Annotated in this window: 54 protein-coding genes and 1 pseudogene (2 of these 55 running past the window's edge); 26 read left to right on the top strand and 29 right to left on the bottom strand. The window is 65.3% G+C overall.

Features of this window, described 5'->3' with window-relative positions; all coding sequences use genetic code 11:
- The 3 genes in view from F8237_RS24845 to F8237_RS24855 are tightly spaced (at most 33 nt apart) and all read left to right on the top strand, a layout consistent with a single transcriptional unit that may run on beyond the window.
- A protein-coding gene (locus F8237_RS24845; RefSeq protein ID WP_151648795.1) for a hypothetical protein crosses the window boundary here: on the top strand, window positions 1–228 show its final stretch. The gene continues 252 nt to the left of window position 1, outside the view; the window shows 228 of its 480 coding nt (coding positions 253–480); its start codon lies off the left edge, out of view; it ends in the stop codon at window positions 226–228.
- A 33-nt stretch (window positions 229–261) separates the two neighbouring features.
- The gene (locus F8237_RS24850) at window positions 262–483 is read left to right on the top strand and encodes a hypothetical protein (protein ID WP_151648797.1); all 222 of its coding nucleotides are present in this window, start codon (window positions 262–264) and stop codon (window positions 481–483) included.
- Between the two features lie 9 nt (window positions 484–492).
- Window positions 493–891 carry a hypothetical protein gene (locus tag F8237_RS24855; protein WP_374761591.1) on the top strand — a complete coding sequence of 133 codons (399 nt, stop codon included), beginning with the start codon at window positions 493–495 and terminating at the stop codon, window positions 889–891.
- Window positions 892–1,051: 160 nt separating this feature from the next.
- Here F8237_RS24855 and F8237_RS24860 read toward each other — a convergent pair whose 3' ends face one another.
- Window positions 1,052–2,038, bottom strand: a complete 987-nt coding sequence (locus F8237_RS24860; RefSeq protein ID WP_151648799.1) for a Bug family tripartite tricarboxylate transporter substrate binding protein — start codon at window positions 2,036–2,038, stop codon at window positions 1,052–1,054.
- A 236-nt stretch (window positions 2,039–2,274) separates the two neighbouring features.
- Between F8237_RS24860 and F8237_RS24865 the strand changes: the two genes are divergently transcribed.
- Window positions 2,275–3,399, top strand: a complete 1,125-nt coding sequence (locus F8237_RS24865) for a metallophosphoesterase (protein WP_151650657.1) — start codon at window positions 2,275–2,277, stop codon at window positions 3,397–3,399.
- 32 nt (window positions 3,400–3,431) lie between these two features.
- The gene (locus tag F8237_RS24870; RefSeq protein WP_151648801.1) at window positions 3,432–5,000 is read left to right on the top strand and encodes a GMC family oxidoreductase; all 1,569 of its coding nucleotides are present in this window, start codon (window positions 3,432–3,434) and stop codon (window positions 4,998–5,000) included.
- Between the two features lie 21 nt (window positions 5,001–5,021).
- Here F8237_RS24870 and F8237_RS24875 read toward each other — a convergent pair whose 3' ends face one another.
- The 13 genes from F8237_RS24875 to F8237_RS24935 form a co-directional block, all read right to left on the bottom strand.
- Window positions 5,022–6,182 (bottom strand): acyl-CoA dehydrogenase family protein, encoded by a 1,161-nt coding sequence (locus F8237_RS24875; protein ID WP_151648803.1) that lies wholly within the window; start codon window positions 6,180–6,182, stop codon window positions 5,022–5,024.
- 162 nt (window positions 6,183–6,344) lie between these two features.
- Window positions 6,345–7,319, bottom strand: a complete 975-nt coding sequence (locus F8237_RS24880) for a tripartite tricarboxylate transporter substrate-binding protein (RefSeq protein ID WP_151648805.1) — start codon at window positions 7,317–7,319, stop codon at window positions 6,345–6,347.
- A gap of 26 nt (window positions 7,320–7,345) precedes the next feature.
- Window positions 7,346–8,062, bottom strand: coding sequence for a GntR family transcriptional regulator (locus F8237_RS24885; RefSeq protein WP_151648807.1), 717 nt, complete (start codon window positions 8,060–8,062; stop codon window positions 7,346–7,348).
- A 23-nt stretch (window positions 8,063–8,085) separates the two neighbouring features.
- Window positions 8,086–8,826 (bottom strand): SDR family oxidoreductase, encoded by a 741-nt coding sequence (locus F8237_RS24890; protein ID WP_151648809.1) that lies wholly within the window; start codon window positions 8,824–8,826, stop codon window positions 8,086–8,088.
- Between the two features lie 24 nt (window positions 8,827–8,850).
- Window positions 8,851–9,621: an SDR family oxidoreductase gene (locus F8237_RS24895; protein WP_151650658.1), complete on the bottom strand. Its 771-nt coding sequence runs from the start codon at window positions 9,619–9,621 to the stop codon at window positions 8,851–8,853.
- 15 nt (window positions 9,622–9,636) lie between these two features.
- Window positions 9,637–10,017, bottom strand: coding sequence for a carboxymuconolactone decarboxylase family protein (locus tag F8237_RS24900; protein ID WP_015684533.1), 381 nt, complete (start codon window positions 10,015–10,017; stop codon window positions 9,637–9,639).
- A 28-nt stretch (window positions 10,018–10,045) separates the two neighbouring features.
- On the bottom strand, window positions 10,046–11,284 hold the full coding sequence (locus tag F8237_RS24905) for an ABC transporter substrate-binding protein (protein ID WP_151648811.1): 1,239 nt from the start codon (window positions 11,282–11,284) through the stop codon (window positions 10,046–10,048).
- A gap of 33 nt (window positions 11,285–11,317) precedes the next feature.
- Entirely contained in the window at window positions 11,318–12,568 is a 1,251-nt protein-coding gene (locus F8237_RS24910; RefSeq protein ID WP_151648813.1) for an ABC transporter substrate-binding protein, read from the bottom strand.
- A gap of 34 nt (window positions 12,569–12,602) precedes the next feature.
- Window positions 12,603–13,310 carry an ABC transporter ATP-binding protein gene (locus F8237_RS24915; protein WP_143841129.1) on the bottom strand — a complete coding sequence of 236 codons (708 nt, stop codon included), beginning with the start codon at window positions 13,308–13,310 and terminating at the stop codon, window positions 12,603–12,605.
- Complete coding sequence (locus F8237_RS24920) at window positions 13,297–15,072, bottom strand: branched-chain amino acid ABC transporter ATP-binding protein/permease (protein ID WP_201280147.1); 1,776 nt, start codon at window positions 15,070–15,072, stop codon at window positions 13,297–13,299. Before F8237_RS24920 ends, F8237_RS24915 begins: the two co-directional genes overlap by 14 nt.
- Before the next feature lie 2 nt (window positions 15,073–15,074).
- Window positions 15,075–16,010 (bottom strand): branched-chain amino acid ABC transporter permease, encoded by a 936-nt coding sequence (locus F8237_RS24925; RefSeq protein ID WP_015684538.1) that lies wholly within the window; start codon window positions 16,008–16,010, stop codon window positions 15,075–15,077.
- Window positions 16,011–16,122: 112 nt separating this feature from the next.
- Window positions 16,123–17,517, bottom strand: coding sequence for an MmgE/PrpD family protein (locus F8237_RS24930; protein WP_151648817.1), 1,395 nt, complete (start codon window positions 17,515–17,517; stop codon window positions 16,123–16,125).
- A 30-nt stretch (window positions 17,518–17,547) separates the two neighbouring features.
- Window positions 17,548–18,441 carry an NAD(P)-dependent oxidoreductase gene (locus tag F8237_RS24935; protein WP_151648819.1) on the bottom strand — a complete coding sequence of 298 codons (894 nt, stop codon included), beginning with the start codon at window positions 18,439–18,441 and terminating at the stop codon, window positions 17,548–17,550.
- A gap of 240 nt (window positions 18,442–18,681) precedes the next feature.
- Between F8237_RS24935 and F8237_RS24940 the strand changes: the two genes are divergently transcribed.
- From F8237_RS24940 to F8237_RS24990, 11 genes are all read left to right on the top strand, one after another.
- Complete coding sequence (locus tag F8237_RS24940; RefSeq protein WP_151648821.1) at window positions 18,682–20,058, top strand: MmgE/PrpD family protein; 1,377 nt, start codon at window positions 18,682–18,684, stop codon at window positions 20,056–20,058.
- Between the two features lie 28 nt (window positions 20,059–20,086).
- Window positions 20,087–20,476: a carboxymuconolactone decarboxylase family protein gene (locus tag F8237_RS24945; protein WP_008557256.1), complete on the top strand. Its 390-nt coding sequence runs from the start codon at window positions 20,087–20,089 to the stop codon at window positions 20,474–20,476.
- 9 nt (window positions 20,477–20,485) lie between these two features.
- Complete coding sequence (locus F8237_RS24950) at window positions 20,486–21,295, top strand: N-acyl homoserine lactonase family protein (RefSeq protein WP_151648823.1); 810 nt, start codon at window positions 20,486–20,488, stop codon at window positions 21,293–21,295.
- 92 nt (window positions 21,296–21,387) lie between these two features.
- Entirely contained in the window at window positions 21,388–22,113 is a 726-nt protein-coding gene (locus F8237_RS24955) for a GntR family transcriptional regulator (RefSeq protein WP_151648825.1), read from the top strand.
- A 48-nt stretch (window positions 22,114–22,161) separates the two neighbouring features.
- The gene (locus F8237_RS24960) at window positions 22,162–23,124 is read left to right on the top strand and encodes an ABC transporter substrate-binding protein (protein ID WP_151648827.1); all 963 of its coding nucleotides are present in this window, start codon (window positions 22,162–22,164) and stop codon (window positions 23,122–23,124) included.
- 5 nt (window positions 23,125–23,129) lie between these two features.
- Entirely contained in the window at window positions 23,130–23,885 is a 756-nt protein-coding gene (locus tag F8237_RS24965) for an ABC transporter permease (RefSeq protein ID WP_151648829.1), read from the top strand.
- Window positions 23,864–24,670 (top strand): ABC transporter ATP-binding protein, encoded by an 807-nt coding sequence (locus F8237_RS24970; RefSeq protein ID WP_244625959.1) that lies wholly within the window; start codon window positions 23,864–23,866, stop codon window positions 24,668–24,670. Before F8237_RS24965 ends, F8237_RS24970 begins: the two co-directional genes overlap by 22 nt.
- 7 nt (window positions 24,671–24,677) lie before the next feature.
- A complete protein-coding gene (locus F8237_RS24975; RefSeq protein ID WP_151648833.1) occupies window positions 24,678–25,487 on the top strand; it encodes an ABC transporter permease in 810 nt (269 codons plus the stop codon).
- A 9-nt stretch (window positions 25,488–25,496) separates the two neighbouring features.
- Window positions 25,497–26,156 (top strand): polysaccharide deacetylase family protein, encoded by a 660-nt coding sequence (locus F8237_RS24980; RefSeq protein ID WP_151648835.1) that lies wholly within the window; start codon window positions 25,497–25,499, stop codon window positions 26,154–26,156.
- 3 nt (window positions 26,157–26,159) lie between these two features.
- Entirely contained in the window at window positions 26,160–27,014 is an 855-nt protein-coding gene (locus tag F8237_RS24985) for a fumarylacetoacetate hydrolase family protein (RefSeq protein ID WP_151648837.1), read from the top strand.
- Window positions 27,015–27,050: 36 nt separating this feature from the next.
- Window positions 27,051–28,094, top strand: coding sequence for a uroporphyrinogen decarboxylase family protein (locus F8237_RS24990; protein WP_201280148.1), 1,044 nt, complete (start codon window positions 27,051–27,053; stop codon window positions 28,092–28,094).
- Here F8237_RS24990 and F8237_RS24995 read toward each other — a convergent pair.
- The gene (locus F8237_RS24995; protein WP_151648839.1) at window positions 28,091–28,444 is read right to left on the bottom strand and encodes a RidA family protein; all 354 of its coding nucleotides are present in this window, start codon (window positions 28,442–28,444) and stop codon (window positions 28,091–28,093) included. The genes F8237_RS24990 and F8237_RS24995 overlap by 4 nt on opposite strands.
- 215 nt (window positions 28,445–28,659) lie before the next feature.
- On the opposite strand from F8237_RS24995, the gene F8237_RS25000 reads away from it, so the two are divergent.
- Window positions 28,660–30,981: a molybdopterin guanine dinucleotide-containing S/N-oxide reductase gene (locus tag F8237_RS25000; protein WP_151648841.1), complete on the top strand. Its 2,322-nt coding sequence runs from the start codon at window positions 28,660–28,662 to the stop codon at window positions 30,979–30,981.
- A gap of 239 nt (window positions 30,982–31,220) precedes the next feature.
- Window positions 31,221–31,721: a Dps family protein gene (locus tag F8237_RS25005; protein ID WP_151648843.1), complete on the top strand. Its 501-nt coding sequence runs from the start codon at window positions 31,221–31,223 to the stop codon at window positions 31,719–31,721.
- A 132-nt stretch (window positions 31,722–31,853) separates the two neighbouring features.
- Here F8237_RS25005 and F8237_RS25010 read toward each other — a convergent pair whose 3' ends face one another.
- From F8237_RS25010 to F8237_RS25025, 4 genes are all read right to left on the bottom strand, one after another.
- A complete protein-coding gene (locus F8237_RS25010; RefSeq protein WP_151648845.1) occupies window positions 31,854–32,822 on the bottom strand; it encodes an AraC family transcriptional regulator in 969 nt (322 codons plus the stop codon).
- A 139-nt stretch (window positions 32,823–32,961) separates the two neighbouring features.
- The gene (locus F8237_RS25015) at window positions 32,962–34,005 is read right to left on the bottom strand and encodes an alpha/beta fold hydrolase (protein WP_151648847.1); all 1,044 of its coding nucleotides are present in this window, start codon (window positions 34,003–34,005) and stop codon (window positions 32,962–32,964) included.
- Between the two features lie 27 nt (window positions 34,006–34,032).
- Window positions 34,033–34,740: a hypothetical protein gene (locus F8237_RS25020; protein WP_151648849.1), complete on the bottom strand. Its 708-nt coding sequence runs from the start codon at window positions 34,738–34,740 to the stop codon at window positions 34,033–34,035.
- A gap of 117 nt (window positions 34,741–34,857) precedes the next feature.
- The gene (locus tag F8237_RS25025) at window positions 34,858–37,701 is read right to left on the bottom strand and encodes an ATP-binding protein (protein ID WP_151648851.1); all 2,844 of its coding nucleotides are present in this window, start codon (window positions 37,699–37,701) and stop codon (window positions 34,858–34,860) included.
- A gap of 328 nt (window positions 37,702–38,029) precedes the next feature.
- On the opposite strand from F8237_RS25025, the gene F8237_RS25030 reads away from it, so the two are divergent.
- From F8237_RS25030 to msrA, 6 genes are all read left to right on the top strand, one after another.
- Window positions 38,030–38,698 (top strand): sensor histidine kinase, encoded by a 669-nt coding sequence (locus F8237_RS25030; protein ID WP_151648853.1) that lies wholly within the window; start codon window positions 38,030–38,032, stop codon window positions 38,696–38,698.
- A gap of 48 nt (window positions 38,699–38,746) precedes the next feature.
- Window positions 38,747–39,379 (top strand): VOC family protein, encoded by a 633-nt coding sequence (locus F8237_RS25035; protein WP_244625960.1) that lies wholly within the window; start codon window positions 38,747–38,749, stop codon window positions 39,377–39,379.
- The gene (locus F8237_RS36980) at window positions 39,274–39,927 is read left to right on the top strand and encodes an epoxide hydrolase family protein (protein ID WP_244625961.1); all 654 of its coding nucleotides are present in this window, start codon (window positions 39,274–39,276) and stop codon (window positions 39,925–39,927) included. The genes F8237_RS25035 and F8237_RS36980 overlap by 106 nt, the downstream gene beginning before the upstream one ends.
- Window positions 39,924–40,271, top strand: a complete 348-nt coding sequence (locus F8237_RS36985; RefSeq protein WP_244625962.1) for a hypothetical protein — start codon at window positions 39,924–39,926, stop codon at window positions 40,269–40,271. Before F8237_RS36980 ends, F8237_RS36985 begins: the two co-directional genes overlap by 4 nt.
- A gap of 148 nt (window positions 40,272–40,419) precedes the next feature.
- Complete coding sequence (locus F8237_RS25045) at window positions 40,420–40,842, top strand: OsmC family protein (protein WP_151648855.1); 423 nt, start codon at window positions 40,420–40,422, stop codon at window positions 40,840–40,842.
- A 138-nt stretch (window positions 40,843–40,980) separates the two neighbouring features.
- A complete protein-coding gene (msrA, locus tag F8237_RS25050; protein ID WP_151648857.1) occupies window positions 40,981–41,496 on the top strand; it encodes a peptide-methionine (S)-S-oxide reductase MsrA in 516 nt (171 codons plus the stop codon).
- A gap of 17 nt (window positions 41,497–41,513) precedes the next feature.
- On the opposite strand, the gene F8237_RS25055 is transcribed toward msrA, so the two are convergent.
- On the bottom strand, window positions 41,514–44,351 hold the full coding sequence (locus F8237_RS25055; RefSeq protein WP_151648859.1) for an ATP-binding protein: 2,838 nt from the start codon (window positions 44,349–44,351) through the stop codon (window positions 41,514–41,516).
- Between the two features lie 212 nt (window positions 44,352–44,563).
- Between F8237_RS25055 and F8237_RS25060 the strand changes: the two genes are divergently transcribed.
- Window positions 44,564–45,553: a Bug family tripartite tricarboxylate transporter substrate binding protein gene (locus F8237_RS25060; RefSeq protein ID WP_151650660.1), complete on the top strand. Its 990-nt coding sequence runs from the start codon at window positions 44,564–44,566 to the stop codon at window positions 45,551–45,553.
- Between the two features lie 6 nt (window positions 45,554–45,559).
- On the opposite strand, the gene F8237_RS25065 is transcribed toward F8237_RS25060, so the two are convergent.
- The 3 genes from F8237_RS25065 to F8237_RS25085 form a co-directional block, all read right to left on the bottom strand.
- Window positions 45,560–46,699 (bottom strand): MFS transporter, encoded by a 1,140-nt coding sequence (locus tag F8237_RS25065; RefSeq protein ID WP_151648861.1) that lies wholly within the window; start codon window positions 46,697–46,699, stop codon window positions 45,560–45,562.
- Between the two features lie 154 nt (window positions 46,700–46,853).
- A complete protein-coding gene (locus F8237_RS25070) occupies window positions 46,854–47,264 on the bottom strand; it encodes a TolC family protein (protein WP_244625963.1) in 411 nt (136 codons plus the stop codon).
- Window positions 47,265–48,252: 988 nt separating this feature from the next.
- Window positions 48,253–48,636, bottom strand: coding sequence for a hypothetical protein (locus tag F8237_RS25085; RefSeq protein WP_151650661.1), 384 nt, complete (start codon window positions 48,634–48,636; stop codon window positions 48,253–48,255).
- 317 nt (window positions 48,637–48,953) lie between these two features.
- Here F8237_RS25085 and bamA point away from each other — a divergent pair, with 317 nt between their 5' ends.
- The gene (gene bamA / locus F8237_RS25090; RefSeq protein ID WP_374761600.1) at window positions 48,954–51,431 is read left to right on the top strand and encodes an outer membrane protein assembly factor BamA; all 2,478 of its coding nucleotides are present in this window, start codon (window positions 48,954–48,956) and stop codon (window positions 51,429–51,431) included.
- Here the strand turns inward: bamA and F8237_RS25095 are convergent.
- The 6 genes and pseudogenes from F8237_RS25095 to F8237_RS25120 form a co-directional block, all read right to left on the bottom strand.
- Window positions 51,428–52,660 carry a Zn-dependent hydrolase gene (locus tag F8237_RS25095; protein ID WP_151648865.1) on the bottom strand — a complete coding sequence of 411 codons (1,233 nt, stop codon included), beginning with the start codon at window positions 52,658–52,660 and terminating at the stop codon, window positions 51,428–51,430. The two genes, bamA and F8237_RS25095, sit on opposite strands and share 4 nt — an antisense overlap.
- The gene (locus F8237_RS25100) at window positions 52,653–53,438 is read right to left on the bottom strand and encodes an ABC transporter ATP-binding protein (RefSeq protein ID WP_162006203.1); all 786 of its coding nucleotides are present in this window, start codon (window positions 53,436–53,438) and stop codon (window positions 52,653–52,655) included. Before F8237_RS25100 ends, F8237_RS25095 begins: the two co-directional genes overlap by 8 nt.
- The gene (locus tag F8237_RS25105; RefSeq protein ID WP_151650662.1) at window positions 53,435–54,208 is read right to left on the bottom strand and encodes an ABC transporter permease; all 774 of its coding nucleotides are present in this window, start codon (window positions 54,206–54,208) and stop codon (window positions 53,435–53,437) included. Before F8237_RS25105 ends, F8237_RS25100 begins: the two co-directional genes overlap by 4 nt.
- A gap of 73 nt (window positions 54,209–54,281) precedes the next feature.
- Complete coding sequence (locus tag F8237_RS25110; RefSeq protein ID WP_151648869.1) at window positions 54,282–55,226, bottom strand: ABC transporter substrate-binding protein; 945 nt, start codon at window positions 55,224–55,226, stop codon at window positions 54,282–54,284.
- A 106-nt stretch (window positions 55,227–55,332) separates the two neighbouring features.
- Window positions 55,333–56,060: pseudogene (hutC, locus tag F8237_RS25115) on the bottom strand (histidine utilization repressor).
- Window positions 56,057–56,511, bottom strand: partial view of a formimidoylglutamate deiminase gene (locus F8237_RS25120; protein WP_151648871.1) — the end only. The gene runs 904 nt beyond the window's last position; the window shows 455 of its 1,359 coding nt (coding positions 905–1,359); its start codon lies off the right edge, out of view — the gene reads right to left on this strand; it ends in the stop codon at window positions 56,057–56,059. The pseudogene hutC and the gene F8237_RS25120 overlap by 4 nt, the downstream one beginning before the upstream one ends.

Genomic DNA, 56,511 nt, shown 5'->3' on the forward strand with positions numbered 1-56,511 from the left:
CTGGCGACGGGCGTCCTCGTTTTTGAATGGGGATTTGTCTCTGTGGTCGGACCGCTCCAACAGGAAGCAGAGCAAAGCGCGCGAGCATTTGCCGGCGAAATCGATCCCGCAACGCTCGCCGGAGAATTGGGGACACGTCGCGCTACGCTGTGGGTGTTTTTGGCCATTGCGATGGCCAACATTGTTCTCGGCGTGTGGCGGCCTCGGCTCACTCGGTTGCCGGACTAGATTTTTCGTCTGAACACAAGGGGGATCTCTGCGATGGCAACTCATATCGTGATGGATCATTCAGGTGACATGCGTCACCATTTCGACCCCGCAGACGCGCAGGCAAGCGCCGAGGCGCGGCACCGCTTCGAAACTCTGGTTGCCGCGGGCTTTACGGCCGCAGTGCGGACGCGCCCGGGCGATGTGCGCCTGTTGACGGCCTTCGATCCGCAGGCGGACGAGACGGTGTTCTTTCCCAGGCTGGTCGGCGGTTGAGATGCCGCGATGCGATGGCCTGTCAAAGGACGCGATCAGGCGCGACTGAAATTGGTTAGCCGTCTATTGCGTGCCATGCGTGCGGAGAATGCCCCCGAAGCGTGCGGCCGCCGCCTGCTGCGAGATTGGCTCTCCGCCGCCCAACGCGCGCAATTCGACGCGGATAGATGCTTTGATGTAACCGGCTCCGACAGCGGCAAACGCTACCGGATCTGCTACGGAACAGCAGCAAATATTCGGGAACTCGATCGGGACGGCAAGGAGGGGACCGGCTGGTGCTTTGCGCCCGTCGGAGCGCTCGTTCCAGGCGACGTTATGCTTGCGCAAAAGATCGCCCTTGAGACCTCGGAGGCAGCTGCTTTGGCTCTTGCCAACCGCGTCCCGCTGATCCCCCGCTTGACCCATTAGGGCCCTGTCGTCTTCAGCCCTGGCGAACGGAGAAATCCAAGCCGTTTGCAGCTTTGCTCCTGTCTTGCGCGTTAGCGCGGCCGCGTCTGCGAGTTGGATGTCACTGCCGAGACAGTGCACATCGAGAGCCAGGTGGGCGCTGCGAAGCCGCTTACGGCCTTCAAAAGACTTCGACCCCCGAATCCTTGATGACCTTGCCCCAGCGGCGGTAGTCGGCCTTGATGATGTCGGTGAAGCCCTCGGGCGTCGAGGTGGTCACAACCAGTCCCTGAGCCTCCAGGCGAGCACGAACATCGGGCTCGGCTCCGATGCGGACGATCTCGGCATTCAAGCGCTGGATGATTTCAGCCGGAGTCCCCGCGGGTGCGACCAGGCCGAACCAGGAATCGACGACGAAGTCCCACACGCCGGCTTCGGCAGCGGTGGGCACGTCCGGAAGCTGCGGCGACCGCTCGCGGCTGGTGACGAGCAGGCCCTTCACCTTGCCGTCGCGGATCTGCGGCGCGAGCACGGTGAGGGTGTCGAACGACAGATTGACGACGTTGCCGAGCAGCGCGTTCACCGCCGGGGCGCTGCCCTTGAACGGCACGTGCAGCAGCTTCGTTCCGGTCTGGTTTTGGAAGAGCTCGCCGCTCAGATGGCAGAGCGTCCCGGGACCGCAGGACGAATAGGTCAGCTTGCCGGGATCCTTGTTCGCCGCGGCGACGAGGTCCTTGGCGGTGGAGACCGGCGTGTTCGGGCTGGCTGCCAGCACGTAGGGGACGGTCGCCAGGTTCGATACCGGCGCAAAGCTCTTGAAGGGATCGTACCTGATCTCCTTGTTGATGTGCGGCAGGATGGTGAGCTGGCCTGCGGGAGCCAGGGACAACGTATAGCCATCGGGATCTGCGCCGGCGACCGCTTCGGCGGCAATTGCGGTGCCTGCGCCGGCCTTGTTCTCGATCACGACGGGCTGCTTGAGCGCTTCGCTCAGTCTGTCGGCGTAAACGCGAGCAACGGTATCCGCGGCGCCGCCGGGAGGAAACGGCACGACCAGCTTGATCGTCCGGCTTGGCCAGGCACCGGCACTCGCGCCGCTCGCGCTCATCAGCAGCGATGCGGTCAAAACGGACGCGGCGAAGAAGCGAAGAGATCGGACGAAGCGCACGACGGAAATCCTCAGTGATGTCTGGCAAGCCCGCCGCACGTCCCTTTCGCCGGAACGCTGCTGGCAATACTTGCTACGGAGAGCCCTCAATAGATGCTATGCGAACGAACTCGCGGCAATGGAACCCGGTTGCAAATGCGCCGCGGTCGATAGATGATTGTCTCTGTCTGGTCCCCGATCGCGAGAAGAAACGTCTAGAGGGGCCGCGGCATACCGATCTCTTGCGGAGAGGACCGATTCCCCAACTCATATTCGGCCTGATCTATCTGCTGATCCTGACCCGTTTCCTGTGGCCGCTGGACTTGCCGCTCTTGGTCAAGATCGTGGCCGCCGCGCTCGCATTGGTCGCATTGCAGTTTCACCGGTGGAGCAAGCTCTCGTCGGGCTCCGTGTTTTCTCCCGAGTTTCCAAGACCGGTGGTCGCCCTCTTCAACTGGGGGTTCGGCGCGATCGTCCTGCTGGCGTTGCTGCAACTGGCGCTCGATGCGGGACTTCTGCTCGCAATCCCCTTCAATGGCGGCGTCGTGAGCGCGCCCGACGACGTCCGCTACGGACTGGCTGCGTTAGCCGCCATCGCGGCCGCGATCGGCGTCCATCAGGCCATGCGGATTCCGCCGCTGAAAGACATCGAAATCGGGATCGCCGGACTTGCGCGGCAATTCGACGGCTACACCATCCTCCAACTGACCGATCTTCACATCAGCCGGTTGTTTCCCGCCTCGTGGGCACGCACCGTCGTCGAGCGATCGAACAAGCTCGGCGTTGACCTGATCGCGATCACGGGAGATCTGATCGACGGCACGCCCGATGCGCGACGCACCGACATCGAGCCGTTGCGGGATTTGCAGGCGACCGATGGCATCTACGTGATCTCGGGAAATCACGAATACATCTTCGGCTACGACGGGTGGATGGCGCACTTCGCCGCGTTGGGCCTGCTGTCGCTCGAAAACAGGCATGTTGTCATCGAGCGGAACGGCGGCAAGCTGGTCCTCGCAGGCATCACCGACCGGGCATCGCGCAGCAGAGGGCATTCCGTGCGCGACCTTGGCGCCGTCCTGCAAGGCATCCCCAGGGACGGCCCTGTCATCCTGCTCGACCACCAGCCGAGCGACGCGCGGCATTCCGCCGAACTCGGGGTGGCTCTGCAGCTGTCGGGGCATACGCACGGAGGCTTGATCTGGGGGATCGATCGGCTGGCCGCACGCGCCAACGCCGGCTTCGTCTCGGGTCGTTACGATGTCGGCGGCATGACGCTCTACGTGAACAATGGCACCGCGCTGTGGCCGGGTTTCGCGCTGCGGCTGGGGCGTCCATCCGAGTTGACGCGGATCACGCTGCGCCACATAGCTGGCAGCTGACCGTTGCGAGCCATCAGGGGAAGTGACCGGACGTGATTGAACAGGAATACGACACGATCATCATCGGCGGAGGTTCCGCCGGAGCGACGCTGGCGGCGCGCCTCAGCGAAGACCCCGCTCATCGTGTGCTGCTGCTGGAGGCCGGGCAGGATCTGCGAACCGCGACCACACCGGAGCACATTCGCATTCCAAACCCCATGCGCGCCATCGGCGATGACGACTTCCGCTGGCCAAAGCTGCTCGCGCGACGCACCGAGCGGCAGCAGCCGCTGCTGCTCTGGCGTGGCCGCGCCATGGGCGGCAGTTCGACGATCAATGGTCAGATCGCGATCCGCGCCGTTCCCGACGACATCGACCGCTGGGCGGCCGTGGGCTGCACCGGCTGGTCATGGGACGAGATGCTACCTTATTTCTGCAAGCTCGAAACGGACAAGAATTTCCCGGACGCACCCTATCACGGCGATCGCGGTCCGATCCCGGTGTATCGGGCTCCGATTCCGGATTGGGGCAATGTCGACCGGGCGCTGCGAGCGTCGGCACTCGGTCTCGGCTATGGCTGGTGCGAAGATCACAACGCGCCTGATGGCACCGGCGTCTCGCCTTATGCCATCAACAGCGAGGGTGGGCTGCGGATCTCCACCAATGACGGCTACCTGGAGCCGGCGCGCGGTCGGGCCAACCTCGACATCGTCGGTCATGCTCTGGTCGACACCATCACCTTCGAAGGCAACCGGCTGCACGCCAGCGGCGTTCTGGTCCGCGTGAACGGCCAATCCTATACGCCCCGCGCGGCGCGTGAGGTGATCCTCTGCGCCGGCGCCATCCATTCGCCGGCCATCCTGCAGCGCTCCGGCATCGGGCCTGCCGCCCTGCTGGAGACGCTCGGCATCACGATCCGCGCGGATTTGCCGGTGGGCGAGAACCTGCTCGATCACCCGATCGTCAACGCCTTGCTGCATTTGCGCGACGGCAGCCAGGTCAGCACGCTGATGCACCGGCACACCAATTGCTGCCTGCGTTACTCGTCCAGCCTCGCAGGCGCCGGCGAAAACGACATGATCATGATCGCCGGCAATCTTGCCCGCTCGCAGCAATCGATGGCTGAAGTCACGCTGGGACGCATCGCCATCTCAGTCTATCAGGCCTTCAGCCAGGGCCACGTCCGCATCGTGACGACCGACCCCACAATTGATCCGATCGTCGAAGAGCGCATGCTGTCCGATTCTCGCGATCTGGTGCGCCTGCGCGATGGCGTTCGCTGCCTGCGTGATATCTGCCTGCAGCCTGCGGTGACCGATATCGCCTACCGCGTCGATTACGGCGCCAGCGGACGCTCCATGGACGAGTCGCTTGGCGACGCCGAACTGGATGACTGGCTGTTCGCCGAGTGCAGCGACGCCCAACACGCCAGCGGCACCTGCCGCATGGGTGCGGCGGACGATGCGCGTTCTGTCGTAGATCACGAATGCCGGGTGATCGGATCCACGGGATTGCGGGTGATCGATGCCTCGATCATGCCGGAGGTCCCGCGCGCCAATACCCATCTGACGACGGTCGCCATCGCCGAGCGCATGGCGGATCGGCTGAAGAGCACGAAGTGAGGGCGCCGCAACGCCGTCTGCTCAATGCTGTCCGGCTTTCCAGTCGCGCTTGATCTTCTTGGCCAGCGACCATTTGTGGACTTCCGTCGGGCCATCATAGATGCGGAAGGCGCGGATCTCGCGGAAAGCCTGCTCGACGATGGTTTCGGTCGAAACGCCGGTCCCTCCCATCACCTGGACGCAGCGATCGGCGACGCGCATCAACGCTTCCGACACGGCAACCTTGGCCATGGAACTCTCGGTCGTCCCGAGCGAACCGGTGTCGAGCACGCCGGCGCACCAGTCGATCATCAGTTCCGACTGCTGCAGATCGATCAGGTTCTCCGCCAGCATGAAGCCGACGCCTTCGTGGTCGACCAGCGGTTTTCCGAACGCGTGACGGCGGCAGGCGTAGTCGGTGGCGATCTCGTTGGCCCGGATGGCGAGGCCCAGCCAGCGCATGCAGTGCGACAAGCGCGCGGGACTGAGGCGGATCTGCGCATATTTGAAACCTTCGCCGGACGCGCCGAGCATCTGGTCGGCGGAGACGCGAAGATTCTCGATTTCGATCTCGGCATGCCCGCCGGGCATCGAGCTGTCGATCGTATCCAGTACGCGCAGCGTGCGGATCGCGGCATCAGGCAGATCGACCAGGAACATGCAGGCGCCGTCGGCCGATTTCGCCATGACGATGCCGACCTTGGCGCCTTCGGCTCCGGTGATGAACTTCTTCCGCCCGTTGATCACCCAGTGATTGCCGTCCAGCCTGCACGTGGTCTGCATCATCGACGGGTCAGATCCCGCACCGCCTTCGTCCGCCGGCTCGGTCATGAAGAACGCCGAACGCGCCTTGCCCGACACCAGGGGCTCCAGGAAGCGCGCCTTCTGCTCGGAAGTTCCGACCTTGCCGAGCAGGTACATGTTGCCCTCGTCAGGCGCCATGGTGTTGCACGCCAGCGGTCCGAGCGGCGACAGGCCGGATTTGATCAAGGCCTTCGCGGTCTCGCGTTGCGTCAGATGAGATCCATCCGGGAGAATGTGCGGCGTCAGAACACCGGCCTTGCGCGCCTTGGCGCGCAATTCCTGCACGAGTTCGTCGCTCGGACCGTGCGGACCCGTCCGCTGATCCTTCTCGTAGGGGATCACTTCGGCGCGGATGAAGGCCTCGATCTTCGCGGCAATGGTCTCGGCTCGGTCAGTCATCGATGCAGATACTCCGGTCGGCCTCCGCCTGGGCGGAATGTGGGTGGCTGGCCTTGTCACCGGCGCTCGATCACAGCACTGCCGCATTCAAAGACGGTGACGGAAGTCGATCATATAGACGGGAGAACGAGACATGAGCAACCACCGTCCGGTCGTCCGCCCTCATTGCGGCTCGATTCCGGCGGCCTTGATGATCCGTCCCCATTTGCCGATCTCGGTCTTGAGAAAGGCTTCGAGGGCTTGCGGGGTTGCGCGTTCGGGCTCGACCGGCGCCATGCTGAGCTCGGCAAAGCGGCTGATCAGGGCGGGATCCTTCAGCGCCGTCTGGAGCGCGCCCACCAGATGGTCGATCACGGGCTTCGGCGTGCCGCGCGGTGCGTAGAGGCCATACCAGGTCGTCACGTCGAATTCGGGAACACCGGCCTCCGCCGAGGTCGGCACGTCAGGCAGCGTCGCGACACGCGCCTTGCTGGTGATCGCGTAACCCTTGATCGTGTTCGACTGGATGTAGGGCGTCGGGCCCGTTGCGGGATCGCAATAGACGTCGATATGTCCGGCGATGACGTCATTCAGCGCCGGTCCGCCACCCTTGTAGTAGATCTGCGAGAGCTTCGTATCGGTGGTGCTCATGAACATCAGGCCGCAGAGCTGCGAGGCCGAGCCGAGACCGACATTACCGAAGGTCATCTTGTCCCCTTCGCTCCGGATGCGGGCGATCATCTCGCTGAGGTCCTTGGCCGGAAAATTCGGCCGCGCGACCAGGATCATCGGGACATCAGTGACGAGCCCGATCGGGGCAAAGTCGCCGACGGGGTCGAACGGCAGCTTGGCGTAGAGCGCAGGTGCGGTGGCCTGGCCGACATGCATCAGCAGCAGCGTGTAGCCGTCGGGTACGGCCTTGGCGACGCGGTTGGTGCCGAGCGTGCCGCCGGCGCCGACGACGTTCTCGATGACCATGGACTGCTTCAGCGTCGCGCTCATGGCGTTGCCGAGAATGCGCGCAATGACGTCGCCGGGGCCGCCGGCGGAGAAGGGCACGATCATCGTGACCGGGCGGGAGGGGTAGTCGTCCGCGATTGCGGTGCCGCAGGGATAGAGCAGGGAAAACAGGACCAGCGATCGTACAACAAACCTCATCGAACACTCCCTGGCGGCAGTTGTTGTTAGTCGTCGGTAGGCGCCGCCTCCTTGGCCGCCGACGATTTTTCGATCATGTCGAGCGCAGCCACCGCGGCCGCGTTGATGTGATCGACACAGCAACGTTCGGCGAGGTCTGCATCGCCGCTCTGGATCGCACGCCAGATCGCAGTGACCTCACGCAAGCTCTTGTTGATCCGCTTCGGCTGCGACATCGACGTGATCCGCAACAGCTGAATCCGGTCGTGCAGGGGCCTCAGCATCCGCTGGATGAAGGCATTGCGGCAGCCGCCGATCAGCGCGCCGTAGAAATCGGTCTTGGCCTCGAGGCACCCGATCAGATCCTGCTTGGCCGCGGCAGCCTTCAGCCGGGTCAGGGCTTCCCCGATCCGGCGCGCCACCTCGGGGTCGTGGAGCCTGGCGCATTCGCGGCCGGCGAACCCTTCGAGGACCGCGCGTGCCGCGTAGAGCTGGCGAGCCTCCTCGAGGCTGATCGTGGAGACCACGGGGCCGCGATGCGGCACCATGTTGATCAGCCCGTCGGCTTCGAGGGCGCGGAGCGCTTCGCGGATCGAGGGGCGGCTGACGCCCATCATCTCGCAAAGCTCGCGCTCGACCAGGCGCTGGCCCGGTTTCAGCGTTCCGGACATGATCGCCTCGCGCAGCTTTTGCGCGACCATCGCGCGGACGGTCGGGACGTCCTCGATGCGGAGCGTCGACTGCAATTCGCTACGTCTTTCCATGTCCGGATCCTGGTTGGGAAAAGTCAGTACCGGTTTACAGGCAGAATCATCATTTCGGCAATTTGAACGTGGGCAGGCTGGTCGAGGGCGAAGACGATCGACCGGGCAATATCGGCAGGTTCGAGCGCCAGCTTGAACTGGTCGAAATAGTCCCGTTCCTTCTGCTTGTCGCCGCGGTAGCGGGTCAGGATGATGTTGGTCCTGGTCAGGCCGGGCTGGAGCTCGGTGACCCGGATCGCGGTTTCCGCCAGTTCGCCCCGCAGGGTCTCGGTGAACATGTGCACGCCCGCCTTGCTGGTGCTGTAGGCGGCCATATCGGGCACGATCCGGACCGCGTTGATCGAGCTGATGTTGACGACATGGCCGGAGTTGCGCCGGACCATGTCGGGGAGGATCGCGCGGGTGACGCGCATCAGGCCGATTAGATTGGTCTGGATGATGTTGGACCAGTCGTCGGCGGAGCCGGCGTCGAACCGCGTTCGCCCGCCGATATCGTGCCCGGCGTTGTTGATGAGGATGTCGACCGGCTTGAACTGGGCCGGAATGGCCTCCGGCAGCCGATCCACGGCCTTTGCGTCGCTGATGTCGAGCTGGATCGGAAACACGGCGTTGCCTGCCGTCGCCGCCAGTTCCTGAAGTGCCTTGGCGTCGCGGTCGACCAGCACGACGCGGCGGCCGCTCTCCAGCAGCGCCTTGGTGATAGCGCGTCCCATGCCGCCGGCGGCACCTGTCAGCACGGCGGTCTGGCCCGATTGTTCAGTCATCGCAACACTCCCATTCAAGTGGTCTCATGCGACCGACCAGCCGCCGTCGATCGGCAGGCTGGCCCCGGTGATGTCGTTTGCGGCCGCGCTGCAGAGAAAGACGACCATGGCGGCGACGGCATTCATCTCGATGAAGCGCTGTGTCGGCTGACGCTCGCCGAGATAGTCGCGGGTCACATCCTCGACAGCACGGCTGCTGGTCGTTGCCATGGTGGCGATCTTGTCGAGGATGGCGGGCGTCGGCAGCGTACCGGGGCAGAGCGTGTTGCAGGTGATGCCGCTGCGGGCGGTCTCTATCGCCACCGCGCGGGTCATGCCCAGGATCGCCGTCTTGGTGGTGACGTAGTCGATGCGGTCCTCGACCGCGCGGCTCGAATAGATCGAGCCCATGTTGATGATCCGGCCCCAGCTGCGCTGCTTCATTGCCGGCAGCGCCAGGCGAATGAGGTGGAACGGCGCGGAGAGGTTCACGGCCAGCGCCTGCTCCCAGCGCTCGGGCGGAAACTGTTCGATCGCGGCGAAATGCCTGACGACCGCGTTGTTGACGAGGATGTCGATGGCGCCGCAGCGATCGAGCAGGTCGGCCATCATGGCCTCGATCGCATCGCGCTGGGACAGGTCCACGCCCGCCGTGATCACCTCGACGCCGAAGCGGGCGCGGAGATCATCCGCGGCCTGCTTCGGCGCAACGAGATCGTGAAGGACGATGCTGGCGCCCGCGCCGGCCAGCCCTTCCGCGACGGCAAAGCCAAGGCCCGCGGTCGCGCCGGTCACGAGTGCCCATTTGCCCTTCATCGCAGTCACGCGTCTCTACTTCTTGTCGAGCTCGGCGAACACGTCCTTCGCGTTCCGGAACGCATCGACGCCGGCAGGTACGCCGCAATAGATCGCGACCTGCATGAAGACCTCGCGGATTTCCTCCTTGGTCGCGCCGTTGGCGAGCGCGCCGCGGACATGGGTCTTCAGCTCATGCGGGCGATTGAGCGCGCAGAGCATCGCCAGATTGAGGAAGCTGCGGGTCTTGCGCGTCAGGCCTTCGCGCCCCCAGACGTAACCCCAGCAATACTCCGTGGTGAGGTCCTGCATCGGACGATTGAACTCGTCCGCGGATGCGATCGCCTTGTCGACGAACTCGTTGCCGAGCACGCTCTTGCGGATTTCGAGGCCGCGGTCGTAAGTCGCCTTGTCCATGTTGTTCTCCGTTTCTCTTTCGGCGGTATCAGTTCTTCGGCCAGAACGGCTTTGCCAGCGCGAGCTCGGGCGGGAACACCGTCACCGGCACGCCGGCCTGCCACTGCACGATGGTCATGCCGGCGCCGACCCGGCGGCCCTTTTCGTCGAACTTGATCTCGCCCAGCGGATAGTATTTCGACGGGCCGCCATCCATGGTGCGTAGCGCCTCGCCGACGGCGACGCGGTCGGCCTTGCCGGCCTTCTCCAGCGCGTCCTTGATCACCCACATGTCGCCATAGGTGGAGATCGCGTTCTGCGTCATCCACGGCTCCTTGTAGCGGGTCTTCAATTCGGCGATCAGCGCCTCGTGGCCCTTGGCGCCCCAGCTGGCGACGCAGGTCAGCACGCCCTGGAGCAGTTCGGGGCTGACGGTCTGCAGCATGTCCGGCTCGGCGATCGCGATGCCGAAGGAGATGGTCGGCACCTTGCCCTGGCCGAGGCCGAACTCGTTCATCTTCTCGAGCAGCAGCTTTGCGTCCGAGATCACCGTCGGCAGGAAGAACAGCAGGTCGGGCTTGGCCGACCGGATCTTCTGCACCAGCGACGTCGCATCCGCGAGCGGCGGCGTGAACGTCTCGTCGACGACCAGCTGCAGCTGGTTCTCTGCAAGCAGGCCTTCGCGCATCGCCTTGGCGGAGGCGATCGAGGCGCCCGTGTTGTCGGTCAGGATCGCGACCGTCTTCGGCCGCTTGCCGGAGGCCGTCTCCGCCAGCTTGATGAGCTGGGGCAATGCCTGCTTGGCCTGTGAGCCCGCGGTCGCCGCGGTCTGGAATACGTATTTGAATCCGCGCTCGGTGATCAGGTCGGAGTAGGAGAGGGTGAGCATGGGAAGGTTGGCGCGCTCGGTCACTTCGGTCACCGCGAGCGTGAACGAGGACAGGTAAGCGCCGCTGGCGGCGACCAGATCAGTCTCCTGTGCGACCATGCGCTGCGCCGCGTTCTTGGCCTTCTCCGTGGTGTCGCCGGAATCCAGCACCACCAGCTTCAGCTTGGCGCCACCGAGTACCTTGATGCCGCCTTGCGCGTTGATGTGGTCGACCGCCATCTCGGCGCCTTCGCGCATCACCGTTCCCGGACGGGCATAGAGTCCGGAGATCGGAACCAGCAAGCCGACCTTCACCTCGGCAGGCTGCTGCGCCCATGCGGCGCGGGATGCGATCAGCGTGCCGGAGGCGCCGGCCAGCAACGTTCGCCTTGAGATCGTAAACTTGTTCTTTGCAGTCATGACAATTCTCCTCCCTGAAAAATCGCGCGGCGCTTACGGCTTCTTCGGCCAGAACGGTTCTGCCTGCGCGAGCTCGGGCGGATAAACGGTGACAGGCACGCCCGATTGCCATTGCACGATGACGACGCCGGCGCCGACGCGGCGGCCCTTTTCGTCGAACTTGAGCTGGCCGCCCGGATAATATTTGGAATCGCCGGCATCCAGCGTCCGCAAGGCCTGCGCGACCGCATTGCGATCGGCCTTGCCGGCCTTCTCCAGCGCTTCCTTCATCACCCACATGTCGCCATAGGTCGAGATGACGTTCTGCGTCGCCCAGGGCTCCTTGTACTTGGCCTTGAGTTCGGCGATCAGGGCTTCGTGGCCTTTCGCGCCCCAGCTGGCGACGATAGTCATGATGCCCTGCACGATCTCGGGGCTCACGCTCTGCAGCATGTCGGGCTCGGCGATGGTGATGCTGAAGGAGACGGTCGGGATCTTGCCTTGGCCGAGGCCGAATTCGCTGATCTTCTCCAGCCCGAGCTTGGCGTCCGAGACCGCGTTCGGCATGAACAGCAGCAGGTCGGGCTTGGCGGAGCGCACCTTCTGGATCAGCGGCGTCGCATCGGACAGTGGCGGCGTCCAGACTTCCTCGACGACGAGCTGGAGGCCTTCCTGCGCGAACAGCCTCTCCTTCAGCGCCTTGGCGGTGGCGACCGAGGTTGCGGTGTTGTCCATCAGCATCGCCACGGTCTTCGGCCGCTTGCCGGAGGCCTTCGCGGCGAGCTTCATCAGCGCCGGCAAGCCGAGCTCGGACTGGCGGCTCGCGGTCGCGGCGGTCTGGAAGATGTATTTGAAACCGCGATCGGTCAGTAGGTCCGAATAAGAGAGCGTCAGCATCGGCAGTTCGGCGCGCTCGGTCACCTCGGTGACGGCGAGGGTGAAGGAGGAGAGATAGGAGCCGGTAGCGGCGACGAGATCAGGCTCCTGCGCGACCATGCGCTGCGCCGCGTTCTTGGCCTTCTCGGTGGTGTCGCCGCAGTCGATCACCACCAGCTTCAGCTTGGCTCCGCCGAGCGCCTTGATGCCGCCTTGCGCGTTGATGTGCTCGATGCCCATCTCGGCGCCCATCTTCATGACCTGGCCGGGGCGCGTGTAGATGCCCGACAGCGGCACGATCAGTCCAACCTTCACCTCGGCCGGTGTCTGCGCGCGTGCAACGCCAGCAAGGCCGACGGCGGCAGCCCCCGACAGCACGGTCCGGCGCGTCAGTCCTTTCGATATTCTGCTCTTCGATGTCTTGTTCATCTTGTTGTCTCCCTGGTCTTTGTTTTTTATTTGGTCACATGCCGAGATAGGCTTTGCGCACCCGGTCGTCGGCGCGCAGCGTGTCGTTGTTGCCTTCGAGCACGACATGTCCGGCTTCGAGGACATAGCCGTGATCGGCCGATTCCAGCGCTTCCGCCACGCGCTGCTCGACCAGCAGCATGGTCAGGCCGGACTGGCGCCGGATATCGATCAGCCGCTCGAAGATGAAATCCGCGGTGGACGGCGCGAGCCCCATCGACGGCTCGTCCAGCATCAGCAGCTTTGGCGAGGAGGCGAGGCCGCGGCCGATCGCGAGCATCTGCTGCTGGCCGCCGGACATCGTGCCGGCGAACTGGTTGCGGCGCTCCTTCAGCACCGGCAGCCATTCGAAGATGCGCTCGATATTGGCCTGCCAGTCGCGGCGGCCGCTCTCGGTCATCGCGCCCATTTCCAGATTCTCCATCACGGTCAGCGACGGGAAGACCTGGCGTCCTTCCGGGACATGGGCGATGCCGAGATGGGCACGCTGCGGCGGCGGCACCGCGAGAAGGTCGACGCCGTCGAACGTGATTCTCCCGCCGCTCGGCTTGACGATGCCGGAGATCGTCTTGAACAGCGTGGTCTTGCCGGCGCCGTTGGGGCCGACGATCGCGACGAACTGGCCTGCGCCGACGTTGATCGACACGTCGTTCAGGACGGGCTTTGCGGAGTAGCCTGCGCGCAATCCCTCAATGCGGAGCATGGGCCACCCACTTCTTGCCGAGATAGGCTTCGATCACGCGGCTGTCATGCGTCACCACTTCCGGAAGCCCCTCGGTGATGACGGCGCCGTGGTCGAGCACGAGGAAACTGTCGACCAGGCGAACCATCGCCTGCATCGTGTGCTCGATGATGGCGATGGTCATGCCGTCGTGTGCCAGCTGCTGGATCACGGCGACGACCTCGTCCGCCTCGCCGTGGCCGAGGCCCGCCAGCGTTTCGTCGAGCAGCAGGATGCGCGGCTGGCCGGCGATCGCGCGGGCCAGCTCCATCAGCCGCAGCTCCTTGGTCGAGAGCTCGCCGGCGACACGGTCGGCGACGGCGGAGAGCCCGACCCGGGCGACCGCATCGGCGGCAAGCTTGCGGGCCTCCGCGTCGGTGCGGGCGCGGACATAGGCGCCGACCACGACGTTGTCGAGGATCGACATGCGCAGGAACGGCCGCATGACCTGGAAGGTGCGGCCGATGCCGGCCTCGCAGATCACGTGCGGCCGCTGGCCGGACATGTTGCGGCCGTCGATCAGCACCTCGCCCTGGCTCGGCTTCAGAAAGCCGTTGAGGAGATTGAACAGCGTGGTCTTGCCCGCGCCGTTGGGTCCGATGATGCCGAGGATCTCGTTCTTGTGCAGCTTGAAGCTGACATCCTGCACCGCCTTGAGGCCGCCGAAGGAGCGCGAGAGGTTGCGCACCTCGAGCACGACTTCACCGGTCGCGGCGCGCTGCCGTGACGCGGGCTTCAGCGTCGTCACGCTCGCCGGTAACTCCGCCGATGTGGTCGCAGGGCTCGTCGCCTGCGGCGCGGCCCGCTTGCGCAGGAGATCGCGCAGTTTCCAGAACAGGCCTTCCGGAGCGACCAGGATGACGCAGACGATGGCAAAGCCGAAGATCACGCCCTGGATGCCGGGAATGCGCGCTCCGGCCTCCGCGTGCAGGATTTCGGCGAGCGGGATCAGGATCACCGAGCCGATGACCGGCCCCCAGACCGTGCCGACGCCGCCGAACATCGCGACCGTGAGCGCCTGCGCCGACACCAGCATGCCGAACACCGATGCCGGGGTCACGACCAGCAGCACCTGCGCGTAGAACCCGCCGATGGCGGCGGCGATCGCGCCGCTCAGAATGATCGCGCGCAGCTTCCATGCCAGGGTGTTGATCCCTGCCGCTTCGGCCGCGGCCTCGTTCTGCTTGATTGCGAGCAGCGCCATGCCGAAGCGCGAGCGTTCGATGATCTGCGTCAGCACGATCGTGGCCAGCATGATGGCGAGCCCCAGCAGCGTGTAGATGTGCGGATCGCTGAACTGCATGTAGGCGATCGGGGCGTCGCGCTTGATCGGAAGCGTCACCTCCTGGAAACCGAGCCACTCGAACACGTAGAGAATGGCGAGCGGGTAGGCGAGCATCGCCAGCGCGAAGTAATGTCCCTGCAGGCGGAAAGTCGGAAAGCCGATCAGGAGTCCTGCGATGCCGCCGAGCATGGCGGCAACCGGAATCAGCAGCCACGGCGAGATGTCGAAATAGATCTGCCCGAGCGCTGTCGCGTAGGCGCCGATTCCGAAGAAGGCGGCGTGGCCGAACGAGACCAGTCCGGTGTAGCCGCTGAGCAGATTCCACGACAGCCCGAACACCGCCCACACCGGCACCAGCGTCAGGATGAGCTGGTAGTAGGAGTTGGTGACGCCCAGCGAGATCCCGGCATAGGCCAGCGTGAAGAGCAGGGGAGGAAGAAAGGAGCGCATCCGGAGCATGGTCACGTCCTCTCGACCATGCGCCCGAAGAAACCTTGCGGGCGGAAGAAGATGATGAGCAGGAAGACGGCGAAGATCGCGGCGTTCTGCAGCTGCGTCGGCAGGATCAGCGTCGACATCTGCTGGACGAGGCCGATCGTCATGCCGCCCCAGAAGGCGCCGATGATGCTGCCCATGCCGCCGAGCACGACGCCGGCATACATCACGATGACGTATTCGAGCCCCACGAAGGGATGGAACGGATAGTTGGTGGCAAGCAGGCCGCCGGCAATCGCGGTGATGCCGCAGCCGAGCGCGAAGGCGGTGCGGTGGGCGCGGTCGACGTCGATGCCCATATAGGTCGCGGCGGTCGGATTGTCCGCGGCGGCACGCAGGGACTTGCCGATCCGCGTGCGCGTGATCAGGAGCGAAAGCAGAACCATGATCGCGAGCGACACGATCGCGTCGATGCTGCGCGCCTTGTTGAGGAAGATGCTGATGTCGAGGAAGGGAACGAGCTCCCACGCCGAGCTCGACAGCGGCGTCCGGATCGAGGCCAGCACGGATCCGAACACGATGAGGCCGCCATTTTGCAGGATCAGCGCGATGCCGAGCGTCAGGATGAGCTGGGCATAGTGACCGTCGCCTTCCAGCGCGGCGGTGCGCGTGCCCGAGACGCGCGAGATCAGCGCCAGATGGACGAAATAGCCGAACACGGCGAGCACGGGGCCGGCGAGCAGGATAGCCACGAACGGGCCCACCGTGTTGCCGAACAGGGTCTGGATGCCGGCGGCGGTGAAGAGATAGAAGGCGGCATACATGCCGAGCATCATGAAATCGCCGTGCGCGAAATTGATGACGCGCATGACGCCGAAGATCAGGCCAAGCCCGACGCACATCAGGCCGTAGACGGCGCCGATCAGCAGGCCCGCGGCGAGCGCTTGCAGAAATCCTTCCATCAGCCTCGCCTCCACGCGGTGGCCGCGCAGGACTGCCGGCGATCGCTGGCTGCTGACGATGCTAGACCGGTCTCGAAGTCGACCATGTTTCCCCCGTACTCTCCGGCACTTCTTATGATGCCGATCGTAAAACCCGTTCCGGTGTGTCCAGACGGCATTGTGCTGCGATCACGCCGGCATCGCCGAGCTGTTCGCAATCGTCGATGAGTTGCTCGAGCCGATGCGCGCGGTCCTCGCCGAGGACCTTGGCCGCGGCGGCGCGAAAGCGCGCGCGAATATCTGACGGCGTTGCGGCGATGACATCGGGCAAGGCGTGCCGGATCGTTCGGCCGCCGCGCAGATGCACGGTCACTTCCGCGCCCTGCCTGCCAGGAAAGGCAGCGGTGAAGCCGGGATCCGCCTTGAGATCGGTGACCGAAACCAGGCGGAGGATGTCGGCATCATCCAGCCCGGCATAATTCTCTTCCGCGATCTCGCCCCGCGCCAGCGTCGCCGCGACGCTGAAGGGAATGCTCATCTTGGCCTGGAGCGCGTTGCGGTAGGGCCCCATCGAGTCGCAACCGGGATAGCGAACGGCGGCATCAGGCGCGCGAACGACGACGCGGTCGATTTCCTCGGCGCCGGCAAGCTCGTGCGAGACGCGAAGTGCCGCCTGCGCGGCGGTCTGGGCGAAATTGCAGGCCGGAACCGGCTTGTTGTAGACGGCCATGATCTCGCTCTCTCCGTCGGGGAAGAGCGTGATGCGGTCGGGCGCGGCCTGGCGGCGGTAAGCGGCGAACAGGCCGGCTTCGCCCTCGATGATCGTTTCCGAGCCGAACGCGCCGGCTGCGGAAAGGCCGATGGCCTTGATCGCGTTGCTGGCCGCAAAGCCCGGATGGAAATACATGTCGGAGCCGCCGGCATGCGGCCACTCGTTGAGACCGCTGGAGGTATTGGCTGCGATGGCGATGGCACTGGTTGCCTGGTCCTCGGAAAGGCCGAGGGCAAAGCTTCCCGCCAGCGCCGCGCCCAGCGGCGCCACCAGGCCGGTCGGACGATAGAGCCGCGCGAGATCTGAGGTCAGGAGCGCGCGGCCGATCCGCGCGCCGGTCTCATAGCCGATGATGGCGGCAGCCAGCAGCTTCGTCCCGTGCAGCGGCGTCTGCTCCGACAGCGCAAGCAGCGTCGGCCAGACCACGACGCCATGGTGCGCGATGCTGGCGGCATGCATGTCTTCCCGGACCAGGCCGTGTCCCATCACGGCATTGGCGAAGGCGGCGTCGGCCGCTGAGGAGTGTTGCGAAGTCCCGATGATCGAGATGCCGCCGCCGGCCTGCGCGATCGCGACGGCCTGACGGCTCCACGGGTGATTGCCGGCCTCGAAGGCGCAGGACAGGAAGTCGAGCAGGCAGAGCTTTGCCTTCGCGACGACCTCCGGCCCGAAATTTCCGAGATCAAGCGCAAGCACGCTCCGCGCCATCTGGCGCGCAAACGATACCTTGCCTGATCCGGTCGGGTCGATCGTCATCTCAATCGCTCTTCCTGAATGCTCGTGCGCTTAGCCGCGCATCTCGACGCCGGCCCACTCCTCGAGCACCTTGGCGATCGAGGTGAAGTCGGACGCCGCACCGTATTTGGCATTGGTGATCGCGAGCATCTGCCGCACCACCGCGCCGCAGACCATCGGCACGCCCATGGCTTCGGCCTCGTCCACGCAGAGCCGGACATCCTTGTAGGACAGGCCGGTGGTGAAGCCGAAATCGAAGGTGCCGGGCAGCACCGCGCGGGGAAACTTGTCTTCGGACGCGCTGTTGCGGCCGCTGCTGGCGTTGATGATGTCGATCAGCACCTTGGCGTTGACGCCGCCCTTGACGCCCATCGCGACCGCCTCCGAGGTGATCACCAGCGCTGCGGCCGCCATCAGATTGTTGGCGAGCTTGGCGGTCTGCGCCACGCCGGGCTTGTCGCCGGTGTAGAACAGCTTGCCGAAGTTCTTCAGGATCGGTTGCACGGTCTCGTAGGTCGCCTGCGGGCACGACACCATCACGGCCAGCGTGCCGTTGATGGCGCCCTTGATGCCGCCGCTCACGGGCGCATCGACCAGCGTCATGCCCTTGGCCTTCAGGCCTTCCGCGACGAACTTCGCCGCGCCCGGACCCGAGGTCGACAGATCGATCACGATCTTGGCGCGGGTGCCGCTGCTGATGCCGTCCTGGCCGAGCGTGACGGCCTTGACGATGTCGGGCGTCGGCAGGCTGGCGAGCACGATATCGGTGCGCGAGGCGACGTCGGCGGGCGACTTGCCGAGCTGAGCGCCGCGCTTGACCAGCGCCTGGGCCGCTTCAGCCTGCGTGTCATAGACGACGAGCGAATAGCCCGCGTCGATCAATCGCCCCGCCATCGGGCCGCCCATGCGGCCCGTGCCGATTACGCCGAGAATCTCTCCCGCCATCGTCTACTCCCTGTCGCGCGATCCCCTGACGGACGCGCCTTCTTGATCTCGAGGTCGATATCGTCTGGTCGAACGTCTTCGCCGGCCGGCCTCGTCGGCCGCCGTCGTCGTGGCCACGGGGTCCCGCGCCAACGGGCCGGATTGTTATGATTGTCAGACAAGCTGTCAAGCATAACATTTGGGGTCGACAGTTTGCCGCGGATCGGCATAAGGTCCGGGAAAACGAGGAAGACGCCCCGCGTGCCGCAAGATTCAATTCCGAGTGTGAGCAGGACGCTCGCCGAGTTCGTCGCGTCCTCGTCATGGGCGGACGTCGAGGCGCAGAGCCTCGAGGCGCGGCGATCGATCCTCAATTTCTTTGCGACCGCGCTCGGCTCCGCACGCGATCCCGTCGTCATGGCTGCGATGCGCACGCTGTCGCCGTTCAGCGGGGCGGCGACATCGACGGTGATCGGCCATTCGCAGCCGATGGATGCGCTCTGCGCCTCGTTTCTCAATGCCATCTCGGCGAATCTGCTCGATTTCGACGACACCCATCCAGAGACCATCATTCATCCGGCCGCGCCGGTCGCCGCGCCGATCTTGGCGCTGGCGGAGATGCGCAAACTGTCCGGGCGCGAGGTGCTGACGGCCTTCATCCTTGGCGTGGACGTGGAATGTCGCATCGGCAATGCAGTCTCGCCGCGCCATTACGCGCGCGGCTGGCACATCACCTCGACCTGCGGGATTTTCGGCGCGGCGGCGGCGTGCGCGAAATTGCTGGGGCTGCCGGCGGACGGGATTGCGAACGCGATCGGTCTTGCCGCGAGCCAGTCGGCCGGCAATGTCGAGAACCTGCCGAGCGCCGCCAAGAATGTCAGCGTCGGCAATGCGGCGCGCAACGGTTTGTTCGCAGCACTGCTGGCGCAGCAGGATTATGAGGCCGCGCCGCGTGCGATCGAAGGTCCGCTCGGCTGGGCCCGTACCATGGGCGACGAGCCCGATCTCGCCCGCCTGCTCGACGGCCTCGGCAGGACCTGGGAGATCGCGAAGAACACCTACAAGCCCTATCCCGCCGGAATCGTGTTTCATTCGGTCATCGACGCCTGCCTGCTGCTGCGCGAGCGCATCGGCCGGCGCGTTGACCAGATCGAATCGGTGACGGTGCAGGGCTCGGCGCTGCTGCTGGCGCGCGGCGATCGTCCGGTCAACAACGAGCGCGACGCGCGGGTCAGCATCCACCACTGCGTGGCCTGCGGGCTGTTGCTGGGCGCGGCCGGCGTGCCTGAATTCTCGCATGAGACCGTGGGCCGGCCGGATATCGCACAACTGCGGCAGAAGGTGAGGGCGGAGCTTGATGCTCAGATGCCCGATGGCGCTGCGTGCGTCATTTTACGCTTGTCGTCCGGTGAAACTCTCACCGAGACCGTCGTCTCGCCGCGCGGCAGCCAGGCTGCCCCGCTCGGAGATTGCGATCTCGAAGAGAAGCTGCGCGAGGGCGTGCGGACCGGTCGAAGCGACTGGGATGCGGACCGCGTCATCGATGCAGTCTGGCGGCTCGATGCGGCCGATGACGTCGGCAATCTCCTGAAATCGTTGCGTCCGCCGCCGCCGGCGAGCCTTACTTCTTCCAACTAGACTCTCTCGAGACTTGAAAGGGACGATCATGAGCAAGACCGAACTGTTCGAAAAGGGCCTCAAGGTTCGCAAAGAGGTGCTCGGCGAGGACTACGTCAACAAGTCCATTGCCGGCGCCGACGAGTTCACGCGCACGATGGCGGAGTGGTCGACGGAGTTCTGCTGGGGCGCGTTGTGGACGCGGCCCGGCGTCGACCGGCGCACGCGTTCGATCGTCAACCTGGCGATGCTCGGCGCGCTGAACCGCCCGCACGAGCTGAAGCTGCACGTGAAGGGCGCCTTGAAGAACGGGCTGACCAAGGAGGAGATCAAGGAGATCCTGCTCCAGGTCGCGGTCTATTGCGGCGTACCCGCCGGCATCGATGCGTTCCGCAATGCGCGCGAGGCGTTCAACGAGGTCGACGCGGCAGGCTCCTAAGCGCGACCCATGGCTGACCCGGACTACGAGCTCTTCGCCATCCGCTACGCCACGCGCGATGCGCAGCGGAGCGAGCATTTCATCGGCGGCGATCCGCATGACGGGCCGATGCCGATGGACTATTTCATGTGGCTGGCGCGGGGCGGCGGCCGAACCTTCGTCATCGACACCGGGTTCAACGCCGAAATCGCACGGCAGCGCAGGCGAACCTTCCTGCGCTGCCCGGTGGAGACGCTGGCCGCGTTCGATGTCGACATCGCCGACGTCAAGGACGTCATCCTCACGCATCTGCATTATGACCACGCCGGCAATTTCGACCGGTTTCCGAACGCGCGGTTTCATCTCCAGGAGCGCGAGCTCGCCTATGCCACCGGGCGCTATATGCAATATCCGCGATTGTCGCATTCCTTCGAGGTCGAGGACGTCTGCGGCATCGTGCGGCTGAACTATGCGCGCAGGGTGCTGTTCTACGATGGCGATGCCGAGATCGCTCCTGGATTGACGGTGCACGCGGCCGGCGGGCATTCCGCCGGCCTTCAGTTCGTGCGCGTCAACACGCGGCGCGGTCCGGTCGTGCTCGCCTCCGACGTCAGTCATTTCTACGAGAACATGACGAGCGAGCGTCCGTTCACGACGGCGTTCCATGTCGGTGACATGCTGGTCGGGTTCGACAAGCTGCGCGCTGCGGCGCCGGACCAAGATCACATCGTTCCCGGCCACGATCCGCTAGTGATGAAAATTTATCCGGCACCAAGCCCGGAGCTGGAAGGCGTCGCCGTTCGCCTCGACGTGCCGCCGTCCGGCGCTGCTCATTCGTAGGACGCTGAGACGGACGCAGCGTAACTTAGACTAGAAAAATCGATTTTCGATTTTCTATTGACCGCTGCGCCCTCCCTTGCAATCATCCGACCATGGGTCCGCTTCAGTTCCAATTGTCCGGAAGCCCCGGGAATGGTCCGCGCAGCCTGACGTCGGCGCTGCACGAACGCCTGCGCGCCGATATTCTGGCGACGCGGCTGCTGCCGGGTCAGAAGCTGCATATCGCCGGCCTCGCCAAGCAGTTTTCCGTGAGCCTCGCCGCCGTGCGCGAGGCGCTGTCGCGGCTGGTCGCCGACGGCCTCGTACAGGCATCCGACCAGCGTGGCTTCCGGGTGAGCCCCGTGTCGCTCGCCGATCTCGCCGACGTCACGCAGACCCGGATCGACATCGAGGGCCTTGCGCTGCGCCGCTCGATCGAGCGGGGCGACGATGCCTGGCTTGCGTCGGTGAAATCCGCATGGGCGGACCTGAAGGCCGTTCCCTATCGCTATCCCGACGATCCCACCGTGCATTACGAGGAGTGGGTGGTCCGCCACCGCATCTTCCATCGTGCACTGGTCAATGCCTGCGGCTCGCCTTGGCTGCTCGGCTTCCGCGATGTGCTGCACGAGCAGAGCGAGCGATATCGCCGCCTCTCGATCCGCAGGGAAGTCGGTAAGCCGCGCAACGTCGAAGCTGAACACAAGGCGATCGTCGCCGCCGTGATCAAGCGTGATGCGGATGCGGCAGTTCGCGCCTTGTCAAAACACTTCGGCATCACCAAAGAGTTCGTCGAGCTCGCCGCCTCGCGCATTGCGGAGGTGAGCCGCGCGACCTGACGATCCGGAAGAATCCGGCACGCAAAAAAGACAGACCGGGAGGAAACAATGAAGATCAATCGCCGTCACGCGTTCATGACGCTCGTTGCCGCCGCTATTCTTGCGGGCCCTGCGAGCGCCGTCGACACCATCCGCGTCGGGCTGCCCACGAAAACCTATTGGCCGACCACGATCGCCGAGACGGCGGTGCGGCAGAAATTGTTCGAGAAGGAAGGCATCCAGGCCGAACTGACCATCTACCGCAGCGGCGCCGAGACGTTCGAAGGCATGGCCGCGGGCGCGGCCGACATCATCCTCGATCCGCCCTCGCTGGTCTCGGCCGGACGCAAGAAGGGTGTGATGTCGCGGATCGTCGCCAATGCCGCGATGGGCAATTTCGGCTGGCAGTTGATGGTGCCGACCAAGTCGACGCTCGAGGTCAAGGACCTCAACGGCAAGAAGGTCGCGATCACCGCGGCCGGCTCCGGCTCGGACCTGCTCGCGCTGTGGACCATCCAGGACAAGAAGATCGACTTCACCCGCGTCCCGGTTGGCGGCGGCGGCCTGGTGCCGAACCTGCTGGCCGGTAATGTCGAGGCGGCCGTGGTCTATTCGCCGCTGAGCTTCCAGATCGCGAAATCCGGCGAGGCCAAGACCATCCTCGACTACGCGACCGCCGTTCCGCCGAACCTCACCGCGGGCTGGATCGTGCTCGACAAATTCGCCGACGCCAAGCCGCAGATGGTGCAGAAGGCGGTGAATGCCCTCTACGGCGCGGTCGCGTTCATGCGCGCCAACCGCGACGTCACCGTCAAGCTGATCGCCGAGCTCTACGAAATGCCGCCGGAGATCGCGAGTCTCGAATACGACAACACCATCATGAAGCTCGAGACCAGCGGCGACATGGGCGCGCCCAATGTGAATGCGGCCGTGCAGCTGTCGCTCGACCTCGCCAAGCTCGGCGGGCTCAAGGACATCGTGCCGGTCGAGGACGTGATCTCGGCCAAGTTCAAGCCCGTCCCGACCAAGTAGCAGCGATGCAAAGCACGCTCGCCATCAACCTTGCGCGGATCGCGATCATCGTCGCGATCCTGGCGCTGTGGGAAGTGTTGTCGCGCACCGGCATCGTCAATCCGCGCCTGCTGCCGTCGGCGTCCGATACGTTTGCGACGCTCGGCGACCTCCTGCAGCGCGCGGCCGTGCAGAAGGACCTGATGGTGACCGCGACCGAAGTGCTGGCCGCGTTCGCGCTGGCCGTGCCCTTCGGTGCGGTGATCGGCTTCCTCGTCGCGGAGAACCGCTATTTCGCTGACGTCGCCAAGCCGCTGCTGTTCTTCGCCTTCAGCATCCCGAAGTCGATCTTCCTGCCGATGTTCATCCTGGTGTTCGGCGTCGGCTTCGCCCAGAAGGTCGGCTTCGGCTTCTTCTCGACCATCTTCATCGTGATCATGTCGACCACGACGGCGGTAGAGTCGGTCAAGGTCGAGCATCTGACGGTGGCGCGCTCCTATGGCGCAACGCCATGGCAGACCGCGTTCCGGGTCTATCTGCCGAGCATGCTGCCGGTGCTGCTGGAGGCGTTGCGGATCTCCATGATCTTCAATCTCACCGGCGTCATCCTCGCCGAGATGTATGCCTCGCGCGACGGCATCGGCCACCAGATCGCGACCTGGGGCGAGAATTTCCAGATGAAGCAGCTTCTCGCCGGCGTCGTGATGGTTGCCGCGATCGCCATGACCTTCAATGAACTTGTCAGATGGGTGGAAACGCGATGCAGCCATTGGCGAACGTGACCCCGCTAAAGCCGCCCGCGCGTGCCGGCGCGATCGAGGTGAAGAATGTCGGCCAGGTCTTCAAGACCAGGTCGCAGGACGTCGTTGCGCTGGAGGACGTCTCGCTGGAGGTCAAGCCCGGCCGCTTCGTCGTGCTGGTCGGCCCGAGCGGCTGCGGCAAGTCGACCCTCTTGATGATGATGGCGGGGCTGCGCCAGCAGACCTCGGGCACGATCACCATCAGCGGCGCGCCGATTCTGCAGCCCGATCCTGACAGGGTCGGCGTCGTCTTCCAGGAAGCCAGCCTGTTTCCCTGGCTGACGGCCGAGGACAATGTCGAATTCCCGCTGGCGCTGCGTGGCGTGCCCAAGGCGGAGCGCCGAGCCAAGGCGCAGGATGCGCTCAAGCTGGTCGGCCTCGACGGCTTCGGCAGGCGCCATCCGCATGAGCTGTCAGGCGGCATGAAGCAGCGCGTCTCCATCGCGCGCGGACTGGTGCAGGACCCGCCGGTGCTGCTGATGGACGAACCGTTCGCCGCGCTCGACGAGCAGACGCGCATGACCATGGGCGACGAGCTGCTTCGGATCTGGGCTGCGACCGGCAAGACCGTCGTCTTCGTCACGCACAGCCTCACCGAAGCGGTCTATCTCGCCGACGAGGTCATCGTGATGTCGGCGCGGCCCGGCCGCATCGTCGACCATCTCCAGGTCCAGCTGCCGCGGCCCCGTACCTACGAGATGCTGAGCGGCGATGCCTTCGGGAGCTTGCGCGACCGCATCTGGCGCCACATCCGCAAATCGGCGTGAGGCGGAGATGAGCGCCAAAATCAGCGCGAAGACCCTGCGACATCTGATCGTGATCGGCCTGATCGCGCTGTGGGAGCTGTTGCCGCGCACCGGTCTCATTCCCGAACTGTTCCTGCCGTCGCTGTCGTCGACGCTGGTTGCCGGATGGAGCGACGCGGCCGAATACGGTCACGCGCTCGCCGTGACGCTGTACGAGGTCGTGGTCTCCATGGCGTTCGCCTGCGGCGGCGGCATCCTGCTCGGCGCCATCGTCGGCAGCCTGCCGCGCCCGCGGGTGCTGATCATGCCGATGGTATCGAGCCTCTATGCTGTGCCGCTGGTGATCCTCTATCCCGTCTTCACGGTGTGGCTCGGCATCGGCTCGGAGTCCAAGATCGCGTTTGCCTCGATCTACGGATTTCTGCCGACCATGCTCGCCACCGCCGCCGGCATCCAGACCATCGACCCGCAGCTCCTGCTCGCGGCGCGCAGCATGGGCGCGACGCTGAGCCAGCGGCTGGTCCGCGTCATCATTCCCGCCGCGATCCCGACCGTGCTGTCGGGGCTGCGCGTCGGCGGCGCGCTGGTCATCGTCGGCGTCGTCGTCTCGGAAATGCTGATCTCCTCGGCCGGCATCGGCTATCTGATCTCGCGCTACCGCACCATCCTCGACAGCCCGCACGTGTTCGCGGGCGTGCTGCTCGTGCTGTTCCTTGCCATCGCCTTCAACGCGGCGATTCGGGGGATCGAGCGCAAGGCCGCGATCTGGCAGACCGGCACCCGCGCAGGCCAGGCCAATGATGAGATCGCGGTGAACGCGATGCAGCCGGCGACCTGAGGTATTGGCGTGTACGATCTGACCCTGACATTCGACAACGGCCCCGATCCCGACGTGACGCCGCTTGTGCTCGACATCCTCGCCGAGCGCGGCATCAAGGCGACATTCTTCGTCATCGGCGAGAAGCTCGCCGACCCCGCGCGGCGCGGCCTTGCGGTGCGTGCACACGGGGAGGGCCACTGGATCGGCAATCACACCTTTACGCACAGCATTCCGCTCGGCGAGCAGCCGGATCGCAGGACAGCCGAGAAGGAGATCGGCCGTACCCAGGACGCGATCGGCGACCTCGCGCATCCGCAGCGCTGGTTCCGGCCGTTCGGTGGCGGCGGCAATCTGGATACAAGGCTGCTGAAGCCCTCCGTCGTCGACTATCTCACCCGCAACAAGCACAGTTGCGTGCTCTGGAATGCGATCCCGCGTGACTGGGACGATCCCCATGGCTGGACCGGGCGCGCGCTCGACCAGTGCAGCCGGCAACCCTGGACGCTGATGGTGCTGCACGATCTGCCAACCGGTGCGATGGATCATCTCGAATATTTCCTCGACCGCGCTGCGGCGGCCGGCGCCCGCTTCCGCCAGGACTTCCCGCCGCAATGCGTTCCAATCCGCAACGGCGAGATCGCGCTTCCGATCAACGACTATGTTTCCTCCATCGAAGAGAGTGTTTGACCAATGAAAGTCGCAAGCTTCACCATCGCCGGCACCGCGAGCTATGGCATCGTCACCGACAAGGGCATCATCGATGCAGGCAAGCGCCTGAAGGCCTATCCGACGCTGAAGGCACTGCTTGCGAAGGGATCGCTCGACGAATTGAAGAAGCTCACCGGTGAAAAGCCGGACTACGCGCTGCAGGACGTCGCGCTATTGCCGACGGTGCCCGATCCCGACAAGATCTTCTGCATCGGCGTCAACTATGCCACGCATCTGGCCGAGAGCGGCCACCCGACGCCGGCGCATCCGATGATCTTCACGCGTTTCGCCAACAGCCAGGTCGGCCATGGCCAGCCGATGATACGGCCGCTGGAATCCGAGCGTTTCGACTATGAGGGCGAAATGGCCGTCGTCATCGGCAAGGCCGGTCGCCGCATCTCGCGCGAGGCCGCGCTCGGCCATGTCGCGGGCTATGCCTGCTACAACGACGGCAGCATCCGCGACTGGCAGCGCCACACCTCGCAATTCGCGCCGGGCAAGAACTTTGTCGGCACCGGCGGCTTCGGTCCGTGGATGGTGACGACCGACGAATTGACCGATGTGACCAGGCAGACCCTGATCACGCGGCTCAACGGCGTGGAGGTGCAGAAGGCCCCGATCTCCGATCTCGTCTTCGACGTCCAGGCCCTGATTGCCTATTGCTCGACCTTCACCGAGCTCGTTCCGGGCGACGTCATCGTCACCGGCACGACCGGCGGCGTGGGCGCCTATCGCACACCGCCGCTGTGGATGAAGGGCGGCGACGTCGTGGAGATCGAGATTTCCGGCATCGGCATCTTGCGCAATCCCGTCAAGGACGAGGGACGCGCGGCCTGAACAACGCGCTCAACAATAACAAGAAGGAGAACTCCCATGCCGATGCCCAAGCACATCCTCCCGACCACGGTGGTCGGGAGTTATCCGCAGCCGGAATGGCTGGTGAATCGCGCTATGCTGTCGAAGGTGGTGCCGCGCACCCGCCTGCACGACATGTGGCGATTGCCGGCGGAGCATCTGGAGGAGGCGCAGGACGATGCCACCATCGTCGCGATCCGCGACATGGAACGCGCCGGCATCGACATCGTGACGGATGGCGAGATCCGCCGCGAGAGCTACTCCAACCGTTTCGCGACCGCGCTCGACGGCATCGACGGGGACAATCCCGCGATGATCGTCGCCCGCACCGGCAACACCCAGACCCCCGTGCCGCGCGTCGTCGGTCCCGTGAAACGCAAGGGCCCCGTGGAGCTGCACGACATGCAGTTCCTGCGCGAGAATACCGACCGCGCCGCCAAGATCACCTTGCCGGGCCCGTTCACGATGAGCCAGCAGGCCAAGAACGAGTTCTACAAGGACGACGAGGAGCTCGCGATGGCGCTCGCCGAGGCCGTCAATGCCGAGGCGCTCGACCTGCAAAAGGCAGGCGCCGACGTGATTCAGCTCGACGAGCCCTGGGTGCGCAACAATCCTGATCTTGCCAAGCGCTATGCCGTCAAGGCGATCAACCGCGCCCTGCAAGGCATCACCGTGCCGACCGTCGTGCATCTCTGCTTCGGCTATGCGGCGGTCGTGCCGGGGTCGAACAAGCCGGCCGGCTATTCTTTCCTCGCCGAGCTCGACGACACCATTGCCGACCAGATCTCGATCGAGGCGGCGCAGCCGAAGCTCGATCTCGGCGTGCTGAAAGACCTCTCCTCGAAGAAGATCATGCTCGGCGTGCTCGACCTCGGCGATCCCTCCGTCGAGAGTGTCGATACCGTGGCCGACCGCATCCGCAACGGGCTCAAATACGTCTCACCGGATCGTCTGGTCGCGGCGCCCGATTGCGGCATGAAATACATGCCGCGCGCAACCGCGTTCGGGAAGCTCAAGGCGATGTGCGATGCGGCGGCCAAGGTCCGGCAGGAAATCAGTTAGCGCGCCCGGGCGGCGGTGGCGGTGATCTCGAGTTTGACGCCGGGCCCGAGATCGGCCACGCCGATTGCGGCGCGCGCCGGCAGATGGGCCTCTGCGAAGTGCGCCTTCCAGGCCGCATTGAACGCCGCCTTCTCCTTCAGGTCCGTCATGTAGATGGTCACCTGCAGGACATTGGCCAGATCGGATCCGAGCGGCTCCAGCAGGCGCGACAGCTGTCCGAGGACGTCATTGGCCTGGCCCGACATGTCGAGGCTGGTGTCCTCGGGGACGATGCCGCCGAAGTAGAGCACACCGTCATGCTCGACCACCTCGTGGAGCAGTCCTTCGTAGGGCAAGACGCGTTTGATCATGCTGAGTCCGATGTTCCTGTGGGCATGGGGGCCGGCGCCGGTTGCTGTAACACCGGCGAGGCCAATAGGGAACCGGCGGGCCGCGTTGATCGCACGACGCACGGGAGCCCAGCGCTTGCGTGAGCCTCGCCACGATGACATGGGGATGTGGATCGGTATATTGCCACCCGAGCACCATGAAGACGGCCAGCCTCGGGCCGGAACAGGATCAGACGATGGACGATACGATTGGCTTCCCCGACCCCGGCCTCGACTTGTCGGACGGCTTCAAGCCGCACACCTCGCATTGGGGCGTGTTTTCCGCGCGTCAGGGCCAAGCCGGGCTCGAGGTCAGGGCCTATGCGGGCGATCCCGATCCGAACGGCATCATCGACAATTTCCCCGGCGCGCTGCGCCACCAGGCGCGCATTGCGCAGCCCGCGATTCGCCGTGGCTGGCTCGAGCGCGGTCCCGGTCCCGACGATCGCCGCGGCCGCGACGAATTCGTCTCGGTCAGCTGGGAGAAGGCGCTCGACCTGCTCGGCGACGAGCTCGGCCGCATCCGCGACACGCGCGGGCCCGGCGCCGTGTTCGGCGGCTCCTATGGCTGGTCGAGCGCGGGCCGCTTCCATCATGCGCAGAGCCAGGTGCATCGCTTCCTCAACATCGCGATGGGCGGCTATGTGCGTTCGGTGAACTCCTACTCGTCGGGCGCCTCCTCGGTGCTGCTGCCGCAGATCCTGGCGGGCTACGAGGACATCACCAAGCGCAACGTCACCTGGGCGCAGATCGCTGCCGACACCGAGGTCGTGCTGGCGTTCGGCGGCATGGCGCTGAAGAACTCCATGGTGGCCGGCGGCTCGATCAGCAAGCATGTCGAGCGCGGCGCCATGGCAGCGGCGCGTCGGCGCGGCTGCGAATTCATCCTGGTCAGTCCTTTGCGTGAAGACCTGCCCGTCGAGGCCGGGGCCGAATGGATGACCTGCGTGCCCAGCACCGACACCGCGCTGATGCTCGGCATCGTTCACACGCTGGTCGCGGAGAACCTGCACGACCAGGCCTTCCTCGATCGCTATACCGAGGGCTGGCCCGTCTTCCTGCGCTATCTCACCGGCGAGAGCGACGGACAGCCAAAGAGCGCCGAATGGGCCGCCGCGATCTGCGGCGTCGAGGCGAACACGATCCGCACGCTGGCGCGCCGTCTGGCCGGAAAGCGCGCGCTCATCACCGTTTCCCATTCGCTCCAGCGCGCCGAACATGGCGAGCAGCCGGTGTGGATGGGCATGGTGCTGGCGGCAGCGCTCGGCCAGATCGGCCTGCCGGGCGGCGGCTATGGCTATTCGCTCGGGGCGATCGGCTATTATGGCCGCCGTGTCAACGACGTGCCCGGGCCGACGCTGGGGCAGGGCCGCAACGGCGTGCGCGACTTCATTCCGGTGGCGCGCATCGCCGACATGCTGCTCAATCCCGGCAGCACCTATCGCTACGACGGCCAGACGCGCACCTATCCGGACATCCGTCTCGTCTACTGGGCCGGCGGCAATCCCTTCCATCATCACCAGGACATCAACCGCCTGCGCAAGGCATTTGCGAAAGTGGACACGTTCGTGGTGCACGAGCTCGCCTGGACTGCGACGGCGCGGCATGCCGACATCGTGCTGCCGTCGACCATGACGCTGGAGCGAGAGGACATCGGCTATTCCAGCAACGATCCTCTCATGGTCGCGATGCATCAGATCGCGGAGCCGTTCGGTCTTGCGCGCGACGACTACGACATCTTTGCCGATCTCGCCGAGCGTCTCGGTGCGCGCGAGCCGTTCACAGAGGGTCGCACGTCGAGGGAGTGGCTCGAATATCTTTACAAGCCGACCCGCGCCTGGCTCGAAGCGCGCGGCCTGGAGGCCCCTCACTTCGACGAATTCTGGAAGCGCGGCAGCCTGGTCGTGCCGCAACAGCCTGACGACGGCGGTCGGCTGCGCAGTTTTCGCGAGGATCCTGTCAATCACCCGCTGCCGACGCCGAGCGGCCGTATCGAGATCTTCTCGGCCAAGATCGAGGCCCATGGCGATGCGGATTGTCCGGGTCATCCTGTCTGGCTCGACAAGACCGATATGCCCAAGCCGGGCGCGCCGTGCTTCCTCGTCGCCAACCAGCCGGTGACGCGCCTGCACAGCCAGCTCGATTTCGGCGGCCATTCGCTCGCCGCCAAACATCGCGGCCGCGAGGTCGCGCGGATGAATCCGGTTGATGCGGACGCGCGCGGCATCAAGGACGGCGACATCATCCGCCTGTTCAATGAGCGCGGCGCGTGCCTTGCCGCGGTTCACGTCACGGGCGGCATCGCACCCGGCGTGGTGCAGCTTCCGACCGGTGCGTGGTACGATCCCGTAGACCCCGAGGACGACGCGCCGCTCTGCGTCCACGGCAATCCGAACGTGCTGACCCGCGACATCGGCACCTCGTCCTTCGCGCAGGGCTGCACCGGGCAACTGACGACGGTGGAGGTGGAGAAATTCACCGGCAATTTGCCACCGATCCGGGCTTTCGATCCGGTGTAGCTCTTTCCTCCGTCATTGCGAGCGCAGGGCTCTTGCGGTGCGCTGCAGAGCCGGGGCCCATATCGCCGCTCGTTCTCCTGTCGCCTTCTGGGTCCGGCTCTGCGCAGCGTCACTGCGTGCCGCAGCGCGTCCGGGACACGAGAGCACTCGTGCGAATTCGAAATCGGTCCCCGCAAAGCGAAAGAACCCCACCGCGCCGCGCTGCTAAGGCTTCGTGACCTCATCAAAGGACACCTGACATGACCAAGGCAGACCTCCAGAGCCCGACCGATCTCGGCGCCAATGCGAACCGGGACATTCCCGCCGCGCTACGCGCGCTGCTCGCCGACGTCTTCGCGCTCTATCTGAAGACCAAGAACTTCCACTGGCACGTCTCGGGCAGCCATTTCCGCGACTATCATCTGATGCTGGACGAGCAGGCCGGCCAGATCTTTGCGATGACCGACGACATCGCGGAGCGCGCGCGCAAGATCGGCGGCACCACGCTGCGTTCGATCGGCCAGATCGCGCGCGAGCAGCGCATCCTCGACAACGATGCGGACTACGTCGAGCCACAGGACATGCTGGCGGAGCTGCGCAGCGACAACCAGCAACTGACGCGGGAGATGCGGCGCGTGCACGAGCTTTGCGACGAATATGGCGATGTCGCCACCGCAAGCCTGATCGAGAATTGGATCGACGAGTCCGAGCGCAGGATCTGGTTCCTGTACGAGTCCGGCCGCACCGGCCCGCACGCGTAACGCCTCGCGTCGCGATGAAGGAAAAAGGGGCCGTCCTGTGTGGGTGCAGGGCGGCCCCAGGAGGCTCGCAGGCCCGGGAGGAGGAGGGCTCGAGCCGGCGCAAGTGGGGGCACTCGCGCCAAAGCAGAAGAGCTAGGCGGCCGCGCCGATCATCCAGTCATTGTCCGATGCAGGACGCCGCCGCGGCGCGACGTCGGTGGCCGGCCGTTCGCTCTTGCTGGCGAGGCGCCAGCGCGCCGGAGACTGCCCACTGATGCGCTTGAACACGGTGGAGAAATGCGCCTGCGTGCTGAAGCCGACGGCTAGCGCGATTTCAGCCAAAGGCCGCCCGGTCGTCGCGAGCATCCGCTTGGCCTGCTCGATGCGGTGATTGAGCAGATATTCGCGCGGGCGATAGCCGGTCGCGGCGCGGAATTGTGCCGCAAAGTGCATCCTGGAGAGGCCCGCGACATTGGCAAGCTCGGACAGGCTGATGCAGCGGTCGAAATGATCGGCGATGTATTGCTCGACGCGCCGCAGCCGCCATTTCGGCAAGGCGTTGACCTTGGCGCGGGGCAGCTCGAGGCGCGCGAGATGCATCGCGAGGGTCTGTCCGATGCAGCGCGCGAATTCATGGTCGGTGGCGTCGCCATGCTCCATCAGCGCTTTCGCCAGCTCGGCGGCGAGCGGATCGCGCAGCAAGACGAGGTCATGCAATGCTTCCGCGGCGGGCACCGGGAAGTGATCCGTGGAAATGTGGACGTGCAGGAAAGCGCAGGGGCCCTGGAACTGGACGCAGAGAGGCTTCGACGGCGCGCTGACATACAACGTGCCAGCAGGCATCGTGCCGTCATAGACGATCTGACGGTCCCGGGTCAGTTTCGCGCGCGTCGCCTTCAGGGCAATGCCGACGAAATAGCTGGTCTCGGGCGTCGTCGCCTCATGCGACGAAGTGTCCCGGGACTCCTCCCATTGCGAGATCATGATGTCCGCCTCCGGGCCGTGGTTGATCTCGCGCCATCGCCTTTCGCGCGGAATCGCGTGCGTCTTGTGCGAGACCTCGCGATCCCGCCGAGCCGGAAGCTCAATCCGGGCATGCGCCGTTTGCAGGTCCGTCAACATCGCTCGTCCTCTCAAGCCGATTGCTTTCCATGGTCAGAGGATAGGCGTGAGCTGGACAACAAGCTCGTTAGTGATGATGAGGAGGTGTTAGATTTTGTGCGCGCTCTCATTCGGTGTGACAGCCCGCCGCAGGGCGCGCTCAGGCTTCCGCCATCACGTCGAGCACCGCGTCGGCAAAGGCCTTCGGCGCCTCCTGCGGCAGATTGTGCCCGATGCCGCCCTTGATGGTCCGGTGCGAATAGCGGCCTGAGAATTTCTTCGCGTAGGCGGACGGCTCCGGATGCGGCGCCCCGTTGGCGTCACCCTCCATGGTGATGGTCGGCGCCGTGATGACAGGCGCTTGCGCCAGCCGCGCCTCGTCGTCGGCGTATCTTGCTTCGCCCTCGGCAAGGCCGAGCCGCCAGCGATAATTATGGATCACGATCGCGACATGGTCCGGATTGTCGAACGCCCTGGCGCTGCGATCAAAGGTGGCATCGTCGAAGTGCCATTGCGGCGAGGCGAGCTGCCAGATCAACTTCGAGAAATCGTGGCGGTATTTGTCATAGCCTTCGCGGCCTCGCTCGGTCGCGAAATAGAACTGGTACCACCATTGCAGCTCGGCCTTCGGCGGCAGCGGTATCTTGCCGGCCTGCTGGCTGCCGATCAGATAGCCGCTCACCGAGACCATCGCCTTGACCCGCTGCGGCCAGAGCGCCGCGATGATGTTGGCGGTCCGCGCGCCCCAGTCGAAGCCGGCGATCGTGGCCTTGTCGATTCTGAGTGCGTCCATCAGCGCGACGATGTCCGCCGCGATCGCTGCCGGCTGCCCGTTCCGCATCGTCGCGTCGGACAGGAAGAGCGTGCTGCCGTAGCCGCGCAAATAAGGCACGATCACGCGATGGCCGGCCGCAGCGAGCAGCGGCGCGACGTCGACGAAAGCGTGGATGTCGTAGGGCCAGCCGTGCAGCAGGATCACGGCCGGACCGTCAGCGGGGCCTGCCTCGGCATAGCCGACATTGAGCAGGCCGGCGTCGATCTGCTTCAGCGACGCGAACGCGGTGTTGGCGCCCGGCCTGCCTGCACCGGCAGGCTTCGCCGGCTTGGCGGCAGCCGTGGCGCTCAGCGACAGCTGGGCTGCCGCAAGTGTCAGGGCGGCGCGTCCGAGGAAGCCGCGGCGTTCGCTGTTGATGGTATCGGACATGGGTCCCTCCTGTGGTCGTTGCCGCCGCTACTCGAAGACGGCGTCGAAGATCTCGACATCCATCAGCACGGGTTTTGCGATCACGGTTCCGTCAGGCCGCAGCGTCTGCGCGCGTCGAAGTGTCGGCACGACGATGCCGCCAAAACTGTCATGGGCCCAGGAATAGTGTGCGACTTTCATTCCGAAGAGATCGTGATCCGTCCGCCGTTGCAGGGCGTTCTCGTCGAAATAGAAGATCTGCTCGGGCGCGAGCGTGATCACGCTCGGCGGGAACTGCGCCCGCAGCCGCCGCCATGTTTCGGTGTTCTCACGCCACGGCGCCAGTTCCTCCACCACGACATCGGGGTGAGCGAGCAGGAATGGATTGGTCAGATAATTCCAGATCGCTACGCCGCAGAAGAAGACGAGATGCAGTTCGTCCGCCAGCAAAGCAGAGCCGGCCTCGGGAAACGCAAGGCTCGGATTGCGCCAGCTCCGCAGGACTTCGCCCTCGGGGCTTTCGATGGTGATCGCGTCCGGTTGAAAGGAGCCGGAGTGTTCGCCTCCCGTAATGCCGGTGAAGCGGACCGACTGCGTCCGGGTCGAACCCTCGGCGGTCACATCCTTGAATTCGCCGGCATGTCCGGCGCTGGAAAACAGCGTACCGGCGACGGAAAGGTGGAGGGTGAACCGGCTCAAGCTATTCCAGCGGGCGATTCCGCCGCTGGCATCAATTACGTCGTCAAGCAGCGCCATGTCCCGCCATATCCACCATGAAGTGCGACCACCATGGCGGGGCGGATGCGGCTTGGCGTGTTAGAAGTTGTTAGGAGTTGCGAGTAGAATTTTTGCGGTATCCCGTTGAAGATACTCTCAATTCAGCGCGCCAAGCAGCTCTTTGGCGGCGACCAGATCGCGGGTCTGGAGGCCCTCCTGGTATCGCGCTACGAGCGGGGTGAGCAGGGCGCGTGCGTCGCCGGCTTTTCCGGCCTGGCGCCAGACCCGGCCAAGGCTGATTGCGCCACGCAATTCCCAGCCGAGCGCGCACTGCCGGCGCGACAGATCGAGCGATGTCCGCAGGCAGCTCTCGGCCTCAACGGCGTTGCCCGATCGGGCCAGGATGTCGCCCCTGACCCTGAGCATCTCCGGCATGTCGAAGGATTCGCCGTGATCGGGGACCTCCGCGATGGCCTGATTGATCGTGCGGAGAGCCTCATCGGGCTGGTTCTGCGCCGCGAGTCCCTCCGCGAGCGCGGTCGCGAACACCGTCGTCATGATCCGGTGCCGCGTTGCGTACAGCGTTGCCTGGCTGCGGCGAAGGTGCTCGATCCCGCCGGCGATGTCGCCACGGCGAAGCAGCAGCTCGCCTTTCTGACCGATGCCGACGGCGTGATAGGGGCCGAGGAAGTGCCGCGCCGAATGGTCGATCAGCCGCTCGATCAGGATGTCCGCATTGGCCCAGTCGCCGACCCACAGGAACACGTAGATCGTCCAGATCAGGGAGATGCCGAGGGTGAGCGGCTGTTCGAGCAATTCTGCCTCGCGCACCGTGTATCTGGCCGCCTCGATCGCACGATCGGGCCGGCCGGTGAGCCAGAGTCCGCGCGCCAGCGCCACCAGCGCGACGATGCGGTCGTCATAGCCGAGATGGCCGATATTCAGCCGCTGCGAGCCGGGATTGTGCACCATCGCGCTCTCGCAGAACCGCACGGCCTTGTCCTGGTTGCCGATCAGATGATGCGCGACGCCCAGCATCCATTCCACGTTCAGCGCGGCGGCGGGGTCGTTCAGCTTGCGCGCAACACTCTCGCCTTGTGTGCCGATTCCGAGCGCACCGTGAAAATCGCCGACCCTGGTCAGGTAGATGTGCAATCCGCGGAGCAGCCAGAGTTGCCAGTGCAGATCCTCGAGCTCTTGCGCGAGCTGAAGGCTGCGCGTGAACGCGGCACGGACCGTTTCGGTATTGCCCTGCGTGAACATCACGGAAACGCCGAGCGCGGCCTGCAGTGTCATCTCCTGACGGTTGTCGATCGCGTTCGTATCGAGCAACGTCAATGCCTGCTGCGTCCAGCGATAGCACTCCGTCAGCAATGTCAGCTCGAGGAAGAACTGCGCCGCCGAGGCCGCCAGGTCCACGCCGATCGACCGGTCGCCACCGTCCGAAAAGCTCCAGGTCAGTGCAGCCCGGACATTGGGCAGGTGGTCGGCATAGGGAAGGAAGCCGCCCGCGGTCTGCATACCCGTGGCGCTGAGCGCGATGTCGCTGAGGAAGCCGCGGAAGTAGTCGGCATGCGCCCGCGCGACGCGGTCCGCTTCGCCGTGCTCGACCAGCTTGTTGCCGGCGAAGGCGCGCGTGGTGTCGAGCAGGCGGTAGCGCAGCCGCCGCTCCGCCGGCGAAATCGCAATCAGGGATTTGGAGAGCAGGTTCGAGACCGCCTCGACCGCCTCGGGCTCGCTGATGCCCTGGCTGGATGCAACGGCAAGCGCGGCCTCCAGTGTGAACGGCCCGACGAACGCCGACAAACCGCGCAGCGTGGCGCTTTCGGCGGCCGGCAGCAGATCGTAGCTCCAGGCGAGCGCCGCGCTCAGGGTCTGGTGCCGCGGGATCGCGGTCCGCCGCCCGCGCCACAGCAGCGAGAAGCGGCTGTCGAGCAGCGAGGCGGTCCCGGCGATGCCATAGGCGTTCACGCGTCCGGCCGCGAGCTCGATCGCGAGCGCGATCCCGTCCAGCCGCCGGCAGATTTCGCCAACGAGGGGTGCGTCCTCTTCGCTCAGCTCGAATTCGCCCAAGCTTTCGGCAATGCGTTCCACGAAGAGCTGGCTTGCGGGATAGGCAAGGATCTCGGCGAGGCTGAGCCCGTCGCCCTGCGGCGGACAATCCAGCGGAAACAGCCGGTGGACGCGCTCACCCTCGGTGCGAAAGGACTCGCGGCTGGTGGCGAGAATATGCAGCTCTGGCGCCTCCTGGACGATACGCTCGGCCAGCGGCGCGAGCTCGTCGATGATGTGCTCGCAACTGTCGAAGACCAGCAGCATCCGCCGGCTGCGCAGCACTGTCAGCAGACCCGGCATCGGGTCCTCGGAATTGATCGTCAGCCCGAGCGTGGCCGCGATGGTGCCGGGAATGAACCTCGTGTCCGTCAGCGCGCCGAAATCGACGAAATTGACCTGGCCGTCGAAGGCCTGGAGCTCGCCATGCGCGACGGCGAGGGCGACCGAGGTCTTGCCGATGCCGCCAGGGCCGACGATTGTGACGAAGCGATGCTGGGCAAGTTCGGCGCAAATCCTGGCAACCGCATCGTCCCGCCCGATAATCTTCGCGAGCGGCGAAGGGAGTGAGTGCGGGGCCGGGACAGGCGGGCTCGTCCGTTTCTCTGCGGATTCCGCCCGAAGCAGTGGGGCCGCCAGGCAATAGCCGCGCCCGGGGACGTTGACGACGTAGCGGGAGCCTTCGCCGGTATCCCCCAAGGCCTTGCGCAGTGTCGTGATGTGGAACCGCAGGCTGCCTTCGTCGACGGTCACGTCGGCCCAGACGCGTTTGATCAATTCACGCTTGTCGATGACCTCGCCGGCGCGCTCGGCAAGGAAAATGAGGATATCGAGCGCGCGGCCGCCGAGGTGAAGCGGAGCGCCGTCCTTCTCGAGCAGGCGCGACTTTGCGAACAGCCGGAATGGCCCGAAGGAAATGGCCGCATCCTGATCGTGAGTGTCCGGCACGCGCCATGATTCCAGGTGGAAGGGCTAGTATCTGTCGTCTGATCTACCAGAACGAGGTTGTGAGTAAACTGGCCGAAAGTGGCGAAATCGCGCGGCAATCGCCTGAGCGCAGCGGCAATAACCGTCACAAATTTTGTTTAAACGCGAGCGGCTTACGGGGCCAATAGGACAATTTGTCAGCGTCGCTGACTGTCGAGCCGACGCTCGCGCCGCCAATTTGTGCTGCCATCGATCATAACAGAATCTTGCAACGTCTAACGGGCAAAACACGCACGGTGCATCCACTATAGCCTCAGACTTAGGTCCTACGTCCAACGGGGAGGCTACCATGTCCGCTATCGGCTCCAGGCCCGACGACGACGTCGTTCGATCCCAGTACGTCGCCAGTTTCGATGAACAGTCGCGTGATTGGGAACTCGTGTTGCGGGAATCCCACCATCGGATGAAGAACACGCTGACGCTGCTGGGTGCGTCTGTCCGCCGCGATTTCACGCGGGCCGGCATCAGGGACGTGTCGGTCGTGATGGACCGCTTCGAGCGGCGCCTGGTCGCCTTCGGCAGGCTCTATCAACTCTTGTCCGACAGCGATGATGTGTCCGCCGTCGATGTCGAGGCCTTCTTCGAAAGCCTGTGCGGAGCGATCTCCGAGGCGGTGCTGGAGCCGGCTGGCATCCGTTGCGAGGCTGCGATCGAGAGCGGTACGCTGTCGGCGTCGCAATGTCATCGGCTCGCATTGATGCTGACCGAGCTGGTCACGAATGCGGCAAAGCATGCCTTTCCGACCAGGAATGGTGCACTGATCCGTATCGAGGTCGCCAATCGCGACGGCGTTTGGTTCTGCACGGTGGCCGACAACGGGATCGGCGCGACCGGTCCGCTTCAGGGCACCGGCAGCCGCATCCTCGAAGGACTCGCTCGCAGCATCCACGCACGGTTGCAGGGTGAGGCCGGGCAGGGCGGCACGCGGGTGACCATCGTGATGCCGGCCGCCGCGTGAAGACGCGTCTGCCCGCAATCGCTCGCGAGCCATAACAGGGAGTTCGACATGGCGACACCGGACATCGACCGCGACAGCGCGGCCAAATCCTCGAATGAGCCTTCGACATCGCGCAGCATCGACCTGAAGCTCGAAGTCGTCGTGATCCCGGTGTCGGATGTCGATCGCGCCAAGGCGTTCTACACCCGCATCGGCTGGCGATTGGACGCCGATTTTGCCTCCGGTGACGCATGGCGGGTGATCCAGTTCACGCCGCCCGGCTCGGCCTGTTCGGTGATCTTCGGCAGGAACGTCACCGCGGCAGCGCCGGGTTCGGCACGCGGGCTGTACCTGATCGTGTCCGATCTGGAGGCCGCGCGAGCGGATCTGCTCGATCGCGGCATTGACGTCGGCGGACCGTTCCACGGCGCCGGCGATGTTCACGCCGGACCGGACGAGCCGTATCTGTCCGGCAGCGTCCGGGTCGGTGGTGTCGATCCGAAGCGCGGCAGCAGCGATGACCGCGGTTGCTGCCAGCGTCGCGAGCCTGTTGCTGTTGCATCCGCTACTGGCAGAACGACTATGACTGGCGCAAGATGGAAGCGCGGCTCAACGCGCTGCCGCAATTCGTCACCGAGATCGACGGCGTCGACATCCACTTCATTCACGTCCGTTCCAGGCACGAGAATGCGTTGCCGATGATCGTCACCCATGGTTGGCCGGGCTCGATCATCGAGCAGATGAAGATCGTCGGCCCGCTCACCGATCCGGCGGCGCATGGCGCGAAGGCCGCGGACGCCTTCGATCTGGTGATCCCCTCGCTGCCGGGCCACGGCTTCTCCGGCAAGCCGACCGCGCTCGGCTGGGATCCGCAGCGCATCGCGCGCGCCTGGATCGTGCTGATGAAGCGTCTCGGCTACAACCGCTACGTTGCGCAGGGCGGCGATTGGGGCAATGCCGTCACCGAGCAGATGGTGATCGCGCCGCCGGAATTGCTTGGCATTCACACCAACATGCCCGCCACCGTCCCCGATGAAATCGTCAGGGCGCTCCAGCCCGGCGGGACGCGGCCGGCGAATCTCTCCGCCGGGGAGCGCATCGCCTACGATCAGCTCGACGACTTCTACAAGCACGGCCTCGGCTATGCGATCGAGATGTCGAGCCGGCCGCAGACGCTCTACGGCCTCGTCGACTCGCCGGCGGGCCTTGCGTCCTGGATGCTCGATCACGATGCGGCAGCGCCGCGATGATCGCGCGCGTGTTCGACGGCAAGACGGAAGGGTTGTCGCGGGACGATGTGATCGACAACATCACGCTCTACCGGCTCACCAACACCGCGGTGTCGTCGGCGCGGCTCTACTGGGAGAACAAGCTGGTGTTCTTCGAGCCGAAACACATCAGGATCCCGGTCGCTGTCAGCGTCTTCCCGGACGAGATCTATGCCGCGCCGCGCAGCTGGGCCGAGAAGGCCTATCCCAGGCTGATGCACTACAACCGCCTCGACAAGGGCGGCCACTTCGCCGCCTGGGAACAGCCTGCGCTGTTCAGCGCGGAAATGCGCACCGCGTTCCGCCCGCTGCGCCAGTCGATCTGAGAACCTGTCTGGAATGGAGCCAGGCAGCCTGGCCACGAACGGAACCACTGCGGCGTTCGGCCGGTTGGAATGGCGACAGGCGGTCGTGCCAATGTCGCTATCCTCCGGTACGCAGCGCCGGTGCTAAAAACCAACAAGGAGAATTGAGATGATCCGCAAGGCAACAGCAGTCTGGAAGGGCACCGGTCGCGATGGCACCGGTCATCTGTCGAGCGAATCCGGCGTGCTCGCCGGGACGCCCTATTCGTTCAAGACCCGTTTCGAGAACGAGAAGGGCACCAATCCCGAGGAATTGATCGCGGCGGCGCATGCCGGTTGCTTCACGATGGCACTGGCGTTCGGCCTTCAGATGGCCGGTTTCACGCCGGACGAGCTCTCGACCGAGGCGGCTGTGACGCTCGAGCCCGAAGGAAAGGGCTTCAAGATCAGCAAATCCGCGCTGACCCTGCGTGCCAAGGTGCCGAACCTCGACGATGCAGGTTTCGCCAGGATCGCCGGCGAGGCCGAGAAGAACTGTCCGGTGTCGAAGGTGCTCAACGCCGCGATCACGCTCGACGCAAAGCTGGGCTGACCGCGTAGCTGCGCCCCCTGTCCATCCGGTTTCCAGGCCGGGTGGATAGACACCGGGCCCTGGCTTTCAGCCAGGCAGCCGAGAGCCTATATTGAGACAAATGCAAAGCGCACAGAGCGACCAATCGGGAGCGGACAGATGACGACAGAGCGCGCGGTGTTGGCCGGAGGCTGTTTCTGGGGCATGCAGGATCTCATCCGCAGGCAGCCCGGCGTGATCTCGACGCGGGTCGGTTACACCGGCGGGCACGTCAAGAACGCCACCTATCGCAATCACGAAGGCCACGCCGAAGCGATCGAGATCGTCTTCAATCCGGCCAAGACCAGCTTCCGGACCATGCTGGAGTTCTTCTTCCAGATCCATGACCCGACCACGCTGAACCGCCAGGGCAATGATCTCGGCACGAGCTACCGCTCGGCCATCTTCTATACCAGCGACGAGCAGAAGCGGGTTGCCGAAGACACCATCGCCGACGTCGAGGCGTCCGGCCTGTGGCCCGGCAAGGTGGTGACTGAAGTCGCGCCCGCCGGCGAGTTCTGGGAAGCCGAGCCGGAGCATCAGGATTATCTCGAACGCTATCCCGACGGCTACACCTGCCACTTCATCCGCCCCGACTGGAAGCTGCCGCGTCGCGCAGCGGCCGTGGGAGGCTAGGGCGCATCGGCGCGCGATCAGTTTCGCAATTGAGCGACCAGATCGCGCGCGATGCGCATGTCGGCGATATCAGCGCCTTCGGCAAACGCGCCGAAGACATTGTCGAGAAGAGTCTGAGCTTCCGCATTCTGGCCGGCGCCGATCATCAGCCGCGCGAGGCTGGTGGCGCAGCGCAGCTCCCAGAAGCGCGCGCCCTGCTGGGCAGCAATGCCCATGGCTTCGCGAAAGCGGGCTTCGGCCTCGCCTGCATGTCGCGCGCTCCTGAGCATCAACTCGCCCTTGATGCGGATCAGCTCCGGCAGATACCAGAGCTCCTGCCGGTCGTTGCAGCGGGTCAGCACGTCCTCGATCACGTCGAGGCCGCGGTCGACCTGGTCGGCCTCTCCGGAACACGCGGCGAGCTCGCCGAGCAGGGGGAGGAAGCGCGGCAGGAAGCGTGCATCGCCGGCGCGATTGAGCTCGTCGCGGAGTAGCGGCAGGCCCGTCTCGATATCGCCGCGCCTGGCCATGACCGCCGCATTGAAGGCTCGCGCCCACAGACCCCAGAGACGGATGGCGTGGCGCTCGGTGTGTTCGAGCAGCTCGGCGCCGTGGCGCTCCGCGGCGTCGAAATCACCGGCCCAGAACGCGATCGGGCAGGCGGCCTGTCCGAGCACGCTGCTGAAGGTCAGCGCGTGGCCGTTGGCGCGGCCTTCCTCGATGTTTCTGGCGGCGAGCGCCTGGGCCTGATCGGCCTCGCCCTGCAGCCACAGGATGCGGGCGCGGAAATATTGCGTCGATATTCTCAAGTCCAGCGGGAAGATCTTCGGCTTCTCCGCGAGCACGTGCAGCGAGGCGCTGACGCGGTCGATCCGAACGCGCGCGTCGTTCTGGTCACCGAGATAGTGCAGCGCCACCGCCATCAGCCGGTCGCTCAGCATGACGTCGGTGCTATCAGGCGAGTTCGCGGCGGCGCTGGCAAAGCGATCGGCCAGGGCGCGTGCCTTGCCGAACTGTCCGTTGTTGAACTGGTCGATCGACAGGCCCCAGAGCGCGCGCAGGCGAAAGTCCTTGTCGTCGAGCTTTTCCGCCAGTTCGAATGTCGTCTCGAGGATCGGGCGCGCCTCACGGGCGCGGCCCTCGCCATACATCAGCGACCAGCCGAGTGCCGACAGCAGTTGCATGCGGGTCCGGTCGTCGCCGTTGTCGCCGAGCGCGGCGAGCGCGGTCCGGGTGCGCTCGCGGCATTCGGCGAACAAGGAGAGGCGGACCCACAACGTGACCGCGGCAACCGTCAGCCTGATTCCAAGCGCCGTGTCGCCGTCGGGCGCGAAGGCCCAGTCCAGCGCCGCGCGCACATTGTCCAGCTCCGCGCCGTAGATGCCGAGCCATTCGGGCAGCGGCGTCGACGTGTCGGCGTCGGCGCGCTCGAAGAACTCCCGAAAATGCTCCGCATGGCGCCGCGCGACCTGCCTGGTTTCGCCGAGCTCGTTGAGCTTTGCGTGTGCGTAGGTGCGGGTGGTGTCGAGCAGGCGATAGCGCAGCGTCCGCGAGCCTGACGGCGAGATCAGCGATTTGGCGACGAGGCTGTCGATCCCTTCGAGCGTTTCCGATGTGCTGAGCCCGTCGCCGGCTGCGATCGTGGCAGCCGCTTCCGGTGCGAAGGGCCCGGCGAACACCGAAAGGCGCCGCAGGGTGGCGCTCTCGGCCGGAGACAGCAGATCATAACTCCAGTCGAGCGCTGCGGCGAGCGTCTGGTGCCGGGGCACGGCGGTGCGTCGCCCTCGCCATTGCAGCGAGAAGCGGCTGTCGAGCAAGGATGCGGTGCCGGCGATACCGTAGGCGTTGACGCGGCCCGCCGCCAGCTCGATGGCGAGCGCAATACCGTCGAGGCGCCGGCAGATGCTGGCGACCAGCGGGGCCTCTTCGGCGCTCAGCTGGAACGGACCCGAGCTCTGTGCGATGCGCTCGACGAAGAGCTGGGCCGCGGGATAGGCGAGCACCTCGGCGACATCGAGGCCCTCGCGCTCGGGCGGGCAGTCCAGCGGGAACAGCCGGAAGATGCGCTCGCCCTCGCTCCGGAACGATTCGCGGCTGGTCGCGAGCACGCGAAGCTGCGGCGCTTCGCGGACGATGCGTTCGACCAGCGGCGCCAGCGCGTCCAGCACGTGCTCGCAACCGTCGAAGATCACCAGGGTCGGGCCGCTCTTCAGAAATGTCAGCAGGGCCGGTGTCGGATCTTCCGCGCTGATGGTCAGTCCGAGCGCGGAGGCGATGGTGGTGGCGATATGGCTGGCATCCCTGAGCGGACCGAAGTCGACGAAGAAGACGCGCCCGCCGAAATCCTGGGAGCGGCGATGCCCGACGGTGACGGCGACGGCGGTCTTGCCGATGCCGCCCGGGCCGACCACGGTCATGAAGCGATGCAGCGACAGCCCGTTCGCGATCTTTTCGACGATCTCCTCCCGCCCGACCATCCTCGAGAGCGGTGCGGGGAGGGAGCGGGGCGGCAGGATGTCGACGGTCGGCTGCGCGGCGGCGGCGGCCGGCTGAGCCAACGAGGCGACAAAGCAATAGCCGCGTCCGGGCACATTGACGACATAGCGGGCTGATTTGCCGGTATCGCCCAGCACCTTGCGCAAGGCTGCGACATGGAAGCGCAGGCTGCCCTCGTCGACATTGACGTCGGCCCAGATGCGCTTGACCAGCTCGCGCTTGTCGACGACTTCGCCGGGGCGCTCGGCGAGGAAGATGAGAATGTCGAGCGCGCGGCCGCCGACATGGAGCGGCGAGCCCTCCTTCTCCAAGAGCCGGGACTTCGGAAGCAGTCGAAATGGCCCAAAGGAAATGGCCGGGTCTTCGTGATGGTCTGGCACGCGCCATTGCCCCCGCAACGGGAGTCCAAAGGTATTACTTTATGGTCTATCAGAACGAGGCGTACAGTAAACCGGCGGAAAGCAGTGGGCAGGGCTGACAGCCCTGCGCGCATGGCTTGGGTCGGCCGATCCATCGAAATAACGCTTGAAACGGAATGGGTTAGGCTCGCGTGACCGCCTCGACAGTGACCACCGGCTTCCGGAATTCGACCATGGCTTCCTTCTCGCGCCGACAGATCGTTCATGCGCTATCGGGCGCAGCGGCGCTGGCGGCGCTGCCGCGCAGCGGACAAACCGCTGACTATCCGTCTCGTCCCATTCGCCTCGTGCATCCCTACGGAGCCGGCGGAGCGGGGGACCAGATCGGGCGTCCCTGGGTGGACAAGATGTCGTCGCTGCTTGGGCCGACCTTCGTCGACTATATCGGCGGTGCTGGCGGCGCGATCGGGACGGCCGCGGTCGCGCGCGAGGCGCCCGACGGCTATTCGCTGCTGCTCGGCAACGGCTCCACGCAGGTCATCATTCCCCTGACCTCGGCAAATCCCGGCTATTCCGTCGACGATTTCCGCGCCATCTACCGCCTGATCAGCACTGCGCTGGTGTTCGCCGTGCATCCGTCGCTGCCGGTCACGAACCTGCGCGAGCTGATCGCCTACGCCAAGGCCAATCCGGGGAAGCTCTCCTACGGGACGCCCGGCATCGCCACCGGAAACCATCTGGTCGGCGAATCCTTCAAGCAGCAGGCCGGCGCACTGGATATCGTCCACGTGCCCTATCGGGGCATGTCGCAGGCGGCCAACGACCTCGTCAGTGGCCAGATCTCGCTCGTCATTGGCGTGATGTCCGTTCAATTGAAGGAACTCGGCGAGGCCGGGAAGGTCAGGCTGCTGGCGGTCACCACCGAGAAACGGCTGAGCGGTGCTCCGGAGATTCCGACCGCCGTCGAATCCGGCATGCCGGATCTTCGCTATGAGGGCTGGTTCGGCATCTTCGCACCGAGGCGCACCGACGATGCGATCATCGACCGGATCGCGCAGGCGACGCGGCTGGCCATGTCCGATCCGGCGCTGCTGGCGAGCTACCGTGCCCAGGGCCTGGAGCCCGACGGCGATTCAAGCCCGGACAAATTCCAGCGCATCGTCGAGGCGACGACGGCGAGCCTGGCACCGGTGATCAGATCGATTGGACTGAGCAAATTGTGAGACGGCTCAGGCGCGCTGGCGCGTGACGATGCGGGCTGACAGCGTGACGAGACCCATCAGCGCAGCCAGTATCCAGAATGCCATCGACAGTCCGCCGAGACGTGCGACGAAGCCGACACCGGCAGGACCGACCAGGATGCCGGCATAGCCCGCGGTCGTGATCGCCGCGACGGCGAGCCCCGTCGGCATCACCGTTTGCCTTGCGGCCCGGCGGAACAGCACCGGCACGAGGTTCGAGGCGCCGAGCCCGATCAGCAGGAAGCCCGCGACGGCGACCGCCGCTACGGGCGCCGTGAGCAGCACCACGAAACCCGCGATCGCAATGAGGCTGCCCCAGATCAGTGTCATGCGGTCGCCGATGCGCGCGACGACGGCGTCGCCGCCGAGCCGTCCCACCGTCATCGCGATCGAGAACACGATATAGCCGATCCCGCCCTGCGTGTCGGAGACGAGGCCCGCGCCGATCACGAGCAGCGCGCTCCAGTCGAGCATCGCGCCCTCGACCAGGAAGGTGATGGCGCCGAGGAGCGCCAGCAGCAGCACGGAGCCATGCGGCAGCACGAACAGCTGTCCGTCCTGCACCTGCACCGAGCGAAGCAGGCGCGGCCAGGTCAACAGCATCGCGATCAGCATCAGGAACGCGCAGATCAGCGTGGAGGCGAGTGCGCCCGTCTGCAGCGAGAGCAGTGCGGTCATCAGCGCCGATCCGGCAAAGCCGCCGATGCTGAACAGTGCATGGAAGCCCGACATCAGCGGACGTGGCGCGTCGCGCTCCACCTCGACCGCATGGATGTTCATGGCGACGTCGATGGAACCGAGCGCGGCGCCGAAGGCGAGCAGCGCGAGCGCCAGCGTGGCCGGCGAGCTCGCGACGGCCAGCAGCGGCAGCACCAGCGCCAGACCGAGCCCGCCGGCAAGGATGATCGGCTTGCTGCCGTAGCGCGCACTCATCACGCCAGTCATGAGCATCGCGACCACCGAGCCGATGCCGAGGCTGAGCAGAAGCAGCCCGAGCACGCCGTCGTCGACGCCGAGCCGCGCCTTCGCGAACGGCACCAGCGGCGCCCAGCACGCGATGCCGAAGCCTGCGACGAGGAAGGCGAGCCGCGTCGCAAGGCGCGTCGCCGGCCGGTCGGCAGAATGCATGGGAACTCCGGAGAAAGCGGGGCAAGGCGTTCGATTAGCCCTGCGATTGCCGCGACTTTATGTCCGGGACGCGCGCGGGCCGTCGCCGGTTGCGGCGAGCTGCAAACGGACGCGCAGGCCCTTCGGCGCGTTGTCGAGCAGCACCAGCGTTCCGTCATGCGCGGTCACGATCGCCTGCGCGATCGACGGTCACTGACGCCGTGCCACTGACGGAGGGAAACAGGCCTGCGCTGGTCTGCTGCACCGTTGCGCGTGCCTCGCGCACCGCTGCCTTGGCTTTGGCGACATCGGGATTGGCTTCGACGGCCTGTTCGATCAGCCGGTTGAGCAGGGGATCGCGCAGGCGCAGCCACCAGCGATCCAGTGTGCCGGTCTGCCGCCGGGACGCCGGCTTGGCGCTCCAGTGCGCGGGCATATCCAGCCTGGGCGGCCCGGCGTATTCCGGGCCGACCGCGCAGCCGGCCAGCATCAGCGCGAGGCAGGCTGCTCCGGCGCGCAATTGCGTCGGCCGATGAGTCTCCTTTGCGGATGGCACGGGGATTGCGAGGAACGAATGTGACGACATCAAATCGGCTGGGATCCATTGGCCTGGCCCCGGGAGGGGCGCCCTTGGCCCTCGGAGGGGCAGGAAGGGGCTGGAACCACTAGCCGGGTGATCGTGGCCTTTCAGCAGCCCGAATGTTGCTGGATGTAAACAGATGTTGCGGAGCGTCTCGACGGCGGCGGCACGCTGTCTGCCGGACTGGACCTCGGCCCTGTTTCGCGGCTCTGTCAACCCATTCCTGCAAAAATATTCCACTTTACCGAAATTCGGAAATGACGTATGTGTCGCTTCATCCCGGCTCATCCTTGAGGGGCGATCGTACGTCGTCACGAGTTGCGAGCCGGGCCTGCGGTGGACGCGGCAGCGTCGTGCGCGAGAGGTCAAGGGCAGGGCGGGTAGTCCCTGTGAGCCCGTGGCTACGTGCGGACGAACGGCGCCGAAGCGTACGGCAAAACCGTGTGGTCCTGACCGTCGTTGCTACGGTCAAGCTTTTGCGGAGATGTGCGCGAGCCCAACCGGGTAGACGGCATCGTCAATTCGCGGGGCGAGGGAGGCCAGAAGGAAAGTTCGGCTCCCGGGAGAGCACGGCATAAGCCGTCCGACCATCGCGCAGGGAAGGCCGAGTGATCGGCGACACCTGTATGCTGCTGTGCGGTTCTTCTGCGTGTGCTTTTCGCGCAGCAGACCGCGGGTGCCCGCCGGCACCCGGTCTTCCCTGCGCCCTCTTGGATTTGAGGGCCGACAGAAGAAGCAAAACTCGGGCGAGATGCGCCGCGAGGATGAGAAGGCGTGTCCTATGTTTTAGAGCCTGAAAATCGATGATGCGGGCTCAACCTCATCACCGTCACCCTGAGGTGCGCGCTCTGCTGCGCGTAGCGCTGCAGAGTAAGCCTCGAAGGGCGACGGCCCCGCTGCACCTCGGCCGTGCATCCTTCGAGGCTCCGCTTGCGATGCTTTCGCATCACAAGCCTCGCACCTCAGGATGACGGAGCTGTCAGCCGCCCGCCGCTCACCACGAAATCGGAATCCTCCGCGCGAATCCGCCGAGATCCGAGTCGGGGTAGAGCGGCTGGCGATCGAGCGGCCGGTTGTTGTTGCCACGGGCGAACGACGTGCCGGGCGGAAAAGCGTAGTCGGCAAATTTGCGTTCGCCGGGCAGCACTTCGGTGCCGCCATCCAGCCACGACCGCTTGCTCACATAGAGGCGGGTGCGCGGCCCCGACTGGTAGGACCGGTTGGGGCCGCGCGGACCGTACTCGTAAACGGCATTCGGTGTCGCCTGCGGCCGATCGCGTTTGCCGGTGGTTGCGGCATGAGCGGCGAAGGTCGAGGCGAGGAAGAGAAGCAACACCGTTCTGGTCATGACAATCGTGCTCATCGGCGAATACCCCATGCGAGTTCCTGATGTGGTGGCCTCTCGCACCGGCCCGCGCGCCTGTAAAGAATTCGCGCGTTGCGCGATGTTGCTGCGCGCCCGGGAGGGCGGCGCGCGTGCGATGACTGCAGGATCGAGCCACTCGACGCTGACGGTGCGCGCGGCCGGTCCGGCCGCCTCGACCACGCGGCTGATCCGCCAATCAAATTCAACGACCGGAAACAGTACAGCAATCTCAAAGCCACACCGCGGCCACAGCCGTTTCGTCTCAGAGCAGGTGCGTGCTCTTGAGGTGTGGAATGTCGGTTTTGCGGGCCTGGCTGGTCGCGGTGGCGATGAGCGGTATGTCGATTGCGAGTTCAATTCCCGTCGTGCTGTTGCCGCAGCCGGCGGCCGCGCAAGTCGCGGAGACGATCGTGGTCGAGGGTAACCGCCGCGTGGAGGCCGAGACGATTCGCTCCTACTTCAGGCCCGGCCCCGGCGGGCGCCTCGACCAGCCCGCGATCGACGACGGTCTGAAGGCGCTGATCGGCACTGGTCTGTTTCAGGATGTAAAGATCAATCAGGCCGGCGGCCGCATCGTGGTGTCGGTGGTCGAGAACGCCGTGATCGGCCGCATCGCGTTCGAGGGCAACAAGAAGATCAAGGACGAGCAGCTCTCGGCCGAGATCCAGTCCAAGGCGCGCGGAACCTTCTCGCGGGCGCTGGTGCAGTCGGACACGCTGCGCATCGCCGAGATCTACCGGCGCTCGGGCCGCTACGACGTGCGCGTCACGCCCGAAATCATCGAACAGCCGAACAATCGCGTCGACCTCGTCTTCACGGTCGAGGAGGGAGCCAAGACCGCGGTCAAGTCTGTCGAGTTCATCGGCAACGGCGCCTATTCGGCCGCGCGTCTGCGCGACGTCATCAAGACGCATGAGAGCAACCTGCTCAGCTTTCTCGGCAGCAACGACATCTACGATCCCGATCGCGTCGAGGCCGACCGCGACCTGATCCGGCGCTTCTACCTCAAGAACGGCTTCGCCGACGTCCAGGTCGTGGCCGCGCTGACCGAGTACGATCCGGAGAAGAAGGGCTTCAACGTCACTTTCAAGATCGAGGAAGGCTCGCAGTACCGCGTCGGCACCGTCGACTTCCGCTCCAGCATTGCAAATTTTGACGCGAACTCGCTGCGAAGCCTGTCGCGCGTCAGTGTCGGCTCGCTCTACAACGTGGAATCGGTCGAGAAGTCGACCGAAGAGATGCAGATCGAGGCGTCGCGCCGCGGTTATGCGTTCGCCGTGGTCCGTCCCGGCGGCGACCGCAACTTCGCGGCGCACACGGTCTCCGTGGTGTTCAACGTCGATGAGGGCCCTCGCACTTACATCGAGCGCATCAACCTTCGCGGCAACACGCGGACCCGGGACTACGTGATCCGGCGCGAATTCGACATCTCCGAGGGCGACGCCTACAACCGTGCGCTGGTCGACCGTGCCGAGCGCCGGCTGAAGAACATCGACTACTTCAAGAGCGTCAAGATCGTCACCGAGCCCGGCTCTTCCAGCGACCGGGTGATCCTGATCGTCGACCTCGAAGAGAAGTCGACCGGCGACTTCTCGATCTCGGGCGGCTACTCCACGAGCGACGGTGCACTGGCCGAAGTCTCGGTCTCCGAGCGCAACCTGCTCGGCAAGGGGCTCTATGCCAAGGCGTCGGTCAGCTACGGCCAGTATTCGCGCGGCGTATCGCTGTCGTTCGTCGAGCCCTATCTGCTCGACTACCGGCTGGCGCTTGGATTCGACACTTATTGGAAGGAGCAGAAATCGAACAGCTATACGAGCTATGGCGTGACGACGCTGGGCTTCTCCCCGCGCCTCGGCTTCGCGCTGCGTGAGGATCTCTCGCTGCAGCTCCGCTATTCGCTGTATCAGCAGAGCATCACGCTCGCCAGCGCCTACAACAACTGTAACAACAACGCGGCCAACACCTCGCTGGCCTTCAACCCGACGCCTTCCTACATCAAGAACGTTCTCGGCGGTGTGGATCCGACCAACACGACGAGCTCAGGCGTCTATGGCTACGGCTGCTACGGCGACGGCGAGTCGAGCCTGCCGGTCCGGAAGGAGCTGGCGAACGGCGCGACCTGGACCTCGTCGCTCGGCTACACGCTGAACTACAACACGCTTGACAACAACAAGAATCCCACTGACGGTCTGCTGGTCGACTTCAGGCAGGATTTCGCTGGAGTGGGCGGCGACGTCACGTACCTGAAGACGGTGATCGACACCAAGTACTACACCCCGCTCGTCTCCGACATCGTCAACGTGATCCATCTTCAGGGCGGCATCCTCAACAGGATCGGCAACAACGATCTTCGTATGCTCGACCATTTCCAGATGGGCCCGAACCTGGTGCGCGGCTTCGCCTCCAACGGCATCGGTCCGCGCGACATCACCTACCTCAACTACGGCGCCACCGGCGATGCGCTCGGCGGCACGAAGTACTGGGGCGCCTCCATGGAGCTGCAGATGCCGTTCTGGTTCCTGCCCAAGGAGGTCGGGTTGAAGGGCGCCGTCTACGCCGATGCCGGCTCACTCTGGGGTTATCAGGGGCCGACGTCGTGGTCGGCCACGGGCGAAGTCAACACCAAGGCCTGCCCGACCTGCGGCCTGCAATATGACGACGGCAACGTCGTGCGGTCGTCGGTCGGCGTCGGCCTGATCTGGGCCTCGCCGTTCGGCCCGCTGCGCTTCGACTACGCCGTGCCGCTGTCGAAGGGCAAATACGACACGGTTCAGGAGTTCAGGTTCGGCGGCGGCACGTCGTTCTAGCCACTCAGTATCCGCTTGCAGGCGTCGACGAAAACCTCGGCGCCGGCGATGATGTCGGCGTCGGCGGTGTTCTCGGTCCAATGGTGGCTGATGCCGCCGATCGACGGCACGAACAGCATGGCTGCCGGCATCACGGTCGCAAGCATCTGCGCATCGTGGCCGGCGCCGCTCGGCATCCTGATCGATCGTCCGTCAGCCATGGCCTTGCTCGCGGCTTCGATTGCGTCCTGGAAGCCGGCGTCCATCATGGCGGGAGCACCGGTGCGCAGCTTCGTCACGGTGACGGCGCAAGGGCCCTCCGCGGTGACTTCGTCCGCCATCGTCCGCAACAGATCCTCCAGCCGTGCGATGACGGACGGATCATCGTCGCGGATCTGGAACAGCATTTCGGCCCCGCCCGGAATGATGCTCGGCGCGCCCGGATCGAGCGTGATGCGGCCGGTGGTCCAGACCGTGCGGGGCCCACAGACGGCGGGGAAACGCTGGTCGATCGCCACGCAGAACTTGGCCAGCGCAAGCCCGGCATCCTTCCGCACGGCCATGCGGGTGGTGCCGGCGTGGTTCTGTTCGCCGGCGAAATTGATGCGATACTGCCAGATGCCGACGATCGAGGTCACGACCCCGATCGCGAGCTTGCCGCTCTCGAGCGTATCGCCCTGCTCGATATGCGCCTCGAGATATCCGACGTGTCGCTTCGGCTCGACGCCGACGCGCGCACGACCGGCGAGACCCATGTCGGCGAGCGCATCCCGCATGGTGCGGCCGTTGGTGCGGTCGCGCGCGGCATCGATCTCGGCTTCGCTCACTTGCCCGACATAGGAGCGCGAGCCGAGGAAGCTGCCGAAATGACCTTCCTCATCGCACCAGGCGGCGACTTCGACCGCGCCCTTGAACGAGGGATCGGCGTTGAGGACGCGGGCGGCTTCGAGCGCATAGACGACGCCGAGCGGGCCGTCGAGCCAGCCGGCGTAGTTCTGGCTCTCCAGATGCGATCCCGCCAGCAGCTTCGGTCCGGCTTTGCTGCTCGTGCCGAACACATTGCCGATGCCGTCGATCCCTGCGCCGAGGCCGGCCTCCGCCAGCTTCTGCAGCAGCCAGTCCAGCGAGCGCTTGTGCGGCTCGGAGAAGGTCGGCTTGTGCACGCCGGTCTCGTAGGCGCCGATGGCACGGAGTGCATTGAGGTCGGCGAGCACGCGCTGGCCGTCGACGAGTGATCTGGTGTCAGGCATGTTCGGCAACCTTCAGCGCCTCGGTGCGAATTTCCTCGACCAGCCGTTCCTTCAGCTGGACGAATTCGGGCGTGGTCTTGACCTTGTAAGAGCGCGGATGCGGCAGGTCGATCGCAATGTCGGCCTTGATCCGCCCGGGGCGCGCGCTCATCACGATGACGCGGCTGCCGAGGAAGATCGCTTCCTCGATGTCGTGGGTGACGAACAGCACGGTTTTCTGGTCGCGCTCCCAGATCCCGAGCAGCATCTCCTGCATCAAGGCGCGGGTCTGGTTGTCGAGCGCGCCGAAGGGCTCGTCGAGCAGCAGGATCTTCGGATCGTTGGCGAGCGCGCGCGCAATCGCAGTGCGCTGCTGCATGCCGCCGGAAAGCTGCTTGGGCCAATGGTTCTCGAAGCCGGTGAGGCCGACCTGGCGGATGAAAGCGTCGGCGATCTTGTTGCGCTCCGTCTCGGACACGCCGCGCTCGCGCAGGCCAAAGGCGATGTTCTCGCGCACGGTGAGCCAGGGAAACAGCGTGTAGGACTGAAACACCATGCCGCGATCGGCGCCCGGGCCGGTCACCTCGCGGCCGTCGAGCACCACACGGCCGCTGGTCGGGCGGTCGAGGCCAGCGACGATGCGAAGCAGCGTTGACTTGCCGCAGCCGGAGGGACCGAGGATGGTGACGAAGTCGTTGTTGCCGATGGTGAGATTGGCCGGCTCCAGCGCCCGGGTCGGCGCGTTGCCGTGGCGGGCGGGGAAGGTTCGCGAGACCTGCTCGATCTTCAGCGTGGTCATGCGAGCCTCCACGGAAACAGCCAGGCGTTGAACGCCTTGAACAGGAAGTCCGAGATGAGGCCGATCAGGCCGATCACGATGATGCCGAAGATGATCTGGCCAGTGTTGAGCAGCGCCTGGCTGTCGGTGATCATGTGGCCGATGCCGGAGGACGAGCCGATCAGCTCGGCGACGATGACATAGGTCCAGGCCCAGCCCAGCACCAGCCGGAGGATCTCGGCGATCTCGGGCGCGGAGGAGGGCAGCAGCACGCGCCTGATGATGCCGCGGTCGCTGGCCCCGAGCGTATAGGCCGCTTCGACCAGATCGCGCCGCGTCGCGCCCACGGTCACTGCGATCATCAGGATGATCTGGAACACCGAGCCGATGAAGATCACGAGCAGCTTTTGCAGCTCGCCGATGCCGGCCCACAGGATCAAAAGCGGAATGAAGGCCGAGGCCGGCAGATAACGCGCGAAGGACACGAAGGGTTCGAGGAATGCCTCGACCGGCTTGTAGGCGCCCATCAGCACGCCGAACGGCACTGCGATGATGGCGGCCAGCGCAAAGCCGCCGACAACGCGCCAGATCGTCATGCCGATGTCGTAGACGAACCCCTGCTTCGCCAGAAGGTCGTAGCCTTCCTGCACCATGGTCAGCGGGTTGGCGAGGAACACTTTCGACACATGGCCGCCGAAGGTCGCCCACGACCAGAGGGCGACGAACAGGACGAAGAACGCAAGGCCGTAAACCACGCGCTGCTTCGATGTCACGGGATCCAGGGGACGCATCAAACGATCTATCCGGGAGGGAAACAAGCTGGCCGGCCCCGCCGCAAGACGGGACCGGCATATCCTGAGAAGGTTACTTGATGTAGCTGGCGTCGTAGAGGTCCTCGACCTTCGGCGCGGCCTTGATGATGCCGATCTCGAGCAGGAGGTCGGCGGCCTCCTTGTTGAACGTCAGGAAATCGCCGGCGAAGAACTTCTGGTTTGCGGCCTTGTCCTGCCAGCGCAGATATTTGGCCGAGTTGCCGAACTGCTCGCCGGTCTGCTTCACGTCGGCGCCCATGATCTCATAGGCCTTGGCCTGGTCCTTGGCGATCATGTCGAGCGCCTCGAAATAGCTGTTGGCGAGCGCCTGTGCGGCTTTCGGATTCTCGCTGAGGAATTTCGGCGTGCAGCCGAACGTGTCCATCACGATCGGGTAGTCGAGCGTGGTCGCGATGATCTTGCCCTTGTCGGGTGCGGCGCGCACGGTCGACAAATACGGCTCATAGGTCATCGCGGCGTCGTTCTGGCCGGACACGAAGGCCTGTGCCGCGGCCGCCGGCTCGAGGTTCACGATGGTGACGTCCTTGGTCGTGAGACCGTTCTTCTTGAGCATCCAGGCCAGCGCGAAGTACGGCGACGTGCCGGGCGCGGAGGCGGCGACCGTCTTGCCTTTCAGATCCTTGATCGCGGCGACGTCGTTGCGCACCGCCATGCCGTCGGCACCGAAGCTCTTGTCGAGCTGAAAGATCTGCTTGGTGGCAATGCCATTGGCGTTCCAGGAGATCCAGGTCTCGACCGTGGTCGCCGCGCACTGGATGTCGCCGGAAGCGATCGCGAGGTGGCGATCCTTCTGCGGAATCTTCTTGATCGTGACGTCGAGGCCGTTCTTCTTGAAGATGCCCGCCTCCTTCGCCAGCGTCAGCGGCGCGAAGCCGGTCCATCCGGAGATGCCGACGCCGACCTTGACGTCGTCGGCGAGCACCGGAGTGGAGGCCGCAAGAGCAATGATTGTCGCAAAAACCTTTGAACTACGCATGATTGTCGTCCTCTTGCCGATCGATGGAATGACGTCCTGTTGATCATTGCCGGTCCCTACGGACCGTTGTCCGAAGCGTTGCACGATTTGTGCCGACATCGTCCTCTCAGCCTCCCTTGAATCGGGCGACAAGGCGGTGAGAGTCACCGGGATAGAGCAGTCGCACCGCGGTGATCGTGCGCGCGCTGCGCCAGGTGTAGCGGTCGATCACGAGGCAGGGGGCGCCGACGGCGATGTCGAGCGCTTCCGCCGTGCGATCATCCGCAATGATCGCGCTGATCGTATGCTCGGCTTCTGTCCATGGGACATGATGAAGCAGCCAGGAACCGGGGGCTCTCGCGAGAAATCCGCGGTCGCGGCATCCGGCACGGATGACAGATCGATCAGCCTGTCCTCGACGGCAAACGGCACGTTGTCGGCGCTATGGCGGCAAGCGATCGCGACCACCTTGCCCGCTTTCTTGACGCCAAGACGCTCACGGTCGGCGGCCGTCGCCGTGCGCAGCTTGCGGTGCATCAGTTCGTAGCCATAGCTGCGGCCGAGCGATGTGATCTCCGCGCGCATGTCCGCGATCTTCAGCACTGCCGACTGATGTTGCGGACGACGCACGAAGGAGCCGGCACGGCGACGTCGCTCGATCAGATCGGCCTGTGCGAGCTCCGACAGAGCCTTGTTCACCGTCATGCGCGAGCAGCCATAGCGCGCGACCAGTTCGTGTTCGAACGGAATGCGGTGACCCGGCGGCCACTCGCCGGTCAGGATCCGCTTCTCGATGTCGGCGCGGATGCGCTTGTAGAGCGTCGGCTGGTCGACTGTATCGGTCGCGAGGCTCATGCGACGAGCCTCCGCACCGATGCGTTAAATCGCTCGCGCGCGGTTTGCCGCAATCTGTGCCGGCCGCCTTCGACGACCTTGTCGCCGCCGGCCCAGACGCAGTCGATCGCGCCGCTGCCTGCGGCAAAGATCCAGCCGTCGATGACGGCGTCGCGCGCGCGCCCCGCCAGCGATGGATGGGCAGTGTCGAGCGTGACGATATCGGCGCGCGCTCCCGGCATGAGGCCGACGGTCGGCTGCGCCAGCGCTCGTGCGCCGCCCGCGAGCGCGTGGTCGAACAATGTGCGTCCTGTCGAGCGGCCGGCGCCGCCCGAGAGCACGTTGCGCTGGCGATGCTTGAGGCGTTGGCCATATTCAAGCTGGCGCAACTCGTCGGCGACGCCGACCAGCACGTTGGAATCGGTGCCGACACCGAACGCGCCACCGGCATTGAGGAATTCGCGCGCCGGAA

Origin of the sequence: Bradyrhizobium betae (assembly GCF_008932115.1) — a bacterium.
Taxonomy (GTDB): Bacteria; Pseudomonadota; Alphaproteobacteria; order Rhizobiales; family Xanthobacteraceae; genus Bradyrhizobium; species Bradyrhizobium betae.

Excerpts from the sequence above, each read along its gene's own strand:
- F8237_RS24850 (WP_151648797.1), top strand. The coding sequence starts at position 262 with ATGGCAACTCATATCGTGATGGATCATTCAGGTGACATGCGTCACCAT.
- F8237_RS24855 (WP_374761591.1), top strand. The coding sequence starts at position 493 with ATGCGATGGCCTGTCAAAGGACGCGATCAGGCGCGACTGAAATTGGTT.
- F8237_RS24875 (WP_151648803.1), bottom strand. The coding sequence starts at position 6,182 with ATGACTGACCGAGCCGAGACCATTGCCGCGAAGATCGAGGCCTTCATC.
- F8237_RS24880 (WP_151648805.1), bottom strand. The coding sequence starts at position 7,319 with ATGAGGTTTGTTGTACGATCGCTGGTCCTGTTTTCCCTGCTCTATCCC.
- F8237_RS24885 (WP_151648807.1), bottom strand. The coding sequence starts at position 8,062 with ATGGAAAGACGTAGCGAATTGCAGTCGACGCTCCGCATCGAGGACGTC.
- F8237_RS24890 (WP_151648809.1), bottom strand. The coding sequence starts at position 8,826 with ATGACTGAACAATCGGGCCAGACCGCCGTGCTGACAGGTGCCGCCGGC.
- F8237_RS24895 (WP_151650658.1), bottom strand. The coding sequence starts at position 9,621 with ATGAAGGGCAAATGGGCACTCGTGACCGGCGCGACCGCGGGCCTTGGC.
- F8237_RS24900 (WP_015684533.1), bottom strand. The coding sequence starts at position 10,017 with ATGGACAAGGCGACTTACGACCGCGGCCTCGAAATCCGCAAGAGCGTG.
- F8237_RS24905 (WP_151648811.1), bottom strand. The coding sequence starts at position 11,284 with ATGACTGCAAAGAACAAGTTTACGATCTCAAGGCGAACGTTGCTGGCC.
- F8237_RS24910 (WP_151648813.1), bottom strand. The coding sequence starts at position 12,568 with ATGAACAAGACATCGAAGAGCAGAATATCGAAAGGACTGACGCGCCGG.
- F8237_RS24915 (WP_143841129.1), bottom strand. The coding sequence starts at position 13,310 with ATGCTCCGCATTGAGGGATTGCGCGCAGGCTACTCCGCAAAGCCCGTC.
- F8237_RS24920 (WP_201280147.1), bottom strand. The coding sequence starts at position 15,072 with ATGCTCCGGATGCGCTCCTTTCTTCCTCCCCTGCTCTTCACGCTGGCC.
- F8237_RS24925 (WP_015684538.1), bottom strand. The coding sequence starts at position 16,010 with ATGGAAGGATTTCTGCAAGCGCTCGCCGCGGGCCTGCTGATCGGCGCC.
- F8237_RS24930 (WP_151648817.1), bottom strand. The coding sequence starts at position 17,517 with ATGACGATCGACCCGACCGGATCAGGCAAGGTATCGTTTGCGCGCCAG.
- F8237_RS24935 (WP_151648819.1), bottom strand. The coding sequence starts at position 18,441 with ATGGCGGGAGAGATTCTCGGCGTAATCGGCACGGGCCGCATGGGCGGC.
- F8237_RS24945 (WP_008557256.1), top strand. The coding sequence starts at position 20,087 with ATGAGCAAGACCGAACTGTTCGAAAAGGGCCTCAAGGTTCGCAAAGAG.
- F8237_RS24950 (WP_151648823.1), top strand. The coding sequence starts at position 20,486 with ATGGCTGACCCGGACTACGAGCTCTTCGCCATCCGCTACGCCACGCGC.
- F8237_RS24955 (WP_151648825.1), top strand. The coding sequence starts at position 21,388 with ATGGGTCCGCTTCAGTTCCAATTGTCCGGAAGCCCCGGGAATGGTCCG.
- F8237_RS24960 (WP_151648827.1), top strand. The coding sequence starts at position 22,162 with ATGAAGATCAATCGCCGTCACGCGTTCATGACGCTCGTTGCCGCCGCT.
- F8237_RS24965 (WP_151648829.1), top strand. The coding sequence starts at position 23,130 with ATGCAAAGCACGCTCGCCATCAACCTTGCGCGGATCGCGATCATCGTC.
- F8237_RS24970 (WP_244625959.1), top strand. The coding sequence starts at position 23,864 with ATGCAGCCATTGGCGAACGTGACCCCGCTAAAGCCGCCCGCGCGTGCC.
- F8237_RS24975 (WP_151648833.1), top strand. The coding sequence starts at position 24,678 with ATGAGCGCCAAAATCAGCGCGAAGACCCTGCGACATCTGATCGTGATC.
- F8237_RS24985 (WP_151648837.1), top strand. The coding sequence starts at position 26,160 with ATGAAAGTCGCAAGCTTCACCATCGCCGGCACCGCGAGCTATGGCATC.
- F8237_RS24990 (WP_201280148.1), top strand. The coding sequence starts at position 27,051 with ATGCCGATGCCCAAGCACATCCTCCCGACCACGGTGGTCGGGAGTTAT.
- F8237_RS24995 (WP_151648839.1), bottom strand. The coding sequence starts at position 28,444 with ATGATCAAACGCGTCTTGCCCTACGAAGGACTGCTCCACGAGGTGGTC.
- F8237_RS25000 (WP_151648841.1), top strand. The coding sequence starts at position 28,660 with ATGGACGATACGATTGGCTTCCCCGACCCCGGCCTCGACTTGTCGGAC.
- F8237_RS25005 (WP_151648843.1), top strand. The coding sequence starts at position 31,221 with ATGACCAAGGCAGACCTCCAGAGCCCGACCGATCTCGGCGCCAATGCG.
- F8237_RS25010 (WP_151648845.1), bottom strand. The coding sequence starts at position 32,822 with ATGTTGACGGACCTGCAAACGGCGCATGCCCGGATTGAGCTTCCGGCT.
- F8237_RS25015 (WP_151648847.1), bottom strand. The coding sequence starts at position 34,005 with ATGTCCGATACCATCAACAGCGAACGCCGCGGCTTCCTCGGACGCGCC.
- F8237_RS25020 (WP_151648849.1), bottom strand. The coding sequence starts at position 34,740 with ATGGCGCTGCTTGACGACGTAATTGATGCCAGCGGCGGAATCGCCCGC.
- F8237_RS25030 (WP_151648853.1), top strand. The coding sequence starts at position 38,030 with ATGTCCGCTATCGGCTCCAGGCCCGACGACGACGTCGTTCGATCCCAG.
- F8237_RS25035 (WP_244625960.1), top strand. The coding sequence starts at position 38,747 with ATGGCGACACCGGACATCGACCGCGACAGCGCGGCCAAATCCTCGAAT.
- F8237_RS36980 (WP_244625961.1), top strand. The coding sequence starts at position 39,274 with ATGGAAGCGCGGCTCAACGCGCTGCCGCAATTCGTCACCGAGATCGAC.
- F8237_RS36985 (WP_244625962.1), top strand. The coding sequence starts at position 39,924 with ATGATCGCGCGCGTGTTCGACGGCAAGACGGAAGGGTTGTCGCGGGAC.
- F8237_RS25045 (WP_151648855.1), top strand. The coding sequence starts at position 40,420 with ATGATCCGCAAGGCAACAGCAGTCTGGAAGGGCACCGGTCGCGATGGC.
- msrA (WP_151648857.1), top strand. The coding sequence starts at position 40,981 with ATGACGACAGAGCGCGCGGTGTTGGCCGGAGGCTGTTTCTGGGGCATG.
- F8237_RS25060 (WP_151650660.1), top strand. The coding sequence starts at position 44,564 with ATGGCTTCCTTCTCGCGCCGACAGATCGTTCATGCGCTATCGGGCGCA.
- F8237_RS25065 (WP_151648861.1), bottom strand. The coding sequence starts at position 46,699 with ATGCATTCTGCCGACCGGCCGGCGACGCGCCTTGCGACGCGGCTCGCC.
- F8237_RS25070 (WP_244625963.1), bottom strand. The coding sequence starts at position 47,264 with ATGTCGTCACATTCGTTCCTCGCAATCCCCGTGCCATCCGCAAAGGAG.
- F8237_RS25085 (WP_151650661.1), bottom strand. The coding sequence starts at position 48,636 with ATGGGGTATTCGCCGATGAGCACGATTGTCATGACCAGAACGGTGTTG.
- bamA (WP_374761600.1), top strand. The coding sequence starts at position 48,954 with ATGAGCGGTATGTCGATTGCGAGTTCAATTCCCGTCGTGCTGTTGCCG.
- F8237_RS25095 (WP_151648865.1), bottom strand. The coding sequence starts at position 52,660 with ATGCCTGACACCAGATCACTCGTCGACGGCCAGCGCGTGCTCGCCGAC.
- F8237_RS25100 (WP_162006203.1), bottom strand. The coding sequence starts at position 53,438 with ATGACCACGCTGAAGATCGAGCAGGTCTCGCGAACCTTCCCCGCCCGC.
- F8237_RS25105 (WP_151650662.1), bottom strand. The coding sequence starts at position 54,208 with ATGCGTCCCCTGGATCCCGTGACATCGAAGCAGCGCGTGGTTTACGGC.
- F8237_RS25110 (WP_151648869.1), bottom strand. The coding sequence starts at position 55,226 with ATGCGTAGTTCAAAGGTTTTTGCGACAATCATTGCTCTTGCGGCCTCC.